The sequence below is a fragment of the Bacillus sp. AFS002410 genome (assembly GCF_002556365.1).
Lineage (GTDB): Bacteria > Bacillota > Bacilli > Bacillales > Bacillaceae_G > Gottfriedia.
The window spans coordinates 57,672-109,372 of sequence record NZ_NUEU01000028.1 but is presented as its reverse complement, the minus strand read 5'-3'; the positions used below and the strand labels follow the sequence as shown (position 1 = coordinate 109,372).

Sequence of the window (51,701 nt, the reverse complement as noted above, 5' to 3'; positions counted from 1 at the left end):
ACTTTTTAGACTAACTTAAAGATATACGAACAAAATTTGAACAATGTTCATAAACCTGTGAACTTTCTTCGTAAAGTAGTGTTTTTGTGCATAAATTGCTTAAATTTGTTCATAAAACACCAATCTTTTTATTGGAGTATGAGTACAAAAAACAAAGAAAACTCGCAAGGAAGAGAATACCTTGTAAGTTTTCTTATTGAATTAACTAAATACCTCTGTTTTTTGGCGATTTAAAATAGTCGCGTCTGGGCAATGCTTTTTTATTTCACGTAGAAAAATTTCTTCATCTTTTGGTAGTGAAAGCAATGCAAATTCGTATCTTTTGTATTCGATTTTTAATCGTTTAAAAGTCCAGGCTGGTGATGAAACGGGATTATTTGAAAAACAAACGGTCTTAATTTCGCTATATGGGATGTTAATTTTAATAAAACCAAATTTTGATTTGAATTCGGTTTCTGTTAATTCGTGGTACGTGTGAAATAATGCCCAAGCTAGAACAATCAATATTGGCAATAAAAAGACAAAGACAACTAGACTTATAATGATTCCAGCGCTATCGCCTTCAAGTATGCTAATAATTGGAACTGAAATAATAATTGGGATTAAGCTCAGAATTAAAACGACTAGTAGTGGATTTTTCTTCACTTTAAATTTCATGACAATATCTTTTCCTATCCTAAGATTTGATTTAGATGATGCTTCATATGATCAATATAATCTGTAAATAACCAACTTAGAGTTACTGTTTCGTCATTTTGAGTTTTATATTGTAGTTTCCATTGATCTTCTGAAATAGTTGAGAGTACATTGATGAATCGGTTATTTAGCGCAGTCCATAAAGTAAGAATTTCTTCAATTGTATAGCCGTTTTGATAATCATTTAGTTCTACCCATGAATTTTGTTTATAAAGTTCCAGAATTAATTCATCGTTTGAGGATAATCTGTCTATAAATCTTTTATGGTTCATAGTCGCTGAGTCACAAAGATGACCAAGGATTTCTTTTTTAGACCATTTTGTAGGGCTCGATCTAAAATTTGTATTCGATAAAGATATGATGATTTTTGGGACGGTTTGGATTAGACTACTAAATTCGTTTAATAAATTATTCATCTAAAAACTCCTCCTTCGTTTCTACTATGTTATGAATATGAACAAACATTTTTCTTTATGTGTCTTTAGACAAGCCTTTGGTGAATAGGTTATTAGTAGGACAATCTTGGAGGTGGCTTGATGTTAGTCTTTTTACTTTATGTTGGATTGTTAGTTGGTGTATTAGCAGTTTATAAAGATGCCATTAAGCGGGATGTTAATAATCTTGGTTTTCAAATGATCGGTTATTATGTACTAGCTTCTCTGCCTTTTCGATTATTTTGGTTGCCAGTACCTTTTGGTTTTTTAATTTGTTTATTTCTATTATCTAAACCAATGCTTCGATATAAAAAACAAAAACAAGTTGCTAGTCTTTTAGGTTTCATTGTATTTATAGTAGATGCTTTATTCTAAATGAATTTTTCATTTAGAATAAAGCTTTTTTTATTTATTTCTTTGCAATTTTTAATGCTTTTTCTGTATTAGCAAAGTGTAATTTTGTTAGACTTCTTAAAGCTTCAAAACCTTTTAATTTAATTAGTTTTGCAGCAGCTTGGTCTACTTTTGCACCGGCTCCTTTTGGTAAGGTCATGCCAGCCTTTTCGCTTAATTTGTCCATTTGTTGAAGAAATGAATAGCGAGCTAGAATTGAAGAAACTGCAACCGAAAGATGTAGACCTTCAGCTTTTGTAGCAAATTGTACTTTATCTCGAATCACTTCTTTTGTGCCTTTTAAATATCCGTAATACAGATTTGGAGGAGTGAATTGGTCTATTAAAATTGCGTCATACGTTTTTCCTTCTAATTTTGAAATGGTATTTCGAATTGCTTGATTGTGTAGTAAGGCCTTTAATTTGTTCATATTATAGCCTTTTTCTTGCATATCGTTATATTTTTCATTGTGTAGTACTAAAAGACTGTAAGTTACGACATGCATAATCTTTTTTGCGATGCTACATATGGCATCATCAGTTAATTCTTTGGAATCTTTAACCCCTAATTCTTTTAGTAATTCGAATTGACTCGGATCTACAAAGGAAGCAACTACTGCCATTGGTCCAAAATAATCTCCAGTACCAACTTCATCACTCCCAATAACTGCAAGACTTGAAAAGTTTTTTGGTAAAGTTGAATTCGAATTTGTAGGATTTACCTTTTTAGGAGTTTGGCTAGCCGATTTCCCTTGCCATTTACTTACTTCAGCATCACAATTTGAGCCTTGGAACATTACTTTGCCAGATTTATAAGCAGTGATTGTACAACCAGTTGGTTTGGCCATGAAAATTCCACCTTGTGGCACTTTTGGTTGAAGACTATTTTGGTAATATGATTTCATTTTTAAGAGTGTATCTTCGGAAACTGTTAATACAGTGTTTGACATAAATTTCTCCTTTGTTACAGATAATTTCCAATACTTTTGATTGTATTGAATTTCATGTTATAGTTAAGGTTAGAATGTTTATAGCTGATTGGAGGTATGAAGTTGTCCAATTCTTCATCAAAACAAAAACTAAATGTGACTATCTATGGGCAACATTATGCAATTACTGGTAACGAGTCCACAGATCATATTCGTCATGTTGCCTCAATTGTAGATGATAAAATGAAAGAAATAAATCAAAAAAATCCATTTTTGGATACAAATAAATTAGCCGTTTTGACAGCAATCAATATTGTGAGTGATTATGTAAAATTAAAAGAAAGAGCTGAAATGCTCGAAAAATTAGTAGAAAAACAATTGAAAAGTGAGCAGAATGACAATGATTGATTTAATAATACTTATTATTTTTGTTTTAGGAATTTTGACAGGTTGGAGAAGAGGATTTGTTAGCAGCCTTGTTCGATTACTAGGTTTTTTACTATCCTTATATTTAGCTTATCATTATTATGAGCAGACCGCTACTTCACTTAAAAAATTATTTCCAATGCACATAAATGGAAGTCAGGTCGTAAATGTACAAGGATTTGCTTATGAAATTATTGCTTTTGCCCTGCTATTTATTGGGACAAGACTAGTAATCACATTTATTGGTTCATTAATAAATGGAATATTCCAGTTACCTGTTTTAAAGCAAATGAATGCTTTTTTAGGTGGTATTTTAGGCTTTATCGAAGTTTATTTATTTTCGATTTTAGCTTTATTTATTGCATTAATTGTTCCAATCAATACAGTTCATGATTTATTACACAAGTCTAATATCGCTTATTTTATGGTGCAACATACACCGTTTATATCAAATCAATTGATGGAACTTTGGAATGGAATTTCAAGTTCCGAAATACTTTAATGAGTTCAAATTAGTAAATTAAGTAGGTGACTTAAGATGCATAAAAAGCAATTAATTAAACTATTAGAACAAATTGCAACATATTTGGAGCTTAAAGGTGAGAATGCCTTTAAAATATCGGCATTTCGTAAAGCAGCTAATGCACTTGAAGCTGATGAAAGAAGTCTTGAACAAATCGATGACTTTACAGCAATTAAAGGGATTGGAAAAGGGACTTCTGCGGTAATTTTAGAGTATATTGAAACTGGCAAAAGTACGGTTTTAGAAGAACTGCAAGAATCTTTACCAAAAACTTTACTTCCTTTACTTAGATTACCTGGATTAGGTGGTAAGAAAGTAGCTAAGCTCTATCAAGCATTACAAATTGAGAGCATGGAGCAGTTAAAAGAAGCTTGTTTAAATGGTAAATTACAAGGATTAGCTGGGTTCGGTAAAAAAACAGAGAAAAATATTTTAGAGTCAATTGAGGAATTTGGTAAGCAGCCAGAGCGTTTGCCGTTGGCTGATGTCTTACCAATTGCTGATAAAATTGAAGCTTATTTAGCAGGAATGAAAGATGTTGACAAATATTCTAGAGCAGGAAGCTTACGAAGAGTCCGTGAAACTGTTAAGGATTTGGATTTTATTATTGCTTCTAATAAGCCGGAAAGTATTAAACAACAATTACTTTCTATTCCGGAAATCGTACGAGTAATTGCACAAGGGGATACAAAGGTTTCTCTAGTTTTAAAAGGTGCTGAATATGAAATTTCAGTTGACTTCCGTATTATTTGGCCGAAGGAGTTTGCGACTACTTTACATCACTTTACTGGATCGAAGGATCATAATGTAGCAATGCGCCAATTAGCAAAAGAGCGTGATGAAAAAATTAGTGAGTATGGTGTTGAGAATGTTAATACTGGTGAAGTTTTAACGTTTGATAATGAAGAGGACTTTTATGCTCACTTTAATTTGCCTTGTTTTCCACCTGAGATTCGAGAGGATGGGAAAGAAGTTTCAACGTTTACGAATGAATATCCATTAATTCGTTTAGAAGATATTAAGTCTGATTTACATATGCATTCTACATGGAGTGACGGTGGCTATTCAATTGAAGAAATGGCAGATGTTTGTCGTGCAAAGGGCTATAAATATATTGTTATTACAGACCACTCTCAATATTTAAAAGTCGCTAATGGTTTAACTCCTGAACGCTTATGGAAACAAAAGGAAGAAATTCAGCGTGTTAATGCAAAATACACTGATTTTACAATTCTACATGGAGTAGAAATGGATATTTTGCCTGATGGTTCATTAGATTATGAGGATGATGTTTTACGTTCACTAGATTTTGTTATTGCATCAATTCATTCGAGCTTTAGTCAAGATGAAGATACAATTATGATGCGTCTAAAAAATGCAATGAGAAATCCATATGTTAACATGATTGGACATCCGACAGGGCGAAAAATTGGAAGACGAGCTGGATACAAAGTAAATGCCGAGGAATTAATTTCTGTAGCAAAAGAAACTGGTACAATTTTAGAATTAAATGCGAATCCTAATCGACTAGATTTAAATAAAGAAATGTTAATGATGGCCAGTGAAGCTGGTGTGTTGCTTTCAATTAATACTGACGCACATAACATTGATATGCTAGAGCATATGACTGTAGGGGTAAGTGCGGCCAAGAAGGCTTGGTTAAAAAGAGAAAATATTGTAAATACATTTGAATTACACGAACTTTTAAGCTTAATTGAAAGGAAACGTAATTGAGTGTAAGGAGGTACGGGGTATGAATCGTACATTAAGAGTTTTAGAGTACGAAAAAATAAAGGAACAATTACTTAAACATGCTTCATCATCACTTGGTAAAGAACGAATTAAAAACCTTTTACCAAGTACGGATTATGATGAAGTTGTCGAACTACATGAATCAACTGACGAAGCAGTAAAAGTGATCCGTCTACGCGGAAATGTTCCACTTGGTGGATTAACTGATATAAGAATGCAAGTTAAAAGAGCGGATATTGGCGGAATGCTTTCACCTTCTGAGCTAATAGCGATTTCAGGTGTTACATATGCTGGACGCCAAATGATTCGTTTTATTGAAGGATTAATAGAAAGTGAAGTAGAGATTCCATATTTAGAATCATTAAGTGAGCAAATCATTCCTTTATTAGAACTAGATAAAAATATTAAAACTGCTATTGGTGATAATGGTGAAGTTTTAGATGACGCTAGTGTGGCACTTCGGATGATTCGTGGACAAGTACGTACTGCTGAAGCGCGTATTCGTGAAAAATTAGAAAGTCTAACTAGAGGCTCGAATGCTCAGAAAATGTTATCTGATTCAATCGTAACAATCCGTAACGATCGATTCGTTATTCCGGTAAAACAAGAATATAGACATGTATATGGCGGAATTGTTCACGATCAGTCTTCTTCTGGTCAAACATTATTTATTGAACCTCAAGCTATCGTTACGTTAAACAATAGTTTACAAGAGGCTAAAGTTAAAGAAGAGCAAGAAATTGAGAAAATTTTAATGGCATTAACAGGTCAAGTGGCTGAAGCTTCAGAAGACTTATTGCAAAATGTTAAGATTTTAGCTGAAATGGATTTCTTATTTGCAAAAGCAAACTACTCTCATGCTATTAAAGCGAGTAAACCAATTTTAAATAACGAGCGATATTTTAAATTGAAAAAAGCACGCCATCCGCTAATTCCAAGAGATGTCGTTGTAGCTAATGATATTGAATTAGGTAAAGAGTACACAACGATTGTTATTACTGGTCCTAATACTGGTGGTAAGACAGTTACTTTAAAAACAATTGGTATTTGTGTTTTAATGGCACAATCGGGTCTACAAATTCCTGCATTAGATGGCTCAGAAATCTGTGTGTTTGAACAAGTGTTTGCCGATATTGGTGATGAGCAGTCAATTGAACAAAGCTTAAGTACATTTTCTTCGCATATGGTTAATATTGTCGATATTTTAAAACATGTAAATCATAATAGTCTAGTATTATTTGATGAATTAGGAGCTGGAACTGATCCTGGTGAAGGAGCAGCATTAGCAATCTCAATTTTGGATGAAGTTAGCGATTATGGGGCAAGAGTTGTAGCAACTACACATTATCCTGAATTAAAAGCATATAGCTACAATCGAGAGCAAGTTATGAATGCAAGTGTTGAGTTTGATGTTGAGACATTAAGTCCGACTTATCGATTATTAATTGGTGTGCCTGGTAGAAGTAATGCGTTTGAGATTTCTAGAAGACTAGGACTTTCAAATCGTGTTATCGAAAAAGCAAGAAATCATGTAAGCGAAGAAAGTAATGAAGTTGAAAATATGATCGCATCTTTAGAAACGAGTCGAAAAGGTGCAGAGACAGAATGGAAAGAAGCAGAAGACTTCCGTAAAGAATCTGAACGTATTTTCAAAGATTTACAAAAGCAAATGATGGAATTCTATGATCACCGTGATGAATTATATCGTGGAGCTCAAGAAGAAGCGAAAAAGCGTGTTAAAGTAGCACAGCAAGAAGCTGAGGATATTATTAAAGAGTTGAGACAACTTAAAAATAGCCAACTGTCTTCAATTAAAGATCATGAATTAATTGAGGCGAGGACTCGTTTAGAAGGGGCAATTCCTTATGCACCTAAGAAGACCATTCCTCAAGCGGCTCCAAAGAAACAAAAGAAGCTTCGTGAAGGTGACGAAGTAAAAGTAATTAGCTTTAACCAAAAAGGGACATTACTTGATAAAATTGGTGAAAGTGAATGGCAAGTTCAACTCGGTATTATTAAGATGAAGGTAAAAGAAAGTGATATCGAATATATTAGTTCACCTAAAGAAGTAAAAGAACGAACGGTTACTTCAGTAAAAGGTAAGGATTTTCATGTCAATCTTGAGCTTGATCTTAGAGGGGAAAGATATGAAGATGCGTTAATTCGCGTTGAAAAATATATTGACGATGCTTTGTTGGCTGGTTATCCACGAATTAATATCATTCATGGAAAAGGCACAGGTGCTCTAAGACAAGGCGTACAAGAATACTTAAAAAAACACAGAGCTGTTAAATCTTATCGATATGGTGCAGCCTCAGAAGGCGGAATCGGTGTTACAGTAGTGGATTTAAAATAAGGTAGTAGGGGTTCAATGATGGAAAAGTTGGCAAAAATATTATTTGCAGTTTGTGCAATATTTTTAGTTTGGGGAATTTTATACGTGACGGTTATTAAATAAAATAATGGAGGCTAGCATCATTATCGTAATTCTGTTATTTATGTAGGTAAAACCACATAATAATGAATTGAGAAAATAATTGAGTTAGTCTCTTTTTTAATTAGAAAGGTGAATTGGTTTGAAGAAAATCATCTTAGCGGTAGTCATCTTTGTTATTGTCTTTGTTGGATTTAATGGTTTTCCTCATAAACACAAAAAGAAGGTAATTGTAAATAAAAATATTATTGTGCAAAGAGATGTTCGCTATACAAATCCTGCTCAAGTGCCACAAACTTTTGATTTATACCGCTCTAAAAACGCTCATGGTCCAGCACCGACGTTAATATTTGTACATGGAGGTTCTTGGAGATATGGTAGTAAAGAGTTAAACAAAAGATGGCAAACGATTTTTAATGAAATTGTGAATGACGGATATACGGCAATTAGTATAAACTATACACTTTATTCTAAAGAAAATTATTCGTATAATTTTCCTGTTAATGATGTGAAAACAGCGATCAATTTTATTTACGATAATTCTACTGAATTAGGAATTAATCGAAATCAAATTGGTTTAGCAGGTGCTTCTGCTGGTGGTCATTTAGCCTTATTAACTGGTCTTCAACCTGATATACAAAGTAAAATTAAATACATGATCGCTTGGTATCCTATTTCGGACTTAACGACTATGAATCAATCTCCTACTTCAAGAAGCTCGGAAATTGTAGATAAATATATGAATAGTACCGTCGATCAAATGACTGCTGAATATAATCGGATGAGTCCTATACAATATGTAGCAAAGACAAAAGTTCCAATCTTTATCGTACATGGTACAGGGGATAAGCTTGTTCCATTTAGTCAATCTAAACGATTTGCTAAGAAAAATCCGAAAATGGTTACGTTGATTCCTCTCAAGAATGGAAATCATGGATTTACAAATCTATCGATACAAAAGTCTACGAATGATACGATTAACTATTTAAAGGCGAGACTAAAAAAGTAAGGAGATTCAATGAGTCATATTAATAAAATTCAATTTCTAACAAAAGAGCATTGGAGTCTATTGTTACTTGCTGATCCATCGAAAGAAATGGTAGATAAGTATATTCAAAAGAGTCATATTTATGAAATAGTAGATCGTAATTTGCTCGTTGGTATAATCGTATTAATGGAAATTTCCAACGAAGAGATTGAAATTAAAAATATTGCAATTGATCCAGCCTTTCAAGGTAATGGCTATGGTAAAAGTTTAATTCACTTTGGTATCCGTGAATCTAAAAAACTTGGCTATTCTAAAATTTCGATATGTACAGGTAATTCAAGTACACATCAATTAGCGTTATATAAAAATTGTGGCTTTCGAATAAGTACTATTTCCCGTGATTTCTTTATTCAAAATTATGAAGAAGAAATTTGGGAAAATGGAATTCAGTGTAAAGATTTAATAAAGCTTGAACAAATAATAGGTTAAAAAAGTAGGGTGTCCCAAAAGGGCATCCTACTTTTTATATTTATAGGAAGTATTTAAAGAAGAGTAGTTGAAATAACAGCCGAAGTGCAAATAAGATGGTTGAACATGCAAATAAAACTGTGAAATGTGCAAATAAGAAATCCGAAACTGCAAATAAAGTACGAACTGCAAATAAAAATAGAGAATCTACAAATAAAAACAGTAAAACTGCAATTAAATTTAACAAAACTGCAAATAAAATTAGTGAAACTGCAATTAAATTCCCTAGAATGCCAAATTAGATAGGGAATTACCTATACCGGTTAGGGTATTTCTCCTATATAATTGTTCAAAAGTAGATACACAGGAATGGAAAATTAATAAATATGCTCTAATTCCATTTAAAAAGCCTAAAAAAGTGAAGAAATCTACTAAATATCTATAAATGGAGAGCATAATATCAACTCTAATTGAAAAAAGGTCACCAGGATACCCCCATTTTGCTTTTCTTAAATATAAAAAAGGGGCCGCCTATTCGTCTGTAACGCAGACTAATAGTACGGCCTCATTTTTTAATCATTAAACGGTTTAACATACATAACGTATGTATTTCGGTCTTGATCGACTTCGTTTGATGTCTGCTCATAAATTTGTTGATTGATTGTAATATAGGTTGATTGAAGCCAAGATAGTAAGTCTAACTCATCCCCGCTTTCATAGAAATGAATTTCCTCAAAAGAATCAACATCTCTAATTTCAATTCCTAATGGTCTATTTAAATGATAATAAGGAGTATTTTCTAATTCAGATTCAACCACTTCAATTACATAACGATCTTCTTCTATATAAGAGCCTCTGTTCTCATAAACGAAACCATTTAAAATAAAATAGTCGCAATATCTTCTAGTAAAGATTTGGACCTTTGATAAAAATGGAAAATGGTAAATTGGACGCGTAGATTCGCCGTCCAGCAGTCGGTATTCAAGAACAAAAATGTTACTAGTATTAAACATTGTTCGGACTCCTTTATTAATTGTATATCTATTAGTATATAACAAAGACCCGGTTAGAAATGTATGTATTTATTTCATTAAGAATAGAATAAGACACTTTACTTATGAATATATTTAACTTGTTTCTCATTTTTCATCGTAAACTAGTTTTTATATACAGTTCGCCTGAGTGTAGTTTAGTATAGAATAGACTAATTTAATTCTGGAAAGGAGATCCAAATGTCAAAAACATCATTATTAATGAAAAAAGTTAGTATCGCTTTAACGAGTGGATTAGCAGTAGGTGCACTAGCTGGTTGTAGTTCTCAAAGTGCGGATCGACCAGAAAAACCTAAAAATGACGATTGTCGTGACTGGGATTTTGATGATGACGAAGGTGTTTGGGTTTGTGATGACAGCTCTAGTCATTACTACCATAGTTATTATCACGGAGGAATATTTTATCCAACAATAACAGCGTTACATGGAAGTAAATCATATAAGAGTTATAAATCTTCTAGTAGCTTTGCAGGGCATACTTCGTCTTCCTCGAAGAGCGGCTTTGGTAAGGGTTCGTCTGGAGGATTTGGTGGTTAATAATGGAAAATGTCAATTTACATGATTTTCAGCAAAAACGAAAAGAAGTATATAAAAGATTACCAGACTTTTGGGCAGATTTACAAGATTCATATTATGCTTTATTAGATTATTATCCATTTACAAAAAGTGAAGTAGATGAAATCCATTCAATTACTGAGCAAATTGGAAAAATTTATGATAAGACGGCTCGTTTAATGAGACAGCTTCCAGATGATATTTTTTATATGTTAGGTTATTCAAAGGAAATTCTTCCGTTTTTACGTCATAAAACGATTGAAAGTGAAGGAATCATTAGAAGAATTGATCTTGCCTTCACAAAGGATGGTTGGAAACATTATGAATGTAATAGTGACACGCCAACTTTTATTATGGAAACACATCATGTTAATGGCTATATTACAGATTACTTCAATGTGAAAAATCCTAATGCTGAAAGTGAAATGAAATTATCTAACGTCATAAATCATGTCATAAATAAAAGTATTAAAGGTTTAGATGAACCGATGATTGTTTTTACAGCTCACGGAGACCATGAGGAAGACTGGAAGACAGTTAAGTATATTCAATCTCTATACAAAGGTAAGAGTCAATTGATTTCACTAGTAGACTTACAAATTATTGAAAATGATGGACTATATACACCTCAAGGGGAAAGAATACATATTCTTTACCGACAAACTTATCCAATTGAATATCTAGAGCTTGATCAATCTTCAGATGGGACAAAAATTGGATTGGCATTATTACAGCTTGTAATAGATGGGAAATTAATTATGTTCAATCCTATCTCTTCGTTTTTATTACAGTCTAAAGCTGTTCAAGCATTGATTTGGAACTTACATATAGAACAATCAGATGTTTTTACAGTTGAAGAACATGAAGTCATTAGCAATTATTTTCTACCAACTTTTTTAGAGCCAGATTATTTTATCGAACATAAACTTCCATATGTTGAGAAACCTGCATTTGGACGTGAAGGAGATTCGATTAAGATTTATGATGGTGAACATAGTCAGCAAAGTAATCAGAATAACTACTCTAATCAGGTGATGGTCTACCAACAATACTCGCCTTTACCTAAGCGTAAGGTTATGACTCCTGAAGGGGTGTTAAATTTACATGTATTAGTAGGTAGTTTTTTAATTAAGGAAGAATACGGTGCAATCGGCGTGCGTGCTGGAAATATCATTACTGGAAACGAAAGTTGCTTTTTACCAGTAGGGATTGTTGAAGAAGAAATTTAAATAAAGGGGATGAGATGTTAAATGGATAGTATTGTTAGTACATTGCAATATTTAGGATCAGGACTTATTCTTTTATTTATTGGATTTTTAGCGTTTACTTTTACAACTAAGATGAGTGAGCAAAAATTAATATTAGTTGATGGCAATATAGCCGTTGCATTAAAATTAGCAGGTAAATTAGTTGGATTAGCAATCGTTATTATGTCTGCAGCAAAATACTCAGTTAACTATGGGGACTTTATTATTTGGAGCCTAGTTGGCATTATAGCTCAAATGGTTACATATTGGATTGCCGAATTTGTAGTATTTCCGAAAATATCATTTGCTAAAAAGGTTGAAGAAGGTAATGTTGCCGTTGCAGCATTATTATTTACATTAAGCGTAACAGTAGGTTTATTGATTTCGGGTAGTATTTCATATTGATGACATGAATGAGAATGCTAGTTTGGCATTCTCTTTTTTAATTATTTGGCTAGATACGCAAAAAATTAAATTTAACTTTTATTGAAATTCTTTTAACTGTATGCTTATCTTATAAGCAATTAAAAAAATTACAATAAGTTTAAGTGTACTTTACTTTCACTTTAGAAGGAGGAAAAGCGTTGACTTTAGAAATTAAACAGCTTTCTAAAAAATTTGGAGATGCTATTGCAGTTAATCAATTGTCATTAACTTTGCCTAAAGGAAGAGTACTAGGATTATTAGGTAGGAATGGAGCGGGGAAAACGACCACTATTAAAATGTTGATAGGGCTACTTACCCCTACTAATGGAGAAATAAATTGGGAAGGTGCTCCTTTTAAAACGACTAAAGTTAAGGTCGGTTACTTACCAGAGGAAAGAGGTTTATTTACAAAAAGTAAGGTTGTTGATCAACTAAAGTACTTTGGAAAACTAGAAGGAATGTCTAACAAGGAAGTCGATAAAGAAATAACATACTGGTTAGATCGTTTGGAAATACCGCACTATCGAAATAAAAAGGCTGGAGAGCTTTCCAAAGGTAACCAACAAAAAATTCAACTAATTGTAACTTTATTACATAATCCTGAGTTCATTATTTTAGATGAGCCTTTTAGTGGACTAGATCCAGTTAATGCGGATTTAATGGCATCAATTATTACCGAAGAAATTGAAAAAGGGAAAACGGTAATATTATCGAGCCACCGCATGGATCAAGTGGAAGCATTTTGTGAACATGTTTGTATTTTAAAGAACGGAAATGTAGTCGCAGAAGGTAGTTTAAGTAGATTAAAAGAGGAATATGGTTATAGAAATTTAATTTTAGAAGATATAGAGCCTATTAAACAATTATTAGCTTCTAAAAATGTAAGTTATGAACAAAAGCATTCGGGAATTTACGTAAAAGTGAAAAGTGATGAGGAAGCATTTACGATTTTAGATCATATAAAGTCGGAAATGGGTTCAATAAGGAAATTTCAATTATTAGAGCCGACACTAAATGATATCTTTATAGAGAGGGCGAGATAAATGAGAAAATTTAGCACGGTCTTTTTATTTCATTTACGTGAAGGCTTAATGGCAAAAGCAACGATGATTATGAGTGTAGTTTTATTTATTTTTGTCGTTGGGGTATTTGGAGTACAGAAATATATCGCGGGTACAGAAAAGACTAATAAGGATAAAGATAAAATTGTATTAATTAATCAGACGGTAAATTATCCTTTAGATCCTGCTAGTTTAAACAAAACACTTAAATCGGCTAAAATAGAGCAGGGAAATCCGGGTAATGAAATAGATGTAAAAAAACAAGTTGAGGATGGCTCAAAAGATGGATTAATTATCATCACTGAAAAGAACAATGTCCCGGCAATTCAATATACTTATAAAAAGTTCTCAAATAGTGATGTACTTTCAGTATTAAATATGACATTGCAACAAAATTACTTAACGAAAACTGCGCAAGACTTAAAATTATCACCCGACTCTGTAGCAAAGTTATTGCAAAAAGTGGAAGTTAAAGAAGAAGTTCTAAAAAACCCTATGGCTACATTCGGAATTGCTTACTTTTTTGGCTTCTTACTATATATGTTTTTATTAATTTATGGAAACTCAATCGCTACTGGTATCGTTGCTGAAAAGTCTTCTAGAGTAATGGAAGTATTATTACCTAAAGTAAGTCCTGTCGTTACTCTATATGGAAGAGTCGTTGCAGTATTTTTTGTAGCCTGCGCACAATTAATTGTACTAGGATTAGGATTTCTATTTGCCAATTTATTAGGCTGGGTGAATACTAATGCGATATCTTTTTTTGGAATGAAAATAGATTTAGAGGCATTAGATAGTTCAACCATCATAGCTTTTGTAGTTTATTTCTTACTAGGTTATTTATTGTACGGATTACTTTACGCTGCAATTGGATCAGTCGTTTCTAGAACAGAAGAGCTTCAAATGGTTCTGATGCCACTTACAATATTAGTTGTAGCTGCATTCTTTATTAGTATTAATGCATTAATAAATCCAAACGGTACATTTATCCAAATTAGCTCTTACATTCCATTCTTTGCACCACTTGTAGCATTTTCTAGATTTGTAAGCGGAGAAATGAATTTTATAGAAATAAGTGCTAGTGTATTAATTTTACTCGTTTCAATTTTGATTTTAACTCGTGTTGCTAGCCGAATTTATGTTAATGGGGTCATGTATTACAGTGAAAAAGTAAAATTGAAAGATGTTGCTCGATTATTGAAAAGACAATAAAAAAAGAGATCTCTCAAGTCGTATTGCTGACTTAGGAGATCTATTTTTATTTCATCTTCACACAGTAAATCTGAAGTAACTCTTTTTTTAAAAATTGATTTTATGCTTCGAAATGAAATAGAAGCTGATTACTCAACTTAGTTTTAACTTTAATTCTTTCAAAGAACTAGTCTTTGATTTTTGAATTCACATTCTGCTGTAAAACTTCCAACTCTCCAATTACAATCTCCGAAACACGTTTATATCCTTTTGTATTATTCGGATGCATACTATCAATTAAATAATATTCACCGTTCATTCGATTCCAGCCAACATTAGAGTATAGGTCAATACAAGGCAATGAGTAAAAAGATGCTACATCTTTTACAGCTCGAGCGTAATCAGATGTTAAAAAACCGGCTTTATTTTTATCTTCATATTTTCCCTCGTGATATCTAGGTACAGGCGTCATAAGAATAATTCTGCAGTCTGGTAGCCTTAATTGTATTTTTTCAACCATCGAACACAAAGCACCAGTAAATGTAGATTCGTCTAAGTTAAGGTGTTTATTTGTTGGCAATCCATTTCCTAAAGGAATGTTTCTACCAAAGTCATTTGTCCCACCCATTATTGTTAATAACTGAGTAGTAAGTGGAATCGTAGCATTGATTCTTTGACTGTTACACATACTAGACAAAATTTCTGTTGTTCCTTTTGGCTGTATATCAGGTGGGTGACCTTTATAATTTCCATTTTTATCGATCCAAGCAATCGACCCATTTTCAGCTATAGTTGTTCCGCCAATCCCTCTATTCAGATGGGTCAAACCTAACTTTTCCGCTACAGCTGGTTGCCATCCGTTAGACGAAGTTATACTATCCCCATAGCTAACCCATTCTATTGATTTGTATTTAGTTATCATTTTACCTTTTACATCAGGCATATTTGCGAACAATTTATTACAAATGCGTTTTACATTCCATGATAATCTATTCATAGATATCACCCTTTTTACACATTTACTTTTTAAACATGTAAAGCGTTTTTTTTGCTCATGTAATTTTGCCACAAGGACCTTACAGTATTAACAGTTTATATGTGACCATTACTATATATTACATTAATCGAATTCTATTTAAAGTTTAGAACTAAAAGAAAACGCCCCTCTATTGTTATTTAAAATAAACAATAGGGGACGATTAGATTATCTACTAGTTAGTTGACTGATCCTGTGGTATTTTCTCAATTAAATTAGTATAGGAGTCTTGTATTCTCTTAGTAATTTCTCCACGCTTACCTAAACCAATAGAATAAGACTTTTCATCGAGTAAAACTGAAGTAATAGGTAAAATGTCCGAAACAGATGCTGTTGTAAAAGCTTCATCAGCATTTAAAAGATCATCTATCGAAAATGGAATTTCTTTTACGTCTAAACTTTCATTTTTTGCAATTTCAAGTACTACCTTTCGGGTAATACCATTAAGAATTAAATGATTTGCAGGATGGGTATAAAGAGTTGAGTTTTTTACGATAAAGACATTTGTTGCTGAACCCTCAGTAATGATTCCATCTCTATGCAAAATAGCCTCTTTTGCTCCCTTAGCATAAGCTTCATTTTTTACTAAAACGCTGCCTAATAAATTTAAACTTTTAATATCACAGCGGAGCCACCTAATGTCATTAGTTACATAAGCAGTAATTCCTTTTTCCATTTGTTGTAATGGTCTTTGATCTTCTCTAACTGTATAGGCAATTAATTGAGGTTTTAAATTAGCTTCTTCTTGATAAATATGATTACGGTTCATTACACCTCTACTAATTTGAATATAAACATAGCCATTATCATAATCACAAGTGTTCATTAAATAAACTAAATCACTTTCAAGCTTTTTCAGATGCATTTTAAAGGGGATTAGTATTTTTTCACAGCTATCCTTTAAACGAATTAAATGGGCATCGAGTTCAAAATAAGACTTATTGAAAAAACGAATGACTTCGTAAACACCATCTCCAAATTGATAACCTCGATCTAATATATTTACATTTGCAGACTTTAAATCAACAATACGGTTGTTTAAAAGAACCTTTGTTTTCATCTATTCTTCACTCCCCGTTATCATAAAAGTCATTTTACTAATAAACATTTTTAATAATGAGTTTTTTTGTGATACATTCAATATATCATAAGTTTATTAAATATTTTGTAAAAAGGAGAGAGACAATGAAAATATTAATTTTAGGTGCTAGTGGACTAGTTGGTAAAGCTTTAATAAAAGAATTATCTCCTGATCATGATGTGTATGGAACATTTAATCAAACGGAATTAGAATTAACAGCTGATCATCAATTACAATGGGATATCAATGATTCAGAGAAAATTTTGAATTGGATTGATCGTATTTGCCCGGATGTAATCGTTTCTTGTTTACGAGGTGATTTTACTGTTCAATCCGAAGCTCATGCTAGAATTGTAGAAAAGATAAAATCAACACCGACTAGATTTTTATTTTGTTCTACAACAAATGTTTTTGATGGAGACGTAACAAAGCATCATGCTGAAACTGATCCTCCTGTTGCTGAGTCGGATTATGGGCAATTTAAAATAAAGTGTGAAGAGCTAATTAAGAACGAGCTTGGAGAGCGTGGAGTAATTTTAAGATTACCAATGGTTTGGGGAAAACAATCTCCGAGGTTAAAAGAAATAAAGAATAAAATAGAAAATGGGCAAGAGATTGAAGCCTACGACAATATATATTTAAATCATGCCATTGATACAGAGATAGCAAGCCAGGTCAAACAAATTATCGCAAATGATCTAAAGGGTATTTTTCATTTAGCGACTACTGATATTGACTCACAATATGCATTTATTTGGAAACTTGTAAAAGACTTATCGCCAGAGGGAAAAGTTAAATCGTTAACACTTGAGAATTATGATAAATATAATTTTGGGTTATTAATTAATCGCACTGATCTAGAATCAGGTTTTTACTATGATAATGGAATACTACTTGACCAACTAGTTAAATAATTTCATAAAAAATAAGAAAACAACTGGTGATTAAATATTCTTAATATTTTGATTGTATAGCTGAAATTTGTAACATATACTAATTTTAGTATGAACATACTTTTAAAATACTGGTGGTGAATGGTATGGAGGAACTAAGTGTAAAGCCTTGGGTGAGTCAGTATCCAGAGCAAATACCAACAGCATTAGATGATCACTTTGAAATACTACCAAACTATTTAAAGCAGACAGCTTCGAAATATCCAACTAAGAAAGCGCTTAATTTTCTTGGGAAATCGATGACTTTTAACGAAATTTATATTCAGTCTTTAAGATTTGCAAATTTTTTAAGGAATTTAGGAATTAAAAAAGGTGATCGGGTTGCAATCATGCTTCCAAATTGTCCACAAGCAGTGATTGCATATTATGGAATTCTATTTGCAGAAGCAATAATCGTCCAAACAAATCCGCTCTATACTGAACGTGAGCTTGAACATCAAATGAATGATAGTGGTGCAACGGCTATTATTTGTTTAGATTTATTAATTAATAGAGTGTGCGAAGTAAAGAAAACTACAAAGCTTCAACATATTTTTGTTACTGGGATTAAAGACTATTTACCGTTTATTAAAAGGATATTATATCCTTTTTCAAAACAACCAAAGGCTCCAGAGATACCAAAAGATCATTCAATCCATGAATTTAATTTTATTATGAACATATCTGCACCAATTGAACATGAGCCAACAAATAGTAATGTAGACGATATAGCAATACTGCAATATACGGGTGGAACTACCGGCTTTCCAAAAGGTGTAATGCTTACGCATAAAAACTTAGCATCTAATACATTAATGGCCGAAAAATGGTTATATAAAAGCAAGAAGGGCCAAGAGAAAATTCTAACTGTCTTGCCATTTTTCCACGTATATGGAATGACTACTTGTATGAATTTATCGATAATGTGTGCATATGAAATGATAATCGTTCCAAGATTTGATGCAACTCAAATGCTTGAAGCGATAAATAAGTATCGTCCTACATTGTTTCCAGGTGCACCAACCATGTATATTGCACTATTAAATCATCCAGAATTAAAGAAGAATGATATTTCATGTATTCACGCGTGCTTAAGCGGATCCGCAGCATTACCTGTAGAAGTTCAAGAGCAGTTTGAAAAGGTGACAGGTGGGAAATTAGTTGAGGGCTACGGGTTATCAGAGGCTTCTCCAGTGACACATAGTAATTTCCTTTGGGATAAACGAGTGACTGGGAGTATTGGCGTTCCATGGCCAAGTACAGATGCTAAAATCGTTTCCCTAGAAACAGGAGAAGAGCTACCTCCACGTGAAATTGGTGAATTAATTGTTTCAGGACCACAAGTTATGAAAGGCTATTGGAATCGTCCTGAAGAAACTGCTGCCACTTTAAAAGATGGATGGTTATATACAGGTGATTTAGGTTATATGGATGAGGAAGGCTTCTTTTATATTGTTGATCGTAAGAAAGATATGATTAACGCAGGAGGATTTAATGTTTATCCTAGAGATATAGAGGAAGTATTATATGAACATGAGGCTATTAAAGAAGCAGTTGTAGTTGGAATTCCAGATGACTATCGTGGAGAAACAGTTAAAGCGTATGTTGTATTAAAAGAAGGTAAATCGGTAACTGAGGATGAATTAGATGATTTTTGCCGAAAATATTTAGCAGCATACAAAGTTCCGAGAGTTTATGAATTTAGAACAGATTTACCGAAGACGATGATTGGTAAAATATTAAGAAGAACATTGCTTGAAGAAGAAGAGCAAAAGAATAGTAAAACAGAAGATTCCGATGAAAATTTAATATAAATTCAATTGAGGGATGATCAACAGAACATCCCTCAATTGAATTTATTTATAAATACCTTTGATTTTTTTTTGAGGAACAAATTATTAAAGGACAATTGACAATTTTCTGATAAATTTGTATTATGAGAATATGAATGATTATTCATTCACTGTATGAAGGGGTATATAAAGATGAAAAGAGATAAACCAAAATATAAACAAATAATTGATGCTGCAGTTGTTGTAATTGCTGAAAATGGTTACCACCAAGCGCAAGTTTCTAAAATTGCAAAGCAGGCTGGAGTAGCTGATGGAACAATCTATTTGTATTTTAAAAATAAAGAATCAATCCTAATTTCGTTGTTCGAAGAGAAGATGGGAAATTTTACTGAAAAAATTCGTGAAAAAATTGAAGGTAAACCCGATTCTATATCGAAATTATTAATGTTGGTGAAAACTCACTTTTATGAAATGTCTAAAGATTCACATTTAGCAATCGTTATGCAATTGGAAGTAAGACAAACAAATATTGACCTTAGATTAAAAATAAACGAGGTACTGAAAGAGTATCTCCATATTATAGATTCTATTTTAATTGATGGGGTAAATAGCGGTTTGTTTGACAAGCAATTAGATATACGTACAGCTAGACAAATGATTTTTGGGACGATTGATGAAGTGATGACTCATTGGGTAATGACAGGTCAAAAGCAAGATCTAGAGTCAAAAGCTGAAAAAGTTCACCAATTATTAATAAGAGGATGCGGGTACCAAAATTAACGTTCTAGTACACTTCAAAAATAAGGAGGAATAGTTGTGAGTTTAATTCAATGTAAAATATCCGACGGTATTGCATTTCTAACAATTCAACATCCACCAGCAAATGCTATGTCTTCGGTAGTATTTGCTGATTTAGTTAAGCGTTTAGATGAATTAGAAAATAACGATGATGTAAGCGTTTTAGTTGTCCATGGAGAAGGTAAATTTTTCTCTGCAGGTGCAGATATAAAAGAGTTTACTTCATTCAAAAATGCAGAAGATGCAGCTGCTGTAGCTAGAAGAGGTCAATTAGTATTTGATCGTGTTGAAAATTATTCTAAGCCAATTATCGCAGCAATTCATGGTGCTGCATTAGGTGGCGGATTAGAATTTGCGATGAGCTGCCATATCCGAGTTGTTGCAGAAAATGCAAAACTTGGTTTACCTGAATTAAACTTGGGAATCATTCCTGGTTTTGCTGGGACACAACGATTACCTCGTTATATTGGAAAAGATAAAGCATTAGTAATGCTTGCTACTTCTGAACCAATTTCTGGTGTTGAAGCTGGTAAAATTGGATTAGCTACAATTGTAGTTCCAGAAGATAGTTTATTAGAAGAAGCGACAGCCTTGGCTGCTAAAATAGCAAGAAAAAGTATGCAATCAATTGAATATGTTCTACAACTACTATCTTCAACAAGAACTGAATCTTATCATGAAGCGGTTGAAGAAGAGTCTAAATTATTTGGAGAAATTTTTACAACTGAAAATGCAAAAGAGGGTATTTCGGCATTTTTAGAAAAAAGGAAACCAGTGTTTAATAAATAAGTAGTTTAATATTTTAAAAAAATAGATGTAGTTACAATTCCTAGGAGGGTATAACAATGAACATTTATGTACTATTAAAAAGAACATTCGATACTGAAGAGAAAATTACAATTTCAAATGGTGCAATCCAAGAGGATGGCGCTGAATTTATTATAAATCCTTATGATGAGTATGCAGTTGAAGAAGCAATTCAAATCCGTGACGCTCACGGCGGCGAAGTAACAGTAGTAACAGTTGGTAACGAAGATAGCGAAAAAGAACTACGTACAGCACTAGCAATGGGTGCTGATAAAGCCGTGTTAATTAATGTTGAAGATGATGTGACAAATGCTGATCAATATACAACATCTAAACTAATTGCAAAATACTTAGAGGATAAAGACCCTTCAATTATCTTAGCTGGTAATGTAGCAATTGATGGTGGTACTGGTCAAGTAGGTCCTCGTGTTGCTGAATTATTAAACATTCCTTACGTAACGACAATTACAAAAATCGAAATTAGTGGTACAACAGCTACAATCGAACGTGATGTAGAAGGCGACACAGAAATTATTGAAACATCTTTACCATTATTAATTACTGCTCAACAAGGTTTAAACGAGCCAAGATATCCATCTTTACCTGGGATCATGAAAGCTAAGAAAAAACCTTTAGCCGAGTTAGAATTAGATGATTTAGATCTAGAAGAAGATGAAGTTGAAGCAAAAACAAAAACGATTGAAATTTACCTTCCTGCGAAAAAAGAAGGCGGTAGAGTTTTAGCTGGTGAATTACAAGACCAAGTTAAAGAACTAGTTTCATTATTACGTTCTGAGGCAAAAGTAATTTAATTTAATTGAATATGGGAACAGACTAATAGATTAATATCGTAATCGAAAATTTTGGAGGGAAATAACATGTCACGTAAAGTATTAGTATTAGGCGAAGTTCGTGAAGGTTCATTACGAAATGTTTCATTTGAGGCAGTAGGTGCTGCTAAAACAGTTGCTGAGGGCGGAGAAGTAGTTGCTGTATTAGTAGGTAAATCAGTAAGTGCATTAGCTACTGAAATGATTCAATACGGTGCAGACCGTGCGATCGTTGTAGAAGATGAAAAATTAGCATCTTATACTTCTGACGGATATTCTCAAGCATTATTAGCTGTTATTGACCAAGAAAAGCCAGAAGGTCTTGTATTCGGCCATACTGCTTTAGGAAAAGATTTATCACCAAAGCTTGCAGCTCGCTTACAAAGCGGACTAATTTCAGACGTTACAACAATTGAAGTAGCAGGTGGAAATATCGTTTTCACTCGTCCAATTTACTCAGGTAAAGCATTCGAGAAAAAAGTTATGGTAGATCCATTTATTTTTGCGACAATTCGTCCAAACAATATTACAGCATTAGAAAAAGATGCTACTCGTAGTGGTGATGTGGCAACTGTTTCTGTTGAAATTAAAGACTTACGTTCAATCGTAAAAGACGTTGTACGTAAAGCTAGTGAAGGCGTAGACCTTTCTGAAGCTAAAATTATTGTTGCTGGTGGACGTGGAGTTAAGAGTGAAAATGGATTTAACCCATTAAAAGAATTAGCAACAGTATTAGGAGCTGCTGTAGGTGCATCTCGTGGCGCTTGTGATGCTAACTACTGTGATTACTCTTTACAAATTGGCCAAACTGGTAAAGTTGTAACACCTGATTTATACATCGCATGTGGTATCTCAGGAGCAATTCAACATTTAGCTGGTATGTCTAACTCTAAAGTAATCGTTGCAATCAACAAAGATCCAGAAGCTAACATCTTTAAAGTAGCTGATTATGGAATCGTTGGTGACTTATTCGATGTTTTACCATTATTAACTGAAGAATTTAAAGCGGTATTAGTTAACTCTTAATCTCACTGTAAAATGAAGGTGTCCCTAATTTTTTAGGGGGCCTTCTTTTTTTTATTGTTGGGAATCGGGAGTTAGATTGGTTAGGGGAAATAGAAGTAGAGCATGGGAATAAGAAGGTGGAACGGTAAATAAAAAAGTAGAATGGTAAATAAAGATGGGGCAACGCAATTAAAAACGGTATAACGCAAATAAAAATGGGGCAACGCAAATAAAAACGGTATAACGCAAATAAATCTGGGGAATCGCAAATAAAAACAGTATAACGCAAATAAAACTAGGGAATCGCAAATAAAACCGGCATAGCGCAAATAAAAATGAGAAATCGCAATTAAAATAAGAAATTACCCATACCGGCTAGGGTATTACAGCCTATTTTCGTATAAAAGCAGATACTTTCGAATGAAAAATTAAGAGATATCCTTACATTTCTTTCGAATTAGTTAAAAAAATGGATAAATAGTTGTAATTCGGTATCCAAAGAACAATATTTTCAACTACAAATGAAAAACTTCACTAATATACCCCCGTTTATGTTTTTCGCGCGACGTTAATCATCAAAAGGTTAACAATTTCTTTCTATTTCATCCGTGTATTTTGTTTTTTTTTCAATAAAAAAAGAGGAGTCATTTGTCAGTTACTCTGACTTTTTGAACACCTCCTTTTATAGTTCTTCTATTTTACAAGCCATTGCCACTACATCCTAACAATGACTGATCCACCGCCAGATGTTACTACTTGTTTTTGGTTTTGCTCAAGTTGTCTAAGTAATTCATTGTTTGCTTCGATTGCTTTTACAAGGTTAGTAATTTGATTTTCAAGATTCATAAACATTTGCATAACCGTTTGATGATCAGTTTGAACGTGACCTTGAACGCCATTTCTCATAGGATGTTGCGGGTGGTGATGAGGGGGTGAATTCCAAAATGGATGATGCATATTTTAACCTCCAATTTCTAGACCAATGTACCATATAGTACGTCTAATTTATTGTAAGAGTTCGCCTATTTTAAATAGATCAGGATTTATTGCGAATTAATATATAGGAAAGAAGTGAGTCGATTTTAAAAACTGGGGTACTTGCTATCTATGAGGGCATGGGTGAACAAAAAAAAGTAACCCCCTTTAAAGGATTACTTAGTAAATTAAGAAATAGCTTTGTTTATTTTGCTTTTTTCGTATAGTAATTCGTGGCGTTTTTCAATTTTTCTTTCAATCTTCTCAATTTCTTCTTTGTTGTGCAATAAAGATTGTTTATTCTCATTAACTAATTGGTTAAACGTTTTACGAAAAGGTTTTCTCATGACTGCCACTCCTAACGTTAAATTTTTTGAATATTATTATTATATTCAATAATATATTAACATAAAAATCTGACATTTCCCAAGTAAGATTTTACAAAATTGTGACAAATGTAATGAGTGATTCGATTACTTATGGACTAGTTCAATAATCTTAATGAGTTATATGGTAGTGGTAGTCGTTTTTTAACATTTACGAATAAAGTTTTTCATATACTTCAACTTCAATTCCATCTGTATTTGTTCTATTTTCAACAAATGTAAATCCTTGAGATTGCCAAAATGTTTTAGCTTGCTGGTTACTCAGCAGTACACCTAAACGTAATCCGTGAATACTTCTTTTTAATAGTAGCTCTTCGAATAATAAAAATGCGTTTGTTCCGAATCCATAACCTTGGTAATCATTATGTATCATTAATAGCCCTAGCCAAGGAAAACCATCTTTAGGATTAAGTTTTAAAAAATCAACCAATCCTATATATGTATCATCTAGCTTTATAAAATAAGTTTCCGTTTGTGTTGAGGAATCAAAATACTCATTCATCAGTTCTTCTTTTGTTCTAGTTAGTCGACCGTTTTCCATTAAATTGTAACTTTGATTAGAATTTGTAATTTCTTCGATTACTTCTATTAAGTCTTGTGTAATTTTTTCAAATGTTATCATTTTTTTTTAGTCCTTTCACTGGTATATCAACAATTTGTTTGGTTATAGTAAGTTTGAGCAAATTAATAGAAAATGCTAATTCTCATATGGTATACTTTCTTTAAAATTATAACAAATTATGTCAATCATCATATTTTACTTTATAGATTGGCAATAGGAGGAAATATAAATGGCAATTGTTAACGCAACAAACGCAACGTTCGCAGAAGAAACAAAAGAAGGTGTAGTACTAGTTGATTTTTGGGCAACTTGGTGTGGGCCTTGTAAAATGATCGCTCCTGTATTAGAAGAATTAGCTTCTGAATATGGTGATAAAGTTAAAATCGTAAAAGTTGATGTTGATGAAAATCAAGAAACAGCTGCTAAATTTGAAGTTATGAGCATTCCATCATTATTCGTTCTTAAAGATGGCGAAGTAGTTGATAAAACTTTAGGTTTCAAACCAAAAGAAGCTTTAGAAGAATTAATTACTCCACATATCGGTTAATAATAATTTGTAAGAAATGCACTCATAATATGAGTGCATTTCTTTTTTTTGCACAGTTTTTCTTCTTTATAATATTTAATTAAAAATAGAGTCATTTGGCAAAATACGATGGAGTTTATTTATTACTGAAATGAAATGGTTTTCATTAATAAGACCAAGTTTAACCTTTAGATTTTGTTAAAAATTTCTAATGTAAATAGGATTGACTATTTTTCTGTCACGTTTTATATTTAATAAGCATTAATATTTAACAGGCATTAAATATTTATTCGGATTAATTGTTAAAGGAGGTTAATATTCTTGGGGAACAAAAATGAGTACATTGAACGGATTCAGACCGCGCTTCATTCTGCTATTCACAAAATGCAACCAAAGGTGACAGAAAGTATGAATAGTCATGGAGTAACAGCTACTCAATTTTTTGTTTTGATGTACTTACGAAAAAATGAGAGCTGTAAAATATCTGAAATCGCGGAAATGATGGGTGTAAAACCAAGTGCGGTATCCTTTATGATTGATCGACTTGAACATAATAATTTTGTTTATAGAGAACATGATAAAAAAGACCGTCGAGTTGTAAATATTATGCTAAGTGAGGAAGGTATAAAAAAATTAGAAGCTGTGCTTAAAGAACGAAAAGAGATTTTTGAAGGCATCTTATTTAACCTTTCTGATGAAGAGCTTTTACAATTTGCAAAGATTACAGAAAAGCTTGCTAACGCAGCGGCTGATATATAGAAAATTTTTACAAAATACTTTTTTGTATTAGTTATTATAAAAAGAAAAAAGATAGTGGAGAGAAGGGAGAAATATATTTTGAGTACAAATACAGTTGTTCAAAAAGATTATAATCGTAAACTATTGCTAATTGGTCTTATTATAGCAATGTTTTTCTCGGCATTAGATGGTACGATTGTTGGTACTGCAATGCCTAAAATTGTAGGAGACCTTGGTGGTTTAAGTATGATGACTTGGCTTACAACAGCATACTTATTAACTTCAACTACTGTTGTGCCGATCGCTGGTAAATTAGCCGACTTATTAGGTCGTAGAAGTGTATATATTGCAGGTTTAGTTATATTCATGGCAGCTTCTGCTTTATGTGGTATTGCACATAATATGACAGAATTAATCATTTACCGTGGTATTCAAGGTATCGGTGGCGGTGTAATGATGCCGATGGCGATGATTGTAATCGGGGATTTATTTACAGGTAAAGAACGTGCGAAATTCCAAGGGGTTTTTGGTGGTATTTACGGTTTAGCGTCAGTAATTGGTCCACAAATTGGTGGTTGGATTGTTGACTCATTAAACTGGAAATGGGTTTTCTACATTAACCTTCCTGTTGGGATTATTGCAACAATTTTTATTGCTTTAGGATTAAAAGGTCGTAAAAATTCTGGTCCAATCAATTTCGATATTGCTGGTATGTTTACGATGATCATTGGTGTTGTAAGTTTACTACTTGCTTTAAGTTTAGGCGGAGTTAAGTATGATTGGAATTCTTGGCAAATCATTGGTTTATTTGTTTTAGCAGTGGTTGGAATCGTTAGCTTCGTTATTGTAGAAAATAAAGCTAAAGAGCCAATTTTACCAATGCATTTATTCAAAAATAGAACTTTCGTAACATTAAACTTAATTGGTTTCTTTATGACAATCGCGATGTTTGGCGCAATCATGTTCGTACCATTCTTCATGCAAGGTATTGTTGGAACAAGTGCAACTCAATCGGGAACTATTATGACGCCGATGATGGTTACTATGATTATTGCAAGTATTATCGGTGGTCAGGTTGTATTTAAAGTTGGGATAAAACCACAAATTATTACAGGTATGTTCGTAATCGCATTAGGTTTATACCTACTAACAACTTTAGACATGAATTCAAGTAAAACAATTGCAACAATTTTTATGGGAGTTATGGGTCTTGGTATTGGTTTAGTAATGCCGACAATTACACTAGCTCTACAAGAAGTTTTCGATAAGAAAGAATTAGGGATCGTAACATCTTCAAGCCAATTCTTCCGTTCAATCGGTGGAACATTTGGAGCTACTGTTTTAGGTGCTGTAATGAACAGTAAATCAGGAACACTTTTAAATCATGATTTAGTTCCATTTTTAAATAAATTACCAGCACAAGCAGCTCCATTAGTAGACAAATTTAAAGACATGATTAATACAACACCTCAATCTGTATTTACAATGTTATTTAATGCGGATGCTAAAAAAATAATTCCTAAACCAATCCTAGAAGGAATGTTACCAATCATTAAAACTTCTTTAATGGATTCTTTACACCAAGTATTCTTCGTAGGTTTAGGATTCATTTTAATTGGTGCAGTCGTAACTTTATTCCTAAAACCAATTAAATTAACGAATAGAAAAGCTGGAGACAATGAAAATAAAGAAGAACAAGTTAAAGTTGAAACTGCGACTTCTTAATTTCTCAAGCTAAATAAAATAAAAAACCATCTAGATTGTGGTTCACTACATTCTAGATGGTTTTTGTTTTTTTAAAAATCTATATTTAAGACACTAACCAAACATTAAATAGCCATTGAAACTTTTTCTCTTCGCTTTTTCGTTTTTCTTTTATTTCTCCACAAAATCCAAGATAAAGTCAGTCCAGTTCCAGTAAGAATAAAAAGACCGATTCCACTTATTAAACCAATAATACCGGTATGTAAGCTTTTTACTGAAAAGGCTGATTGCTCAGGTCTATTTTGAAAATTAGGGAATTGAGTATTGTTTCCAGTTTGTCCATTTTGAGAAGTTGTGTTGTCACCGTTTTGTGAATTAGATTGTTGATTTCCATTAAACTGGCTACCTGAAGGGAATTGACCATCTTGCATAGAAAATCTACTTCTTTCCTCGCCTCCTTTATTAAAGTATAGGATTATTCCAGTTGTTGATTCGATTAGTAAGAAAACCGAAACAATAACACCAATCCAAAAATGAATCGCTCGAACTTTTTTCATTTAGTATTCTCCTCTTCTTAATTACTATTGAAATTAAAGGTATAATAGAAAGCTTAATTTTTTCTTAATTACATTAAAGTATTTTCAGTTTTTAACGATGGAGATTATAATATTAAGTGTACAAATGCACGGAAGGGGGTTTGACATTGAATAATCATTTAAAAGAAAAGTTGGCGCTATTACCAGATCAACCTGGATGCTATTTAATGAAAGACGTTCAGGGGACAATTATCTATGTAGGAAAAGCCAAAGTATTAAAAAATAGAGTTAGGTCATATTTTACAGGATCTCATGATGGTAAAACGTATCGTTTAGTTCAAGAAATCACTGATTTTGAATATATTGTGACTTCTTCAAATATGGAAGCATTAATTCTTGAAATGAATTTGATTAAGAAATATGATCCCAAATATAACATCATGCTAAAGGATGATAAGTCATACCCCTTTATTAAAATTACTGCTGAAAAACATCCGCGTTTATTAATTACGCGTAATGTGAAGAAGGATAAAGGAAAATATTTTGGACCGTTTCCTAATGCCACTGCTGCAAATGAAACGAAAAAATTATTAGATCGTTTATATCCATTGCGAAAATGTACTTCATTACCTGATAAGGTTTGTTTGTATTATCATATTGGTCAATGTCTTGCGCCTTGCGTAAAAGAAGTAACCGATCAACAGAACCAAGAAATAGTAAATGAAATTGTTCGTTTTCTAAATGGTGGTGAAGATCAAATTCGAAAAGAGCTTGAGGCAAAAATGTTAGCAGCATCGGAGCAATTAGATTTCGAGCGAGCGAAAGAATACCGAGATCAAATTGTGTCAATTGAAGCAACGATGGAAAAGCAGAAAATGATGAATAGTGATTTGGTTGATCGAGATGTGTTTGGATATGCAGTGGACAAAGGATGGATGTGTGTTCAAGTTTTCTTTGTTCGAAGTGGAAAATTAATTGAGCGAGATGTGTCTTATTTTCCAATTTTCGATGAGCCAGAGGAAGAGTTCCTTTCATTTATAGGACAATTTTATGAAAAACCTCATAATATAAAGCCGAAAGAATTATTCGTACCGGATAAAGTTGATACTGAAATTTTAAAAGAATTACTGAAAGTTCCTGTTCTACAACCAAAAAGAGGACAAAAAAAGGAATTAGTTGTATTAGCAAATAAAAATGCCAAAATTGGTCTCGGTGAAAAATTTAAATTAATCGAGCGTGACGAAGAAAGAACAGTTAAAGCAATTGAAAAACTAGGTGAAATATTAAATATTGAAACTCCTTATCGAATCGAGGCATTCGATAATTCAAATATTCAAGGTACGAATCCTGTTTCAGCAATGATTGTATTTATAGATGGAAAACCGTCAAAAAAAGATTATCGAAAATATAAAATTAAAACTGTAGTTGGACCAGATGATTATGATTCAATGCGTGAAGTTGTAAGGAGAAGATATTCTAGAGCATTAAAAGAAAATCTACCTTTACCAAACTTAATTATCGTCGATGGAGGTAAAGGACATTTAGCTGCAGTAGAGGATGTACTTCAAAATGAATTAGGTTTATTCGTTCCAACCGCAGGACTTGTTAAGGACGAAAAACACCGAACTTCAGAGTTATTAATTGGGCAGCCACCTCAAATTGTACAATTAGGAAGACAAAGCCAAGAATTCTTTTTACTCCAAAGAATTCAAGACGAGGTGCACAGATTTGCGATTGAATTTTACCGTCAGTTGCATAGTAAATCGATGGTTCAATCTGCATTAGATGGTATTCCAGGTGTCGGTGGTACTAGAAAAAAAGCCTTACTTAAATATTTTGGATCTGTTAAAAAAATAAAAGAAGCAACAATTGATGAATTAATAGCAGCGAAAATACCAAAAAATGTTGCAGAAGGAATCTATCAATTTTTCCAAAATGAGTGATATTTAGATTCTTCCAATATTTTTATCTTGACACTATTTTCAAAATAATTTATATTTTAGTTAAAATTAAATGATTTTCTCTCGTAATAGAGGTGCAAAACCTAAGAGTATGCTGTCATAGACGTGTGGCGTTGTAATGGACAGTTGAAAGGATGTTTTGCCGAAACAAAAGGAATCCACAATTCATTTTGTTGGGACTGCATTTAAGAAATGTAGTACTGTCGCATAATAATTATGCGGGGAGCTATTGAAGAGATGTTGATGATTTGTCTATTTTATTTATTGTAAATTAGGCGCGTGAACATTGCTTCACGCGCTTTTTTGTATTCTTTTTTAAGTTAACAAAGTGAGGATGAGAAAAATGGGAATTATTGTTCAGAAATTCGGTGGTACTTCAGTAGGCTCAATTGAACGAATACAGCATGTTGCTGAAACAGTAACCAAATCTTACAAAGAAGGAAACCAAGTCGTTACAGTTGTTTCAGCTATGGGACATCATACTGACGAACTTGTTAGTCTAGCAACACAAATTAGTCCACAAAACAATAAGCGCGAATTAGATATGCTACTTACAACAGGTGAACAAGTTACTATTTCATTACTTGCAATGGCAATCCAAGCTAAAGGGTTTAAAGCCATTTCACTAACAGGTTGGCAAGCAGGTATTCAGACTGAATCTGTTCATGGTAATGCTCGAATAGAAACGATTCATACTGAAAAAATTCAACAGTTGCTTGATGAAGGTTATATCGTAATCGTAGCTGGTTTCCAAGGCTTAAGTGAAAATAATGAAATTACAACGCTTGGCCGCGGTGGTTCAGATACTACAGCAGTAGCTTTAGCTGCAGCTTTAAATGCAGAACGTTGTGATATTTATACTGATGTATTAGGAGTTTATACGACGGATCCTAGAGTTGAACCAAATGCATCGAAATTAAGCCGTGTCTCGTATGATGAAATGTTAGAACTTGCAGCTTTAGGAGCAGCTGTTTTACATCCTAGAGCAGTTGAATTCGCAAAAAATTATAATTTAGTCATTCAAGTACGATCAAGTCAACATGATGAAATCGGTACATTTATTGGGGAGGAACAAGAAATGGAACAACAATCAGTCGTAAGAGGAATCGCATTCGAGTCTAATGTAACAAGAATGACTTTAAACGGTTTAAATAATCATGTAGATTTATTACCTAAAATCTTTACTTTATTAGCAACTGAAGGTATTGATGTTGATATTATTATTCAAAGTGTAACATCTGATAATTTAGTAAACCTTTCATTTTCAATTAAATCAGAAAATATGTTGGAAGCAATTACAGTCCTAGAATCAAAGAAAGAATTTTTAGGTTATCGTTCATTTGATTTTGAAAGCGAACTTGCTAAAGTCTCAATTGTTGGTAGTGGAATGGTTTCAAATCCAGGTGTAGCTGCGAAAATGTTTAAATTTTTAGCTGACAGTGATATTCCGGTAAAAATGGTTAGTACATCAGAAATCAAAGTGTCAACTGTTGTACCTAAATCAAAATTACAAGAAGCAGTACATGCGCTTCATGAAGGATATGAATTAAATCGTATTAATGAAGAAGTAGCAGTAGAAAATTAAATAGTAAATAAAAACCCTTTTAGGCAAACCAATCTTTCTTTAAAACGGCTAAATAGTGATTTTAACAAAATAATCACTATAATCATTTAAAGCCATAGAGTATTGAGAGGACGCATAAAAGGGTTTTTTTGTAACTAAATCGAATAAATTAAGTAAATATTCTGTAAATTAAGAAAGGGTGTCGAATGGTCGAATTGAATAGTAGGAGGTATTAATAATGATGCATAGTTTAATTTTGTACGGATATGGAGAAATTGTGCTACAGCTAGTGCTATTAATACTCACCATTTTGATTTTTGTTTTTATTTGTTTATTTTTCATTAATTATATTATTAAAGGAGTTAAACGTAAAAACGAAGTAAGTATCGAGGAAGAGATTATGTGCAGGAAAAGTGAGGAAGGCCAGGGAATAGGGAATTCAGAATAAAGGTAGTGTAATAAGGAGTTAAAAGTTTGTAGGGGTAGATGAGGGGGATTTGGTGTTTTTTTGTAAAAAAAGTAACCACAAGGAAAAATGCCTTGTGGTTATTTTTATCTTTTTGTAATTGGATCTTTTAAATCCCATTTTACTTGGAATTTTACTTTGTGGCCTCTTTTACTTTGTTCTTCATATGTTTCAGCAATAACGTCTATTTGCTGTTCAATTTGCATCGCTAGAAATCCTGCTTCTAATTGGTAAGAAACGTTCTTTTTATGCTCATTTCTGTATGTAATTAAATCAGACGATAATGTTAAATGAACTTCTTGCTTCTTTTCTTCTTCAACAGTAAGAGTACCCCATCCTGCTCTTTCAAAGAACTCGATAATTTCTTCAAATGTCGCTAAAGGATATTTTCTGGCAATCATTTTACCCGCCCAATATAAAATATCATTTTGATCTTTTCCTAGTAAATTGTTTAATAGATCATCGCGTATAAGTTCATAGCCAAAACCAGAAATATTTCCCGGAATATTTATATCTTCAATTTCAATGTCGTTCGTCATGGTCGGATAACAACTCCTCTTCCTAAAAAAACATGTTTTTATTATATACAAAATTCAATAAGAAAAACAATATTTGGAAACGTTGATAGTAATAATTGGAAGGCTCTATACAGTACAGATAAACAAACTAAATGAGAAGTTTTTTCAGTAAAGAAAAATGTACGCGTTTTCTTGACCTGCTATATTATCAGGAGTAAAATGGTTTGTAGATAAATGTCATAAAAATTTCGACTTTTTATGCAGTAATACTTTTTATTATTTTTTAAGAATAATAGAAGAATTAAATTTTCATGTGCACAAACTAAAGGGGGCAGGGGTTTACATGAGCAACAAGAATGGAAGGGAGTTTTTCTTTAGAAAACTTCATTCATTGCTAGGAGTTATACCAGTTGGAATCTTTTTAACACAGCACTTAGTTGTCAATCATTTTGCGACAAATGGAGCATCATCATTCAACAAAGCTGCAGAATTTATGGCGAATTTACCATTCCGCTATTTTTTAGAAATTTTTGTAATTTTCTTACCAATTTTATACCATGCGGTTTATGGACTTTACATCGCATTCACAGGTACTAGCAATGTTAAAAATTATGGATATTTACGTAACTGGTTATATTTATTCCAACGTATTTCTGGCGTAATTACACTAATTTTTATTACTTGGCACGTGTGGCAAACACGTATTGCTGCTCAAATGGGAGCAACAGTTGACTATAATATGATGGCTGATATTTTCACTTCAAAATTTATGTTAGTTTTCTATATAGTAGGTGTAATTTCAACAATTTTCCACTTTGCTAATGGATTATGGTCGTTCTTCGTATCTTGGGGAATCACTGTAACACCTAGATCACAACGTATTTCAACATATGTTACATTAGGTGTTTTCGTTTTATTAACATTCGTTGGGTTACGTGCTATCTTTGCATTCATTGATCCAACACTAGCGAACTTGTAAGGAGAGATATAGTCATGAGTGGGAAAATAATTATCGTCGGTGGCGGACTAGCTGGTCTTATGGCAACAATTAAAGCCGCTGAAGCTGGTACAAAAGTAGATTTATTCTCATTAGTTCCTGTAAAACGTTCACATTCTGTATGTGCTCAAGGTGGAATTAATGGGGCTGTTAATACAAAAGGTGAAGGTGACTCTCCATGGGAGCACTTTGATGATACAATTTATGGTGGGGATTTCTTAGCAAACCAACCACCAGTAAAAGCGATGGCAGAAGCAGCACCTGGTATCATTCATATGATGGACCGTATGGGTGTAATGTTCAACCGTACGCCTGAAGGATTATTAGACTTCCGTCGTTTCGGTGGAACGCAACATCACCGTACAGCATTTGCTGGTGCTACGACTGGGCAACAATTATTATACGCATTAGATGAGCAAGTTCGTCGTTACGAATCTGAAGGTCTTGTTCAAAAGTATGAAGGCTGGGAATTTTTAAGAGTTGCTGTTGATGATGAAGGCGTTTGTCGAGGAATCGTTGGACAAAACTTAACATCTATGGAAATTGTAAGTTTCCCTGCGGATGCTGTAATTATGGCATCTGGTGGCCCTGGAATTATCTTTGGTAAAACTACAAACTCAATTATCAATACTGGTTCAGCTGCTGCAGCTGTATATCGCCAAGGTGCGATTTACTCAAATGGTGAATTTATTCAAATCCATCCAACTGCTATTCCTGGAGATGATAAAAACCGTTTAATGAGTGAAAGTGCTCGTGGTGAAGGTGGACGAGTATGGACTTATAAAGATGGTAAACCATGGTATTTCTTAGAAGAGAAATATCCTGCATATGGTAACCTTGTACCAAGGGACATCGCTACACGTGAAATTTTCTCTGTATGTGTTGACCACAAACTTGGTATCAATGGCGAAAACATGGTGTATTTAGATCTTTCACATAAAGATCCACATGAACTTGATGTAAAACTTGGTGGAATTATCGAGATTTATGAAAAATTCACAGGTGATGATCCGAAAAAAGTTCCAATGAAAATTTTCCCAGCAGTACACTACTCAATGGGTGGATTATGGGTTGATTATGACCAAATGACTACAATTCCTGGATTATTTGCAGCTGGTGAGTGTGATTACTCAATGCACGGAGCAAACCGTTTAGGAGCTAACTCATTACTTTCTGCTATTTATGGAGGAATGGTTGCTGGGCCAAATGCTGTAAGATATGTAAATGGTTTAGCGAAATCTTCAGATGATATTTCATCTTCTGTATATGAAGCAAATGCTAATGAAGAAAAAGAAAAAATGAATCGCATTTATAAAATGGACGGTAAAGAAAATGCATACCTTCTTCATAAGGAACTTGGAGAATGGATGACAGACAACGTTACTGTAGTTCGATTCAATGATCGCTTATTAAAAACTGATGAAAAAATTCAAGAGCTTTATGAGCGTTATCAAAACATTAATATCAATGATACAGCTAAATGGAGTAACCAAGGTGCTTCATTTACTCGTCAACTTGAAAACATGCTTCACTTATCACGTGTTATTACTTTAGGTGCATATAACCGTAATGAAAGCCGTGGAGCTCACTATAAACCAGAATTCCCAGACCGTAATGATGAGGATTTCTTAAAAACTACAATGGCTAAATTTGATGAGAAGACAAATTCACCATTATTCCATTACGAAGATGTTGATACTTCATTAATTGAACCAAGAAAACGTGATTATTCTAAGAAGAAGGAGGACAAAGCAAATGCATAATGGAACAATGACTGCTGAAAAGACAATTACGGTAATCGTTAAACGTCAAGATTCACCAAATACTGCACCATATGAAGAAACATTTACTGTCCCTTATCGTCCGAATATGAACGTAATCTCGGCATTAATGGAAATTCGTAAAAACCCAGTTAACTCAAATGGGAAAGAAACGACTGCAATTTCTTGGGATATGAACTGTCTTGAAGAAGTTTGTGGAGCATGTTCAATGGTTATCAATGGTAAACCAAGACAATCATGTTCTGCACTTATTGATAAATTGGAACAACCAATTCGTCTAGAGCCAATGAGCACATTCCCTGTAGTACGTGACTTACAAGTTGATCGTAGTCGTATGTTCGACTCTTTAAAACGCGTTAAAGCATGGATTCCAATTGATGGAACGCATGACTTAGGTCCTGGACCAAGAATGCCAGAAAGAAAACGTCAATGGGCTTACGAATTATCAAAATGTATGACTTGTGGAGTATGTTTAGAAGCTTGTCCAAACGTTAATAGTAAATCGAACTTTATTGGACCTGCACCACTTTCACAAGTTCGTTTATTTAACGCTCATCCAACTGGAGAAATGAATAAGGAAGAACGTTTACACGCAATCATGGGAGACGGTGGACTTTCAAACTGTGGTAACTCACAAAACTGCGTACAATCTTGTCCAAAAGGTATTCCTTTAACAACTTCAATTGCAGCGTTAAACCGTGCAACTACAATTCAATCTTTCAAAGACTTCTTTGGAAGCGATGAAATTTAATTTTCTAAAAAAGCATGTTCTTATGAACATGCTTTTTTTTGCTTTGGCTATTTTAAAGTAGTGTGTTGATTTTCTTATTGTACTAACTGGCAGATTAGTTACATAAGGAAAGTACTATTCATCTCTAAATTAGAATAATTTACTATATATTACACTTTAGATTTTGTGGGGTTGAAAATATGACAATAAGTTCCTTTTACGTTCTGTTAATAATTGGATTTTTGCTCTGGTTACTTTATATGGTAATTACTACAAAAAATGAAGTGCGTGAGTTGCGTAATTTATTAAATGTGCATATGGCAGAACTGAAAAAAAGTATACGGGAAAAATAACTTCATATTCAACAAAATCATGCAATAGGTGAAGAACACAATCTGCTTAAATGCGGCTTTTCTATTCAACAAAATGGCAGTGGAATAAGTAATGTCTAAAATTCAATATAAAAAAGAGCAACTTCCCCCAAGTTACTGATAATGCTTATAAAGGGATAATTGTCTTGATTAACAATATGATATTTTCCTACCAAAATAGAATATGAGGAGAATAGAGAATGAAATTAAAAACCTTATTAATAATTTCATTAATAACGGTTGTTTCAGGATGTAGTGCAGAAACATCCAATAACACAGTAATAAAAAAAACAAAAACTGATGAAACAAATGGAGCTACTACGATAAAACAAGATGATAAAAACTCAAATGAGCAATCGGAGAATAATAATTTATATGGAACATTTGACGTATCTGGTGAATTTTCGAAACTTATACAATCAAATCCAATTGACCGAGATTATCAGAAAGAACTTGATGATTTCCAAAAATCAAAAGAGTTTTCAACAACTGGATGGATACAATTAGAAGCAAAATACTCCAGTATTTGGGATAAAGAATTAAATGAAGTTTACCAAAAACTTTTACAAAAACTAGATCCAACTCAAAAAGAATTATTAATTGAATCACAAAAAGGTTGGTTACAGAATCATTTAAAAGAATCCGCATTTGTGCAAAAAACATTTTCTAATGAACTTGGAACTCAAGGACAAGTGAACATGGTGATTGCAAGCAAAGATAGAATAAGAAATAGGACAATTCAATTAATGGAATATTACTACATGCTAGGAGGAAAAGTTACATTCTTATATACTTCTTCTATTAACGATTAAAAAGTTAACACCTATAGAGGCTAGTAATAAACATATGGGTGCAATTCTTTATTTGCATAACAAACGACTGCTTCGTCGGCGGTCTTTTTTTGTGTTACTAAAGATAATTCTTAAATAATCACCTTAACTCATATGGTAAAATATGGATATATATATAATTGGAATTTGCTAATCGATAATAAAAATTATGTGAACAGGGAGGATTACATGTCGAAACTAATTCTTATGTTAATGCTGATAATTTCCATATTATCTGTAAATTTAGTAGCATTTTTTTACTATCGAAAAACAAAAAACATATACTTCTCTGCATTTATCATACTTATTTCTGCGGGAGTTTTAGCGATTCTTGATGGATTCATTGCTATGAAACTTCTTAATGATGCTTTTGGATTCTTTTTCGGATTAAATCTAGTTGGGCCCTCTTTATTAATTAATAGTATTATTGTATTTCTGATCGCCATAGTAGTAAGTGTTATAAAATTTTTCAAAAAGGGCTGAATAGATACTATCTTATGTAACTAACGCATGCGATTCTTCAATAACGAAGGATCGTTTTTTTGTAGCTAAGTGGCAAGTTAGTTGAACAAGGAATTGGACAAATATTAATAGAATAAGTAATGAGTGGCTTATATACGATGTTTTTCTTTGGATTATTTAATAAAAGTTAAGGAGATTTGTTAAATGAGGAAAAATGTGAATTATCTATATTGCATTATTGGAAGTGCTATACTTGCTTTGTTAAATTCACCCATTTTTGGCTACGCTAAACTTGGTATTTTCCCTGGCGGGTATGGTGGACACACATTTGGAGAATTTTTAGTTACGATCACTGATTACATATCATTAGTCGGCTTTATTTTGCTTATCATATTTTCTATTATTTTGATTGTGAAAAATCTGTTTTTAAATAAATTATAGTTTAGTGGATAATTTTTTATTGGGTCTTGTGCTTTCTCAATTATGGATTGTAGGTAATTTAAAAATCGAAAAAAGATTGAACCAAAATAACTTCATTTCATTCAAAGGATCTTATGCAACTAACGCATACAATAGTTGAAGATCACGAGTCACAAAAGTGGCTCGTTTTTTATTGAACAAAACGGCAGTTTAGTTGCATAAGGAATTGAAGTTTAGGCAACGTGAAACATAATTTTGACCGATTGAGAGGAAGGAATTTGATATGAGTATTTCGAATATCGTAGTGATGATGTATTGCAGAAATTATCTACACACCATCAAACCAATTTTCAAATTCCAAAATCGAAATTTATAATTTAATCATGATGAGAGTCTGGAGTGATATTATGAGGAAATGGTGTTTAGTAGCTTTTATATTAATTTTACTCGTAAGCACTGTATTGGGGTGTAGTAACAAACTTAAGAATTTAACGAGAATTGAATACATACAAATGAGTACAAACGGAACATATTCGGATCCAGAAATAGTAACAGATAAAAAGAAACTTGAAAAAATTGAGCGTATTTTCAGTAAAATTACATGGGAAGAAAACGTTGCAGTAAAAAGAAAACGAATAGCAGACATTAAAGCAACATTGTTCTATGAAGAAGATAAAAACATGCCTGAAAGGCTCTACGAGTATGATATATGGTTCCACAGTGATATCAACAAGGCTGTATTGATTGGTGACAATAATAAACAAAGTTATGCCATGTTGAACAAAGAACTTTCAAAAGAATTGAAAGAACTCTTGAATTATGGAAAGTAGAGTTGTGTCTCATTAGGTAAGTCATTGATATGTAACAAACGCATGTGTTAGTTGAAGGTTACGAGTTGCTTGCAGCTCGTTTTTCTCTTGAAGTAGATGGCAGTTTAGTAGCATAAGGAATGATATAATAAAAGTAGTTATTTAAATGAATTGAGGTAAATTTTTTTTGAAAAAGACATCACATTTAAAGAAGATTATCATATTAATTACTTTGTTCCTTTTATCCTGTTTATTACTGGTTAAGTGCAATATACCAGATAACGAGAGGGATCAAATTTCTATTAAAAAGCTAAACCTAAAGTATGTTAAAGAAAATGATCCTGATTTTTTTATTGAATCAATTCGAGTGAACAGTAATGACAAACGTTTAGGTAATCCAGTAGAACTAAAAAGTGCAGATTACGGATGGATGCTAGATTTATTGTTAGAAAATAAGAAAGAAATTTACAATGAAAGAAAATCGAATACATACAAAGTAAAGCTAACTTTTATGGAATATGGTTGGACATTCGAACACGAAACGAGCCGATATGATGGTAAACAATCTACATTTTATATTAGTCAAAAATTGCAAAAACAGTTTATCCAGCAGTACTTAGCTTCATATCCTAGAAATATTATTTTAACTAAAAAGAAATACAACTGGGATGAAAAAATCGAAGGAAAAATAACCATTGCAAAATACACTTCGCTTGATCAGGGCTTAATTCTTGCATTAAGTGGTAGTAACGATGGTGATGGATCAGATTTTCCTATTAAAATAGCTGATTTATTTTCTAAAAACACAAAATCAAATGATGAAGTAATAACGATTCCGTTTAGTTTTAAGATATCTGATTATCAAAAGAAATTGAGAGATAGTAATCAAGTTTATATTGAATTAATAAGTACTGACGGTACGCTGGTTTATGTTGATGACAAGGTACCATTAAGAACAAAATAATATATTATTGCACAACTAACGCAAGCGATTCTTCGATAAAGAAGGATCGTTTTTTATGCAGCTAAATGGCAGTCTAATTGAATAAGAAATGATTAAATTATGCTATTATTAGATATAAATTAGGGGGAACATATGTGACTGACAAATTTATGGGAATGAGCATACCAGAACTATCATCAAAATTAGTAGTGGCCCCTTTGTTTATTATTAATCTAATAATGTGTATTGGCTACTTAATTGTCCTGCGAAAAGAAAAAGGGTGTTTTGTATTTATTGGAAAAATCTATTCCTTTATTATTATAGTTAATTATATTGTTGCCCTTTATTATCGTTTTTTCTACTCATGAAATTCAACTAACGCAATGCGTTCGTTACATAAGATCACAAAAAAATGCAGATTTACAACGATAAGGAAATACCAATACTAAAAAGCCCAACTTCTCCGTAAATTTACAGAAAGGTTGGGCTTTTTCGTTATTCATGTGAAAATGTATACTCTCTTACCTTTTAAGAAAAGCGGACATGGCTCTCCTTTTTTTCTGCCAAAGGAGCAGGCCGTGAGAGCTAGATATCAATAAGAAAAAGTTATACTCTCCTTTAGAAAAAACAATTCTCTGGTATACAGAGAATGGTCCTTTCATCACACAAGCGGATGACCGCCGTTAATTTCAATCGTGCTTCCTGTCATGAACTGGTTTGTGACAACAAATTTCACGGCCTCCGCGATATCGCGAGGTCTTCCGATGTTCTTTGCAGGCAAACGTGAGGCAACTTGTTCGTAATAGTCTCGGCGCACCTTTTCATCCATATGGCCGTATGCCGGGGTATCGACGGTTCCCGGCGAGATAGTGTTCACGCGGACTGGACTGAGTTCAATCGCAAGCGCCCGCGCCAAGGATTCCACTGCGCTGTTAATAGCCGATTGTGTAGACCTGCCGGGCAGCGGCTTTTGAGACAGTGCGCCTGAGAAAAAGGTTAAGGTGCCTCCCTCCCTGATAGATGCCGCACCATATTTTGCGGCGCGGTATTGCCCCCAGAATTTGCTTTCAAATGCTGACTGCGCCTCAGGTACGGGCAAATCGAGGAACATCCCGCCTGCTCCCTGTGCCGCTGTCAAAACAAGATGGTCAAACGGGCCGATCTGATCAAAGAATGCTTTGACACTCTCTTCATCGGTCATATCTACCGCATATGCTTTCACCTTTTCGCCCAGCTCCATTTTGGCCTGTGACAGTTTTTGGTTGGACCGGCTTCCAATTATGACTTGTGCTCCTCCCTCAACGAAAAGCTTTGCAGTTTCCAAGCCAATGCCCGAACTGCCTCCGATGATAACGATACGTTGATTATTCATGTTCATTCCATTCTCTCCCTTTCATTTGCCTTTTTAATTTTATATATTTGAAACTTCAAAAGCCTTTTTTGTATCAATCCGACCACTAAAGCTATAATAATACCTAGTTTATATTTTTGAAAGAAGGCACAATAAGTAAACATAGTCACCTTTGTGAAACCATGCGGTATAAGTGACTTTCATACACATTTCTATAGAGGAGAGATTAGGATATGAATAATAATTGTGCGGGAGACATTGAGGTTGCACTAGATATCATAGTAGGTAAATGGAAGCCAGTTATCCTATTTCACCTTATGATCAACGAAAAATTACGCTTTAGTGAACTTCAACGGGCTATTCCAGAAATCACTAAAAAAATGTTAACTTCTCAATTAAGAGAATTAGAATATCATGACATCATCAATCGTAGAGTGTATCAACAAGTGCCTCCAAAGGTTGAATACTCAATGACTGAATACGGTCAGGGTTTAATACCAGTGTTGGTATCTATGAGAAATTGGGGATTGAAACATCTTGAACATCTATACGAATTATATGGAGAAAATCATAAACTAAAGGATTTTAAAAAAAGCAGTAACTAAACAACTTGATGAGATTAAACTAATTCGAGTAAGGTTTGTAACAAAAAAAAGAAACTCTAAGGCTGTCTAAACTGACAGCCCCTTTTTTTGTTTAAAAATCAACATTTTAAATTAATAGAGCCTTTGCTCTAAAAATAGTTCTAATAAACTCCATTTCGAAATCATATCAATAGTTAAAAGGCAGGTATAAGAATCTTAAGATTTTTTCCTATTCCTTCTTTAGGACTGTTCTCTTTTGTGGAGGTGAATTAAGTGCAACCTAATCAAGTAACTTTTGAAACGAAGTGTTACGAAAAAGATTGGAGAATACTTCTAAAAACGGATCGGTTAGAAAAGATGATTGATTATAATCAATTTCAATTTAAAGAAAAAATACTTTATATAAATAATGTTGAAAATGTAAATGAAGTTAGTAGGTATGCGGACATACTTGTTGCAAGAGATGTTTTAACATCTTATGTAGTCGTTGAAGATTTTTCAAGAGAGGCTCTAAATTTTTTTGAGATTGATAAGGATAGCTTTAAAGGAGGTTATTATTATTCAATCTCTGAACTAGTCAGTATTTATCTTTGCAATACAGAATATTTGTTGCACTTTTCTAGTGATTCAATTTTAGAAAGGCCATTTAATTGGATTGAATCATCTATTTTAAAATTTCAAGCGGATGAGAGAATTAAAGTGGCGAATCCTATTTGGAATGGAAATATAATTGAAGCGATACAGGAATCAATCGATGAAGATGTAAATTTTTATATCGGTCACGGTTTTTCAGATCAATGTTACTTTATTAGGACGAAGGATTTTAAAAATAAAATTTATAACGAAAAAAATGCCGTTTCCGAAAGATATCCAATTTATGGTGGGGAACTTTTTGAGAAAAGGGTAGATGCTTGGATGCGAAACAATCATTTTAAACGAATTACGTATAAATATGGAAATTATATCCACCAAAATTTTTAAGATAGTTGTAAGAGGGGATAAGAATTCATCTTAACCCTGCCCCCCTAAATATTGAATGAATATTCATTCTTTTAAATCGGATAGTGTTATAATATAGAAAGTTAGGGGGCGGACAGCATGGGGAAAATGGATTACGTTTCAAATTTAAAAGAATGGCAATCTGAATTTACTTTTAATATTACAATAACAGTTCGATTTAGTGAGACGGATCTGTTTGGACATATGAATAATACAGTGCCGTTTGTTTATTTTGAAGAAGCACGTATAGAATATTTGAAGTACTTAGGACTTATGCAAGAATGGGTGGCAAATCATAGTGAGATTATACCAGTTGTTGCTGACTTACAATGTGATTTCTTACAACAAGTATTTTTTGGTGAAAAAATAGATGTATATGTAAAAATTGCTAACGTTGGAAACTCATCTATTGATCTCCACTATATGGGAATTAATTCTAATGGTGAAATTTGTTTTACTGGTCGAAATGCTTTAGTAAATATAAATCGTCATACAGGACGAAGTGAAAAATGGAAGAATGACTGGAAAGAAAAATTTTTAAGTGAATTAAAAAATCCTGTTAGTGTTTAAACTAAGTGAATTTATCACATACTGTTTAAAGATGGCATACGATGATAAAACAATTAAATTAATTTGAGTACTTGAAGTATTTAAAGACATTCTATATAATACTTTTATAAGAATAAGGATAAGCAATGATCAAGGACATGAGCGTTCAAGACGATAGTAAGAGAGGAATTCATTTGGTGCGAGAATTCTCTATACGTTGAATGACTTACCACCTTGTAGCTATAGTGGGGAACGTAATTTTATTACAAGTAACTACTATCGGTGTAGACCGTTAAAACGTTGAGATTTTGTATACTTATTTTTGTGTACATTAAATTAGGGTGGAACCACGAGCACATTCGTCCCTACGAGTGTGCTCTTTTTTTATTGTCAAAATTAATATGAAAAAGGAGTGAACTTAAATGATTTCAATTAAATTACCAGATGGATCAATTCGCGAGGTGGAACAAAATACAACAGTTGAAGATTTCGCGGGTTCAATCTCCATTAGCTTAAAGAAAAAAGCACTTGGTGGAAAAATTAATGGAAAATTAGTTGATTTAAATACAGCTATTACTGAAGACTGCGAAGTTCAAATCATTACACAAGATGATCAAGATGGCGTAGAAATGATGCGTCATAGTTCAGCGCATATTTTAGCTCAAGCAGTAAAACGTTTATACAAAGATCAAAAAGCTGCATTTGGCGTTGGTCCTGTAACTGCAGATGGTTTCTATTATGATATTGATCTGCCGGTTTCAATTAAAGTAGAAGATCTACCGAAAATTGAAAAAGAAATGGAAAAAATTATTAAAGAAAATTTACCAATTACTCGTTCAGAAGTTAGCCGTGAAGAAGCGATTAAATTCTTTACTGAGTTAGATGATGAATTTAAATTAGAGTTAATCCGTGATTTACCTGAAGATGCTGTTATTTCAATGTATACTCAAGGTGAATTCGTAGACCTTTGCCGTGGACCACATGTTCCAACAACTGGCCGTGTAAAAGCAATTAAGTTATTATCAGTTGCTGGTGCGTATTGGAGAGGCGATGCTAATAATAAAATGCTACAACGAGTTTATGGTACTGCTTTCCCAAGCAAGAAAGAATTAGAAGAGCATTTACATTTATTAGAAGAAGCTAAAAAACGTGATCACCGTAAATTAGGTAAAGAGCTTGAATTATTCATGTTCTCTGAAGAAGCACCTGGTATGCCATTCTTCTTACCAAAAGGTACAATTATCCGTAATGAATTAGAGCAATATGAGCGCGGATTACAAACTTCAAAAGATTATAAAGAAGTTCGTACACCGTTCATTATGAATCAAAGATTATGGGAGCAATCAGGTCACTGGCACCACTATCATGAAAATATGTACTTTACTGAAGTAGATGAAACTAAGTTTGCGTTAAAACCGATGAACTGCCCAGGTCATATGTTAGTTTATAAAAATAAATTACATTCTTACCGTGATCTACCAGTTCGTATGTGTGAAAACGGTCAAGTTCACCGCCATGAATATTCTGGTGCTTTAAATGGTATGATGCGTGTTCGTACTTTCACTCAAGATGATGCACATATCTTCTGTCGTCCAGACCAAATTGAAGGCGAAATTATTGAAGTAATTAACTTAATTAAAGAAATTTATGGCGTATTCGGATTCACTTACAAAGTAGAATTATCAACTCGTCCAGAAGATTCAATGGGATCAGAAGAGTTATGGAACTCAGCAGAGCAAGCTTTAGAAAATGTTCTAAAATCTGAGAACTTAGACTTTAAATTAAACCCAGGCGATGGTGCATTCTATGGTCCGAAAATCGACTTCCATATTCAAGATGCATTAAAGCGTAGCTGGCAATGTGCTACAATTCAGTTAGATTTCCAAATGCCTGAGAAATTTGATTTAACTTATGTTAATGAAGATAACCAAAAAGAACGTCCAGTTGTTATCCACCGTGCAATCTATGGTTCAATTGACCGTTTCCTAGGAATCTTAACTGAGCATTTTGCTGGAGCATTCCCATTATGGTTAGCACCAGTTCAAGTAGCTGTATTACCAATTTCAAGTGTACACAATGAATATGCACAAAAACTTGCTGATCAATTAAAAGCTGCAGGTATCCGTGTAGAAGCTGACTTACGTGGTGAAAAAATTGGATACAAAATCCGTGAAGCACAACTTCAAAAACTACCATATATGTTAGTAGTTGGTGATCAAGAAGTTGAAAACAATGCAGTAGCTATTCGCAAACGTGGCGAAGGAGATATTGGTACTCAATCATTTGAAAGCTTCTTAGAAATGGTTAAGCAACAAAAACTAGAAAGAATTATGTTTTAATTCACTAAATCCTCTATTTTTATAATAGAGGATTTTTTTTCATGTCCGATAATAAGTATGAGATTGAGTAAGTCATCTTATTTTCTGGGAAATATGACGAAATTTGCAAAATTAGGATTTTTTAATAGGATTTGTTTTAAAAATATTGAACTTATATGATGTATGTCTTTTAAGTTATTTAGTTGAAATTAAATTCATAATTATGATAAGAGGTGGTGCGCAGTGGATAACTCGAATCAAGATCTACAAACAAAAGTAGAAAAACTTGAAGAAGAAGTTAAAGAAATGAAGAAACAAATTGAATTTCTCTTACATTCAAAAGAATCTTCAAATATGGCTAAACAAGTAAATCAACATAAAGTAAGTAGTCCTAAAACACAAAAATCACCGGTATATAAGCAGCCTGAAAAAAGAGTCGAAATTGAACAGGTTGATTACGAGGCACTTATTTTTCAAAAATGGTTACCAAGATTTTTTATCTTTATTTTTATTCTTGGGGTAATGTGGGGATTTAAGGCAGCATCGGATTATGGTGTTTTAAATAAGTACGCTAAAGTTGGAATAGGATTTATTATTGCAATCGCTTTATACTGGTATGGAAATAGACAAATGATTAAAAAACGTGTAACACTTGGTCAATCGTTAATAGGTGGTGTATTGCCAGTACTGTTTTTAACGACGTTTGCTATGCATCATTTATATCAAATGATTGGTTCAACACTAGCATTAACATTATTAATTGTTTGGGTAGGCGTTGGGTTTTATTCAATGGATAAATACAAATCAGAAGTAATTGGAATGATCAGTATATTAGGGGCTGTATTCGTACCTTACTTAGTTAAAAGTAGTTCACCAAACTATTTATTTTTTTCAATCTACGAAACAGCAATTTATTTATGCTTCATGTTTTATGCGACAGTTAAGAAGTATAAATTTATCTATTTGTCATCGGTTATTTTACTACATTTATCTTACTTAATTGTGGCTCTATTTAATTTGAGTATGAATGGTTTTAATTATTTCGCAATTAGTATAATCGTACAACATATTAGTTTGCTAGTTTTATTGTTACTATCTAAGGTTTCAATTAGAAAACAAATATTAATACTTCACACTAGTTTTATTTTAACAATAGGATGGGTTTTTAGCGCTTATGAAGATCAGACAAGAACAACAATATTGGTTTTATTTTGTGTAGCATATTTATTGTTAAGTATTTTATATAAGAAGAAATCAGATCTTTTCTTTGCATTTTCAACGAATTTTGTTTTAGCTTTTGCATTCTTTTGTTTAGACAGCATATCAGGTGATTTATTAGAGATGGTATTAATTATTCAGGCATTACTCACTTATTTATTCTATATAAGGTATCGTGATTTGCTTAAGTTAATCATAGCTGGCATGACGTTCATACCGGTAGGAATATCTATTTTAACCGTTCCAATCGAATCTTTATGGTCATTTGAAACAATGAATTGGTTTGTATTAATCATTGCCCTTATTGCGATTGTCATTTTGACTTATAAGAATGGAGAAGAAAAGCAGTCTACTTTAATAAGTGGTTCATTAGTAATTACAATTATTCTCATTGCATTTGTAACTCAGATTATACAAATAATTATGCTAAATCAGTCTGATAATACAATTCGGCTATCAATTAATATAAGTTGGATCTTGCTTTCGATAGTAGCTATGATTCTAGGAAACCTTAAAAAGTTTAAAGTGTGGACTTATATTGGTTTAGGTTTATTATTACTCACATTAGGGAAACTTGTTTTAATAGATTTACCAAATATTACATTATTAGTAAGAGCTGGTTTATTTATTTTGCTTGGTCTAATTGGATTAGTAATTTCTAGGGTATTTTTTAAAGGAAAGCAGTAGTCCGTAATCAATAAAATCAAGTAAACAGGAGTAATTCAATGTTAATCACTGAAACTAAAAATTTAATATTAATGACCTTTACAGCAGACGCTATGGTTTCTGTTTTAAATGGTGAAAATGAATTAGAAATCGAAAAGCAGAATTATCCATTTGCCAGTGGATGGCCAATTCCGGTATATAAAAATCTATTTCCTTATAAAATTTCACGTTTTCAAACGCATCCTAAAGAAGAAGAGTATGAAGGAATGATCATCCATAAAAAAGATAATTTAATTATTGGAGACATGGGATTTAAAGGCGGTCCTGACGAAAATGGGGTAATGGAAATCGGCTATAGTATTGCGCCTAATTATCAGGGGAAAGGTTATGCTACTGAAATGGGCAAGGCTTTTTGCAAGTGGGGACTACAAAAAGCGAATGTAACAAAAATAATCGCTATTTGTTCTGTTTACAATTATGCCTCAATTAGAGTTTTAGAAAAAATGGGAATGAAAAAATTAAAAGAAGAGATTGAAAAATATTATTGGTATTTACCACGTAAATAAAATAGTAGTTTTCATTTTTGTTAAATGATTAATTTTCATAGAAGAAGGTGGGCTTATTCTTACAACAAGAAATGCACCAATCGTCTTTATGGTTATAACGAAACGTGATTTCGGTCGATTCTTTTTGTACGATATGATGATTAGTGGCTTAGTATATGGATCGCTAAAAAAATACTACTCAAGTGATTTAATCGCATTCTTTGGTAGTTTTACGATTCCTACGATTTTAAAAAGAGTTGCTATCGTGTTAGAACGCAGGTAAAAAGGGATGCTCAAGCTTTTGAGCATCCCTTTTTAAATATTAGCCTTGAGTTACTTGGCTTTTTGGTTCAGTGTCCAAGCTCATTGATGGACCAAAGAATTCATAATGAATTTGAGTATCCTTGATGCCTAATTCTTTTAAGCTTGTAATAATCGATTTTAAGAATGGTACTGGACCACATACATAATAATCTGCATTGTTTGATTTCATATTGTTTTTTAACCATTCTGTATCAATATAACCTTGCTTTTTAAAGTTGTTATTTTTAAGGTCTTCCTCAGAAGGGTTCTCGTAAACAAATGTTAAATTGTAATTTGCTAATTGTTTTTTTAATTCGTTTAGTTCATTTTCAAATGCTTGTAATTTTCCGTTTCTTGAAGCGCTAATGAAGCTAACTTGACGATTTGGTTGACTGGTTGCAATTGATTTAGCCATGCTAATTAATGGCGTAATTCCAACTCCTCCGCTAAGGAAAACAACATCTGAAGCATTTTCAGTGTTTATTGTGAAGTCTCCAGCTGGAGCAGTAAGTTCTAATGAATCACCAACATTAACTTGATTGTGTAGATAATTTGAGAATTTACCTAAAGGTTGATTTTCTTCAGCTTCTCTTTTAACTGAAATTCTAAAGTATTCTTTACCAGGCGAATCAGATAAACTATATTGTCTATTTGATAAGTACTCTTCACCTGGAATTTGTGAACGAACAGTAATATATTGTCCTGATAGGAAAGTAGGAACTGAAGATCCATCTTTAGGTTTTAAGTAGAATGATGTAATTACATCACTTTCTTCTACTTTATTGATCACTGTAAACTCTTTAAATTCTGACCAACCACCTTCTTGAGTGGCAGCTTCATTATACATTTCCTTTTCAATATCAATAAACACTTGAGCTATAATTCCATAAGCTTCGCCCCAAGCACCAAGTATTTCTTCAGTTGCAGCATCACCAAGTACTTCTTTAATTGCACCAAGTAAGTGTTGCCCAACGATTGGATAATGCTCAGCTTTAACTAAAAGACTACGGTGTTTTTGTGCTATTTGTTTTACAACAGGTATAATCGTTTCTAGTTTATCAATATTTTGAGCTGCAGCTAAAACAGTATTAGCAAGAGCGGTTTGTTGTCTACCTTTTTGCTGATTCGTATGATTGAATACGTTTAATAATTCAGGATGATTTGTAAATAAATTTTTATAGAATACGGAAGTGATTTCTGTACCTGACACTTCTAAAACAGGAACTGTTGATTTAATAATATCGATTGTTTTTTGAGAAAGCATGGTAAATCCCCCTATATACATTTTAAAGTAATATAATAAATACATCTTTATCTTAGTCCTTGATATCGGTTAAAGCAATATGTTAAATACATCTTTTTGAACTTTTTTCGAAAAATTACATAAAAGTTTAAAAAATGTTCACAATTATGCTATGATTAATCAAAATAAATTAGTGAGGACAAGTTATGCGTTTAACAACTTATTCGGATTACTCTCTTCGTGTACTAATATTTCTATCCTCTGAACCGCGTGAAAAATTAGTTAATATAAAAGACATCGCTGAAGCCTATGGTATATCTAAAAACCATTTAATGAAAATAATCTATAATTTAGGTAAGATGGGCTATATCGAGACTATACGTGGCAGAAATGGTGGAATTCGTTTAGCTAAATTGCCAGCGGAAATAAATATAGGAGAAATAATCCGTAAAACCGAAGAAGACTTTAATATTGTAGAATGTTTTGAGCATGGCGGTACTTGTGTTATTACGCCTGTTTGTTCTTTAAAACATATATTTAATAACGCATTGGATCAATTTTTACAAGTATTAGATCAATATACATTAGATGATATTGTAAAGAATAATGCGATGTTGAAAGATTATTTTTCAAGTAATACAAAAGAATAAATTTTATTAAATTGATGAGCCTTTGCAATTTAAAAATACAAAAACCAACAAATGTATACTTTGTTGGTTTTCTTTTTTATTGAGTTCAATTTAGAACTCTTATAGTTTTATATGTTTTACATTTTCCAAAGGCTCTTGGAACAAAGAGGAAGCTATTTTACTAAAAACGATTGGATCTCCAGTTGTATAAAATTCATGTATAGTGTTTTCGGAATTAGATAAAATATTTTGTTGATCGAGTATTGCACTTACTTCTAATGCAGTTTCATCGCCTGAGCTGATGAGCTGAATAGAAGGTCCCATCAACTTTTGGATGATTGGGCTTAATAAAGGGTAATGGGTACAACCTAGTATTAATGTATCAATTTTTGAATCTAATAGCGGTGAAAGAGTATTTCTAACGATTTCAAAAATTTCTGGTTTATTGTAATCGCCGTTTTCAACGATTCCGGCAAATTCTGGGCAAGCCAAGCCTTCAATTATTACTTTTTCATTAATTCGTTTTAGTGCGGAATGATAGGCTTTGCTATTAATAGTAGCGTTAGTGCCAATTACACCAATCTGATCATTTTGTGATAATTTTAGAGCAGCTCTGGCACCAGGGTGCACAACACCTATTACTGGGATTTGAAGTTTTTCTCTCATTTCACTTAATACTACTGAAGTGGCAGTATTGCAGGCGATGACTAACATTTTTATGTCTTTTTCTAAAAGAAAATTAGTCATTTCCCAAGTGAATTCCCTGATTTCCTCATATGGTCGTGATCCATATGGACATCTAGCAGTATCGCCTAGGTATACTATATCTTCCTTAGGTAATTGTCTTATAATTTGTTTGGCAACTGTTAAGCCCCCAACTCCTGAGTCTATGACTCCGATTGGTTTATTCAAAAAATCCCCTCATTTTAATCATAATTTGATGATGTAGTATATTCGATATTCAAGTAAGATTTTACTATAAGAAATGATATTTTTGTTTAATAATCTCATTTAAAGTATGAAAAAATCTTATCGTTAAATAGCTTGTATTAACAGACTATTAAAACAATTAAGCGCAAGTTAAAAATAGTTCGTAAATTCAATCATTATCTGTTATATTTATGATGAAAAGTTTATATGAGAAAAATGTGGAGGTGCCAG

The 51,701-nt window shown here is 32.7% G+C and carries 55 protein-coding genes and 2 riboswitches (1 of these 57 only partly in view); of the genes, 41 read left to right on the top strand and 14 right to left on the bottom strand.

Features of this window, described 5'->3' with window-relative positions; all coding sequences use genetic code 11:
- Positions 1 to 201: 201 nt before the first annotated feature.
- Both CN692_RS16830 and CN692_RS16825 read right to left on the bottom strand, forming a co-directional pair.
- Complete coding sequence (locus tag CN692_RS16830) at positions 202 to 657, bottom strand: PH domain-containing protein (RefSeq protein ID WP_098120327.1); 456 nt, start codon at positions 655 to 657, stop codon at positions 202 to 204.
- Between the two features lie 14 nt (positions 658 to 671).
- Positions 672 to 1,112, bottom strand: coding sequence for a DinB family protein (locus CN692_RS16825; protein WP_098120326.1), 441 nt, complete (start codon positions 1,110 to 1,112; stop codon positions 672 to 674).
- A 120-nt stretch (positions 1,113 to 1,232) separates the two neighbouring features.
- Between CN692_RS16825 and CN692_RS16820 the strand changes: the two genes are divergently transcribed.
- Complete coding sequence (locus CN692_RS16820; protein WP_098120325.1) at positions 1,233 to 1,505, top strand: hypothetical protein; 273 nt, start codon at positions 1,233 to 1,235, stop codon at positions 1,503 to 1,505.
- Between the two features lie 34 nt (positions 1,506 to 1,539).
- Here CN692_RS16820 and rnhC read toward each other — a convergent pair whose 3' ends face one another.
- Positions 1,540 to 2,472 carry a ribonuclease HIII gene (gene rnhC / locus CN692_RS16815; protein ID WP_098120324.1) on the bottom strand — a complete coding sequence of 311 codons (933 nt, stop codon included), beginning with the start codon at positions 2,470 to 2,472 and terminating at the stop codon, positions 1,540 to 1,542.
- A 102-nt stretch (positions 2,473 to 2,574) separates the two neighbouring features.
- Here rnhC and zapA point away from each other — a divergent pair, with 102 nt between their 5' ends.
- The 7 genes from zapA to CN692_RS16780 all read left to right on the top strand — a co-directional run bounded on the left by zapA (position 2,575) and on the right by CN692_RS16780 (position 9,344).
- Complete coding sequence (gene zapA, locus CN692_RS16810; protein WP_257131775.1) at positions 2,575 to 2,859, top strand: cell division protein ZapA; 285 nt, start codon at positions 2,575 to 2,577, stop codon at positions 2,857 to 2,859.
- Positions 2,852 to 3,379 carry a CvpA family protein gene (locus CN692_RS16805; RefSeq protein ID WP_179865638.1) on the top strand — a complete coding sequence of 176 codons (528 nt, stop codon included), beginning with the start codon at positions 2,852 to 2,854 and terminating at the stop codon, positions 3,377 to 3,379. Before zapA ends, CN692_RS16805 begins: the two co-directional genes overlap by 8 nt.
- 36 nt (positions 3,380 to 3,415) lie before the next feature.
- Positions 3,416 to 5,134 (top strand): DNA polymerase/3'-5' exonuclease PolX, encoded by a 1,719-nt coding sequence (gene polX, locus CN692_RS16800; protein WP_098120321.1) that lies wholly within the window; start codon positions 3,416 to 3,418, stop codon positions 5,132 to 5,134.
- A gap of 19 nt (positions 5,135 to 5,153) precedes the next feature.
- Positions 5,154 to 7,508: an endonuclease MutS2 gene (locus CN692_RS16795; protein ID WP_098120320.1), complete on the top strand. Its 2,355-nt coding sequence runs from the start codon at positions 5,154 to 5,156 to the stop codon at positions 7,506 to 7,508.
- Positions 7,509 to 7,728: 220 nt separating this feature from the next.
- Positions 7,729 to 8,595, top strand: coding sequence for an alpha/beta hydrolase (locus tag CN692_RS16790; protein ID WP_172447303.1), 867 nt, complete (start codon positions 7,729 to 7,731; stop codon positions 8,593 to 8,595).
- Positions 8,596 to 8,604: 9 nt separating this feature from the next.
- Positions 8,605 to 9,063: a GNAT family N-acetyltransferase gene (locus CN692_RS16785; RefSeq protein WP_098120318.1), complete on the top strand. Its 459-nt coding sequence runs from the start codon at positions 8,605 to 8,607 to the stop codon at positions 9,061 to 9,063.
- Positions 9,064 to 9,158: 95 nt separating this feature from the next.
- The gene (locus CN692_RS16780; RefSeq protein ID WP_098120317.1) at positions 9,159 to 9,344 is read left to right on the top strand and encodes a hypothetical protein; all 186 of its coding nucleotides are present in this window, start codon (positions 9,159 to 9,161) and stop codon (positions 9,342 to 9,344) included.
- A gap of 270 nt (positions 9,345 to 9,614) precedes the next feature.
- Here the strand turns inward: CN692_RS16780 and CN692_RS16775 are convergent, their stop codons facing one another.
- Positions 9,615 to 10,055, bottom strand: a complete 441-nt coding sequence (locus tag CN692_RS16775) for a hypothetical protein (RefSeq protein ID WP_098120316.1) — start codon at positions 10,053 to 10,055, stop codon at positions 9,615 to 9,617.
- Between the two features lie 219 nt (positions 10,056 to 10,274).
- Here CN692_RS16775 and CN692_RS16770 point away from each other — a divergent pair, with 219 nt between their 5' ends.
- The 5 genes from CN692_RS16770 (at position 10,275) to CN692_RS16750 (ending at position 14,595) form a co-directional block, all read left to right on the top strand.
- The gene (locus CN692_RS16770) at positions 10,275 to 10,631 is read left to right on the top strand and encodes an aminotransferase yhxA (protein ID WP_098120315.1); all 357 of its coding nucleotides are present in this window, start codon (positions 10,275 to 10,277) and stop codon (positions 10,629 to 10,631) included.
- Between the two features lie 2 nt (positions 10,632 to 10,633).
- Positions 10,634 to 11,878 carry a glutathionylspermidine synthase family protein gene (locus CN692_RS16765; RefSeq protein ID WP_098120314.1) on the top strand — a complete coding sequence of 415 codons (1,245 nt, stop codon included), beginning with the start codon at positions 10,634 to 10,636 and terminating at the stop codon, positions 11,876 to 11,878.
- A 21-nt stretch (positions 11,879 to 11,899) separates the two neighbouring features.
- Positions 11,900 to 12,301, top strand: a complete 402-nt coding sequence (locus tag CN692_RS16760; RefSeq protein WP_257131774.1) for a DUF350 domain-containing protein — start codon at positions 11,900 to 11,902, stop codon at positions 12,299 to 12,301.
- Positions 12,302 to 12,480: 179 nt separating this feature from the next.
- Positions 12,481 to 13,365, top strand: a complete 885-nt coding sequence (locus CN692_RS16755) for an ABC transporter ATP-binding protein (protein ID WP_098120313.1) — start codon at positions 12,481 to 12,483, stop codon at positions 13,363 to 13,365.
- Positions 13,366 to 14,595, top strand: a complete 1,230-nt coding sequence (locus CN692_RS16750; protein ID WP_098120312.1) for an ABC transporter permease — start codon at positions 13,366 to 13,368, stop codon at positions 14,593 to 14,595. It abuts the gene before it with no gap.
- 166 nt (positions 14,596 to 14,761) lie between these two features.
- On the opposite strand, the gene CN692_RS16745 is transcribed toward CN692_RS16750, so the two are convergent.
- Entirely contained in the window at positions 14,762 to 15,571 is an 810-nt protein-coding gene (locus CN692_RS16745) for an SGNH/GDSL hydrolase family protein (protein ID WP_098120311.1), read from the bottom strand.
- A gap of 214 nt (positions 15,572 to 15,785) precedes the next feature.
- Positions 15,786 to 16,670 carry a D-amino-acid transaminase gene (dat, locus tag CN692_RS16740; RefSeq protein ID WP_098120310.1) on the bottom strand — a complete coding sequence of 295 codons (885 nt, stop codon included), beginning with the start codon at positions 16,668 to 16,670 and terminating at the stop codon, positions 15,786 to 15,788.
- Positions 16,671 to 16,795: 125 nt separating this feature from the next.
- Between dat and CN692_RS16735 the strand changes: the two genes are divergently transcribed.
- The 6 genes from CN692_RS16735 to CN692_RS16710 all read left to right on the top strand — a co-directional run bounded on the left by CN692_RS16735 (position 16,796) and on the right by CN692_RS16710 (position 22,877).
- The gene (locus CN692_RS16735) at positions 16,796 to 17,605 is read left to right on the top strand and encodes a sugar nucleotide-binding protein (RefSeq protein WP_179874465.1); all 810 of its coding nucleotides are present in this window, start codon (positions 16,796 to 16,798) and stop codon (positions 17,603 to 17,605) included.
- 125 nt (positions 17,606 to 17,730) lie between these two features.
- Positions 17,731 to 19,437, top strand: coding sequence for an AMP-binding protein (locus CN692_RS16730; RefSeq protein ID WP_098120308.1), 1,707 nt, complete (start codon positions 17,731 to 17,733; stop codon positions 19,435 to 19,437).
- A gap of 171 nt (positions 19,438 to 19,608) precedes the next feature.
- Entirely contained in the window at positions 19,609 to 20,196 is a 588-nt protein-coding gene (locus CN692_RS16725; RefSeq protein ID WP_098120307.1) for a TetR/AcrR family transcriptional regulator, read from the top strand.
- Between the two features lie 36 nt (positions 20,197 to 20,232).
- Entirely contained in the window at positions 20,233 to 21,003 is a 771-nt protein-coding gene (locus CN692_RS16720) for an enoyl-CoA hydratase (protein WP_257144052.1), read from the top strand.
- Positions 21,004 to 21,059: 56 nt separating this feature from the next.
- The gene (locus tag CN692_RS16715) at positions 21,060 to 21,833 is read left to right on the top strand and encodes an electron transfer flavoprotein subunit beta/FixA family protein (protein WP_098120306.1); all 774 of its coding nucleotides are present in this window, start codon (positions 21,060 to 21,062) and stop codon (positions 21,831 to 21,833) included.
- Positions 21,834 to 21,899: 66 nt separating this feature from the next.
- Positions 21,900 to 22,877 (top strand): electron transfer flavoprotein subunit alpha/FixB family protein, encoded by a 978-nt coding sequence (locus CN692_RS16710; protein WP_098120305.1) that lies wholly within the window; start codon positions 21,900 to 21,902, stop codon positions 22,875 to 22,877.
- Positions 22,878 to 23,570: 693 nt separating this feature from the next.
- On the opposite strand, the gene CN692_RS16705 is transcribed toward CN692_RS16710, so the two are convergent.
- The 3 genes from CN692_RS16705 to CN692_RS16695 form a co-directional block, all read right to left on the bottom strand.
- Positions 23,571 to 23,813, bottom strand: coding sequence for a hypothetical protein (locus CN692_RS16705; protein ID WP_098120304.1), 243 nt, complete (start codon positions 23,811 to 23,813; stop codon positions 23,571 to 23,573).
- A 206-nt stretch (positions 23,814 to 24,019) separates the two neighbouring features.
- Positions 24,020 to 24,178 (bottom strand): FbpB family small basic protein, encoded by a 159-nt coding sequence (locus tag CN692_RS16700; RefSeq protein WP_098120303.1) that lies wholly within the window; start codon positions 24,176 to 24,178, stop codon positions 24,020 to 24,022.
- A 190-nt stretch (positions 24,179 to 24,368) separates the two neighbouring features.
- Positions 24,369 to 24,839, bottom strand: coding sequence for a GNAT family N-acetyltransferase (locus CN692_RS16695; RefSeq protein ID WP_098120302.1), 471 nt, complete (start codon positions 24,837 to 24,839; stop codon positions 24,369 to 24,371).
- A 169-nt stretch (positions 24,840 to 25,008) separates the two neighbouring features.
- Here CN692_RS16695 and trxA point away from each other — a divergent pair, with 169 nt between their 5' ends.
- The 3 genes from trxA to CN692_RS16680 all read left to right on the top strand — a co-directional run bounded on the left by trxA (position 25,009) and on the right by CN692_RS16680 (position 27,768).
- Positions 25,009 to 25,326, top strand: a complete 318-nt coding sequence (gene trxA, locus CN692_RS16690) for a thioredoxin (RefSeq protein ID WP_098120301.1) — start codon at positions 25,009 to 25,011, stop codon at positions 25,324 to 25,326.
- A gap of 300 nt (positions 25,327 to 25,626) precedes the next feature.
- A complete protein-coding gene (locus CN692_RS16685; RefSeq protein ID WP_098120300.1) occupies positions 25,627 to 26,064 on the top strand; it encodes a MarR family winged helix-turn-helix transcriptional regulator in 438 nt (145 codons plus the stop codon).
- Between the two features lie 78 nt (positions 26,065 to 26,142).
- A complete protein-coding gene (locus CN692_RS16680; RefSeq protein WP_257144051.1) occupies positions 26,143 to 27,768 on the top strand; it encodes an MDR family MFS transporter in 1,626 nt (541 codons plus the stop codon).
- A 104-nt stretch (positions 27,769 to 27,872) separates the two neighbouring features.
- Here the strand turns inward: CN692_RS16680 and CN692_RS16675 are convergent, their stop codons facing one another.
- Entirely contained in the window at positions 27,873 to 28,304 is a 432-nt protein-coding gene (locus CN692_RS16675) for a PepSY domain-containing protein (RefSeq protein ID WP_098120299.1), read from the bottom strand.
- Positions 28,305 to 28,450: 146 nt separating this feature from the next.
- Here CN692_RS16675 and uvrC point away from each other — a divergent pair, with 146 nt between their 5' ends.
- The 3 genes from uvrC to CN692_RS16660 all read left to right on the top strand — a co-directional run bounded on the left by uvrC (position 28,451) and on the right by CN692_RS16660 (position 32,256).
- Positions 28,451 to 30,226, top strand: coding sequence for an excinuclease ABC subunit UvrC (gene uvrC, locus CN692_RS16670; protein ID WP_098120298.1), 1,776 nt, complete (start codon positions 28,451 to 28,453; stop codon positions 30,224 to 30,226).
- A gap of 79 nt (positions 30,227 to 30,305) precedes the next feature.
- Positions 30,306 to 30,481, top strand: a riboswitch (Lysine riboswitch).
- A 106-nt stretch (positions 30,482 to 30,587) separates the two neighbouring features.
- The gene (locus tag CN692_RS16665; protein ID WP_098120297.1) at positions 30,588 to 31,829 is read left to right on the top strand and encodes an aspartate kinase; all 1,242 of its coding nucleotides are present in this window, start codon (positions 30,588 to 30,590) and stop codon (positions 31,827 to 31,829) included.
- Between the two features lie 217 nt (positions 31,830 to 32,046).
- Positions 32,047 to 32,256, top strand: coding sequence for a hypothetical protein (locus tag CN692_RS16660; RefSeq protein ID WP_098120296.1), 210 nt, complete (start codon positions 32,047 to 32,049; stop codon positions 32,254 to 32,256).
- 104 nt (positions 32,257 to 32,360) lie between these two features.
- Here the strand turns inward: CN692_RS16660 and CN692_RS16655 are convergent, their stop codons facing one another.
- The gene (locus tag CN692_RS16655; protein WP_098120295.1) at positions 32,361 to 32,813 is read right to left on the bottom strand and encodes a YslB family protein; all 453 of its coding nucleotides are present in this window, start codon (positions 32,811 to 32,813) and stop codon (positions 32,361 to 32,363) included.
- A gap of 322 nt (positions 32,814 to 33,135) precedes the next feature.
- On the opposite strand from CN692_RS16655, the gene CN692_RS16650 reads away from it, so the two are divergent.
- From CN692_RS16650 to CN692_RS16610, 9 genes are all read left to right on the top strand, one after another.
- The gene (locus CN692_RS16650) at positions 33,136 to 33,771 is read left to right on the top strand and encodes a succinate dehydrogenase cytochrome b558 subunit (RefSeq protein WP_098120294.1); all 636 of its coding nucleotides are present in this window, start codon (positions 33,136 to 33,138) and stop codon (positions 33,769 to 33,771) included.
- Positions 33,772 to 33,785: 14 nt separating this feature from the next.
- A complete protein-coding gene (gene sdhA / locus CN692_RS16645; RefSeq protein ID WP_098120293.1) occupies positions 33,786 to 35,552 on the top strand; it encodes a succinate dehydrogenase flavoprotein subunit in 1,767 nt (588 codons plus the stop codon).
- Between the two features lie 7 nt (positions 35,553 to 35,559).
- Positions 35,560 to 36,321: a succinate dehydrogenase iron-sulfur subunit gene (sdhB, locus tag CN692_RS16640; RefSeq protein WP_056473098.1), complete on the top strand. Its 762-nt coding sequence runs from the start codon at positions 35,560 to 35,562 to the stop codon at positions 36,319 to 36,321.
- 550 nt (positions 36,322 to 36,871) lie between these two features.
- Complete coding sequence (locus CN692_RS16635) at positions 36,872 to 37,483, top strand: lysozyme inhibitor LprI family protein (protein WP_098120292.1); 612 nt, start codon at positions 36,872 to 36,874, stop codon at positions 37,481 to 37,483.
- A 207-nt stretch (positions 37,484 to 37,690) separates the two neighbouring features.
- Complete coding sequence (locus CN692_RS16630; RefSeq protein WP_098120291.1) at positions 37,691 to 37,984, top strand: 3-isopropylmalate dehydrogenase; 294 nt, start codon at positions 37,691 to 37,693, stop codon at positions 37,982 to 37,984.
- Positions 37,985 to 38,167: 183 nt separating this feature from the next.
- Positions 38,168 to 38,404 (top strand): hypothetical protein, encoded by a 237-nt coding sequence (locus CN692_RS16625; protein WP_098120290.1) that lies wholly within the window; start codon positions 38,168 to 38,170, stop codon positions 38,402 to 38,404.
- Between the two features lie 386 nt (positions 38,405 to 38,790).
- Positions 38,791 to 39,213 (top strand): hypothetical protein, encoded by a 423-nt coding sequence (locus CN692_RS16620; RefSeq protein WP_098120289.1) that lies wholly within the window; start codon positions 38,791 to 38,793, stop codon positions 39,211 to 39,213.
- Positions 39,214 to 39,379: 166 nt separating this feature from the next.
- The gene (locus CN692_RS16615) at positions 39,380 to 40,156 is read left to right on the top strand and encodes a hypothetical protein (RefSeq protein ID WP_098120288.1); all 777 of its coding nucleotides are present in this window, start codon (positions 39,380 to 39,382) and stop codon (positions 40,154 to 40,156) included.
- Between the two features lie 134 nt (positions 40,157 to 40,290).
- Positions 40,291 to 40,503 (top strand): hypothetical protein, encoded by a 213-nt coding sequence (locus tag CN692_RS16610; protein WP_098120287.1) that lies wholly within the window; start codon positions 40,291 to 40,293, stop codon positions 40,501 to 40,503.
- 293 nt (positions 40,504 to 40,796) lie between these two features.
- Here the strand turns inward: CN692_RS16610 and CN692_RS16605 are convergent, their stop codons facing one another.
- A complete protein-coding gene (locus tag CN692_RS16605; RefSeq protein WP_098120286.1) occupies positions 40,797 to 41,513 on the bottom strand; it encodes an SDR family oxidoreductase in 717 nt (238 codons plus the stop codon).
- 206 nt (positions 41,514 to 41,719) lie between these two features.
- Here CN692_RS16605 and CN692_RS16600 point away from each other — a divergent pair, with 206 nt between their 5' ends.
- The 6 genes from CN692_RS16600 to CN692_RS16575 all read left to right on the top strand — a co-directional run bounded on the left by CN692_RS16600 (position 41,720) and on the right by CN692_RS16575 (position 48,386).
- The gene (locus CN692_RS16600; protein WP_098120285.1) at positions 41,720 to 42,091 is read left to right on the top strand and encodes a winged helix-turn-helix transcriptional regulator; all 372 of its coding nucleotides are present in this window, start codon (positions 41,720 to 41,722) and stop codon (positions 42,089 to 42,091) included.
- Between the two features lie 252 nt (positions 42,092 to 42,343).
- Entirely contained in the window at positions 42,344 to 43,051 is a 708-nt protein-coding gene (locus tag CN692_RS16595) for a hypothetical protein (RefSeq protein WP_098120284.1), read from the top strand.
- A 117-nt stretch (positions 43,052 to 43,168) separates the two neighbouring features.
- Positions 43,169 to 43,639 carry an acyl-CoA thioesterase gene (locus CN692_RS16590; RefSeq protein ID WP_098120283.1) on the top strand — a complete coding sequence of 157 codons (471 nt, stop codon included), beginning with the start codon at positions 43,169 to 43,171 and terminating at the stop codon, positions 43,637 to 43,639.
- 401 nt (positions 43,640 to 44,040) lie between these two features.
- Complete coding sequence (gene thrS / locus CN692_RS16585) at positions 44,041 to 45,957, top strand: threonine--tRNA ligase (protein WP_098120282.1); 1,917 nt, start codon at positions 44,041 to 44,043, stop codon at positions 45,955 to 45,957.
- A gap of 222 nt (positions 45,958 to 46,179) precedes the next feature.
- The gene (locus tag CN692_RS16580) at positions 46,180 to 47,841 is read left to right on the top strand and encodes a DUF2339 domain-containing protein (protein ID WP_098120281.1); all 1,662 of its coding nucleotides are present in this window, start codon (positions 46,180 to 46,182) and stop codon (positions 47,839 to 47,841) included.
- 38 nt (positions 47,842 to 47,879) lie between these two features.
- Positions 47,880 to 48,386, top strand: coding sequence for a GNAT family N-acetyltransferase (locus CN692_RS16575; RefSeq protein WP_098120280.1), 507 nt, complete (start codon positions 47,880 to 47,882; stop codon positions 48,384 to 48,386).
- Positions 48,387 to 48,687: 301 nt separating this feature from the next.
- Here CN692_RS16575 and hmpA read toward each other — a convergent pair whose 3' ends face one another.
- A complete protein-coding gene (gene hmpA / locus CN692_RS16570) occupies positions 48,688 to 49,932 on the bottom strand; it encodes an NO-inducible flavohemoprotein (protein ID WP_098120279.1) in 1,245 nt (414 codons plus the stop codon).
- 185 nt (positions 49,933 to 50,117) lie between these two features.
- Here hmpA and CN692_RS16565 point away from each other — a divergent pair, with 185 nt between their 5' ends.
- Positions 50,118 to 50,561 carry an RrF2 family transcriptional regulator gene (locus tag CN692_RS16565; RefSeq protein ID WP_098120278.1) on the top strand — a complete coding sequence of 148 codons (444 nt, stop codon included), beginning with the start codon at positions 50,118 to 50,120 and terminating at the stop codon, positions 50,559 to 50,561.
- A 99-nt stretch (positions 50,562 to 50,660) separates the two neighbouring features.
- Here the strand turns inward: CN692_RS16565 and racE are convergent, their stop codons facing one another.
- Positions 50,661 to 51,452, bottom strand: a complete 792-nt coding sequence (racE, locus tag CN692_RS16560; protein WP_098120277.1) for a glutamate racemase — start codon at positions 51,450 to 51,452, stop codon at positions 50,661 to 50,663.
- 228 nt (positions 51,453 to 51,680) lie between these two features.
- Positions 51,681 to 51,701, top strand: a riboswitch (TPP riboswitch) (it continues 89 nt past the right edge of the window).

Excerpts from the sequence above, each read along its gene's own strand:
- hmpA (WP_098120279.1), bottom strand. The coding sequence starts at position 49,932 with ATGCTTTCTCAAAAAACAATCGATATTATTAAATCAACAGTTCCTGTT.
- rnhC (WP_098120324.1), bottom strand. The coding sequence starts at position 2,472 with ATGTCAAACACTGTATTAACAGTTTCCGAAGATACACTCTTAAAAATG.
- CN692_RS16745 (WP_098120311.1), bottom strand. The coding sequence starts at position 15,571 with ATGAATAGATTATCATGGAATGTAAAACGCATTTGTAATAAATTGTTC.
- CN692_RS16775 (WP_098120316.1), bottom strand. The coding sequence starts at position 10,055 with ATGTTTAATACTAGTAACATTTTTGTTCTTGAATACCGACTGCTGGAC.
- CN692_RS16725 (WP_098120307.1), top strand. The coding sequence starts at position 19,609 with ATGAAAAGAGATAAACCAAAATATAAACAAATAATTGATGCTGCAGTT.
- CN692_RS16820 (WP_098120325.1), top strand. The coding sequence starts at position 1,233 with ATGTTAGTCTTTTTACTTTATGTTGGATTGTTAGTTGGTGTATTAGCA.
- CN692_RS16630 (WP_098120291.1), top strand. The coding sequence starts at position 37,691 with ATGTCGAAACTAATTCTTATGTTAATGCTGATAATTTCCATATTATCT.
- sdhA (WP_098120293.1), top strand. The coding sequence starts at position 33,786 with ATGAGTGGGAAAATAATTATCGTCGGTGGCGGACTAGCTGGTCTTATG.
- CN692_RS16565 (WP_098120278.1), top strand. The coding sequence starts at position 50,118 with ATGCGTTTAACAACTTATTCGGATTACTCTCTTCGTGTACTAATATTT.
- CN692_RS16700 (WP_098120303.1), bottom strand. The coding sequence starts at position 24,178 with ATGAGAAAACCTTTTCGTAAAACGTTTAACCAATTAGTTAATGAGAAT.
- thrS (WP_098120282.1), top strand. The coding sequence starts at position 44,041 with ATGATTTCAATTAAATTACCAGATGGATCAATTCGCGAGGTGGAACAA.
- CN692_RS16710 (WP_098120305.1), top strand. The coding sequence starts at position 21,900 with ATGTCACGTAAAGTATTAGTATTAGGCGAAGTTCGTGAAGGTTCATTA.
- CN692_RS16650 (WP_098120294.1), top strand. The coding sequence starts at position 33,136 with ATGAGCAACAAGAATGGAAGGGAGTTTTTCTTTAGAAAACTTCATTCA.
- polX (WP_098120321.1), top strand. The coding sequence starts at position 3,416 with ATGCATAAAAAGCAATTAATTAAACTATTAGAACAAATTGCAACATAT.
- CN692_RS16715 (WP_098120306.1), top strand. The coding sequence starts at position 21,060 with ATGAACATTTATGTACTATTAAAAAGAACATTCGATACTGAAGAGAAA.
- CN692_RS16665 (WP_098120297.1), top strand. The coding sequence starts at position 30,588 with ATGGGAATTATTGTTCAGAAATTCGGTGGTACTTCAGTAGGCTCAATT.
- CN692_RS16605 (WP_098120286.1), bottom strand. The coding sequence starts at position 41,513 with ATGAACATGAATAATCAACGTATCGTTATCATCGGAGGCAGTTCGGGC.
- CN692_RS16625 (WP_098120290.1), top strand. The coding sequence starts at position 38,168 with ATGAGGAAAAATGTGAATTATCTATATTGCATTATTGGAAGTGCTATA.
- CN692_RS16675 (WP_098120299.1), bottom strand. The coding sequence starts at position 28,304 with ATGAAAAAAGTTCGAGCGATTCATTTTTGGATTGGTGTTATTGTTTCG.
- CN692_RS16760 (WP_257131774.1), top strand. The coding sequence starts at position 11,900 with ATGGATAGTATTGTTAGTACATTGCAATATTTAGGATCAGGACTTATT.
- CN692_RS16635 (WP_098120292.1), top strand. The coding sequence starts at position 36,872 with ATGAAATTAAAAACCTTATTAATAATTTCATTAATAACGGTTGTTTCA.
- CN692_RS16770 (WP_098120315.1), top strand. The coding sequence starts at position 10,275 with ATGTCAAAAACATCATTATTAATGAAAAAAGTTAGTATCGCTTTAACG.
- CN692_RS16765 (WP_098120314.1), top strand. The coding sequence starts at position 10,634 with ATGGAAAATGTCAATTTACATGATTTTCAGCAAAAACGAAAAGAAGTA.
- CN692_RS16750 (WP_098120312.1), top strand. The coding sequence starts at position 13,366 with ATGAGAAAATTTAGCACGGTCTTTTTATTTCATTTACGTGAAGGCTTA.
- trxA (WP_098120301.1), top strand. The coding sequence starts at position 25,009 with ATGGCAATTGTTAACGCAACAAACGCAACGTTCGCAGAAGAAACAAAA.
- CN692_RS16600 (WP_098120285.1), top strand. The coding sequence starts at position 41,720 with ATGAATAATAATTGTGCGGGAGACATTGAGGTTGCACTAGATATCATA.
- CN692_RS16735 (WP_179874465.1), top strand. The coding sequence starts at position 16,796 with ATGAAAATATTAATTTTAGGTGCTAGTGGACTAGTTGGTAAAGCTTTA.
- CN692_RS16695 (WP_098120302.1), bottom strand. The coding sequence starts at position 24,839 with ATGATAACATTTGAAAAAATTACACAAGACTTAATAGAAGTAATCGAA.
- CN692_RS16780 (WP_098120317.1), top strand. The coding sequence starts at position 9,159 with ATGGTTGAACATGCAAATAAAACTGTGAAATGTGCAAATAAGAAATCC.
- CN692_RS16805 (WP_179865638.1), top strand. The coding sequence starts at position 2,852 with ATGATTGATTTAATAATACTTATTATTTTTGTTTTAGGAATTTTGACA.
- CN692_RS16620 (WP_098120289.1), top strand. The coding sequence starts at position 38,791 with ATGAGGAAATGGTGTTTAGTAGCTTTTATATTAATTTTACTCGTAAGC.
- CN692_RS16705 (WP_098120304.1), bottom strand. The coding sequence starts at position 23,813 with ATGCATCATCCATTTTGGAATTCACCCCCTCATCACCACCCGCAACAT.
- CN692_RS16830 (WP_098120327.1), bottom strand. The coding sequence starts at position 657 with ATGAAATTTAAAGTGAAGAAAAATCCACTACTAGTCGTTTTAATTCTG.
- CN692_RS16655 (WP_098120295.1), bottom strand. The coding sequence starts at position 32,813 with ATGACGAACGACATTGAAATTGAAGATATAAATATTCCGGGAAATATT.
- CN692_RS16825 (WP_098120326.1), bottom strand. The coding sequence starts at position 1,112 with ATGAATAATTTATTAAACGAATTTAGTAGTCTAATCCAAACCGTCCCA.
- CN692_RS16785 (WP_098120318.1), top strand. The coding sequence starts at position 8,605 with ATGAGTCATATTAATAAAATTCAATTTCTAACAAAAGAGCATTGGAGT.
- CN692_RS16575 (WP_098120280.1), top strand. The coding sequence starts at position 47,880 with ATGTTAATCACTGAAACTAAAAATTTAATATTAATGACCTTTACAGCA.
- dat (WP_098120310.1), bottom strand. The coding sequence starts at position 16,670 with ATGAAAACAAAGGTTCTTTTAAACAACCGTATTGTTGATTTAAAGTCT.
- sdhB (WP_056473098.1), top strand. The coding sequence starts at position 35,560 with ATGACTGCTGAAAAGACAATTACGGTAATCGTTAAACGTCAAGATTCA.
- CN692_RS16730 (WP_098120308.1), top strand. The coding sequence starts at position 17,731 with ATGGAGGAACTAAGTGTAAAGCCTTGGGTGAGTCAGTATCCAGAGCAA.
- CN692_RS16590 (WP_098120283.1), top strand. The coding sequence starts at position 43,169 with ATGGGGAAAATGGATTACGTTTCAAATTTAAAAGAATGGCAATCTGAA.
- CN692_RS16795 (WP_098120320.1), top strand. The coding sequence starts at position 5,154 with ATGAATCGTACATTAAGAGTTTTAGAGTACGAAAAAATAAAGGAACAA.
- CN692_RS16660 (WP_098120296.1), top strand. The coding sequence starts at position 32,047 with ATGATGCATAGTTTAATTTTGTACGGATATGGAGAAATTGTGCTACAG.